Source organism: Roseibium sp. MB-4 (genome assembly GCF_053005265.1).
This window is the reverse complement of the sequence record NZ_JBRKQB010000003.1, coordinates 460,935-518,605: the sequence shown is the minus strand read 5'-3', so window position 1 is coordinate 518,605 and position 57,671 is coordinate 460,935. Positions and strand designations below refer to the sequence as shown.

At 55.1% G+C, this 57,671-nt stretch carries 52 protein-coding genes (2 of these 52 cut by a window edge); 19 read left to right on the top strand and 33 right to left on the bottom strand.

The window, feature by feature from the left end; translation table 11 throughout:
* On the bottom strand, positions 1-1,248 hold the 5' portion of the coding sequence (locus ACVDG4_RS18900) for a leucyl aminopeptidase family protein (protein ID WP_447236236.1). Its footprint begins 150 nt before the window's first position; only the first 1,248 of its 1,398 coding nucleotides appear in the window; it begins with the start codon at positions 1,246-1,248; its stop codon lies off the left edge, out of view.
* Positions 1,249-1,429: 181 nt separating this feature from the next.
* Here ACVDG4_RS18900 and ACVDG4_RS18895 point away from each other — a divergent pair, with 181 nt between their 5' ends.
* Positions 1,430-2,209: a tetratricopeptide repeat protein gene (locus tag ACVDG4_RS18895; RefSeq protein ID WP_447236235.1), complete on the top strand. Its 780-nt coding sequence runs from the start codon at positions 1,430-1,432 to the stop codon at positions 2,207-2,209.
* Positions 2,210-2,438: 229 nt separating this feature from the next.
* On the opposite strand, the gene ACVDG4_RS18890 is transcribed toward ACVDG4_RS18895, so the two are convergent.
* From ACVDG4_RS18890 to ACVDG4_RS18850, 9 genes are all read right to left on the bottom strand, one after another.
* Positions 2,439-3,413 carry a type II secretion system F family protein gene (locus ACVDG4_RS18890; RefSeq protein ID WP_209172432.1) on the bottom strand — a complete coding sequence of 325 codons (975 nt, stop codon included), beginning with the start codon at positions 3,411-3,413 and terminating at the stop codon, positions 2,439-2,441.
* A 12-nt stretch (positions 3,414-3,425) separates the two neighbouring features.
* Positions 3,426-4,445, bottom strand: a complete 1,020-nt coding sequence (locus ACVDG4_RS18885; protein ID WP_447236234.1) for a type II secretion system F family protein — start codon at positions 4,443-4,445, stop codon at positions 3,426-3,428.
* 8 nt (positions 4,446-4,453) lie between these two features.
* The gene (locus ACVDG4_RS18880) at positions 4,454-5,971 is read right to left on the bottom strand and encodes a TadA family conjugal transfer-associated ATPase (protein ID WP_447236233.1); all 1,518 of its coding nucleotides are present in this window, start codon (positions 5,969-5,971) and stop codon (positions 4,454-4,456) included.
* Positions 5,972-6,001: 30 nt separating this feature from the next.
* The gene (locus ACVDG4_RS18875) at positions 6,002-7,204 is read right to left on the bottom strand and encodes a CpaE/TadZ family protein (protein ID WP_447236232.1); all 1,203 of its coding nucleotides are present in this window, start codon (positions 7,202-7,204) and stop codon (positions 6,002-6,004) included.
* A gap of 112 nt (positions 7,205-7,316) precedes the next feature.
* Entirely contained in the window at positions 7,317-8,030 is a 714-nt protein-coding gene (locus tag ACVDG4_RS18870) for a CpaD family pilus assembly protein (protein WP_306148241.1), read from the bottom strand.
* A gap of 10 nt (positions 8,031-8,040) precedes the next feature.
* Complete coding sequence (locus ACVDG4_RS18865) at positions 8,041-9,492, bottom strand: type II and III secretion system protein family protein (protein WP_447236231.1); 1,452 nt, start codon at positions 9,490-9,492, stop codon at positions 8,041-8,043.
* Complete coding sequence (gene cpaB / locus ACVDG4_RS18860) at positions 9,489-10,319, bottom strand: Flp pilus assembly protein CpaB (protein WP_447236230.1); 831 nt, start codon at positions 10,317-10,319, stop codon at positions 9,489-9,491. The genes ACVDG4_RS18865 and cpaB overlap by 4 nt, the downstream gene beginning before the upstream one ends.
* Before the next feature lie 159 nt (positions 10,320-10,478).
* The gene (locus ACVDG4_RS18855; protein WP_447236334.1) at positions 10,479-10,958 is read right to left on the bottom strand and encodes an A24 family peptidase; all 480 of its coding nucleotides are present in this window, start codon (positions 10,956-10,958) and stop codon (positions 10,479-10,481) included.
* A gap of 145 nt (positions 10,959-11,103) precedes the next feature.
* The gene (locus tag ACVDG4_RS18850; protein ID WP_209172419.1) at positions 11,104-11,280 is read right to left on the bottom strand and encodes a Flp family type IVb pilin; all 177 of its coding nucleotides are present in this window, start codon (positions 11,278-11,280) and stop codon (positions 11,104-11,106) included.
* Between the two features lie 442 nt (positions 11,281-11,722).
* Here ACVDG4_RS18850 and ACVDG4_RS18845 point away from each other — a divergent pair, with 442 nt between their 5' ends.
* From ACVDG4_RS18845 to ACVDG4_RS18825, 5 genes are all read left to right on the top strand, one after another.
* Entirely contained in the window at positions 11,723-12,184 is a 462-nt protein-coding gene (locus ACVDG4_RS18845) for a pilus assembly protein N-terminal domain-containing protein (protein ID WP_447236229.1), read from the top strand.
* 18 nt (positions 12,185-12,202) lie between these two features.
* Positions 12,203-12,772 carry a TadE/TadG family type IV pilus assembly protein gene (locus ACVDG4_RS18840; protein WP_447236228.1) on the top strand — a complete coding sequence of 190 codons (570 nt, stop codon included), beginning with the start codon at positions 12,203-12,205 and terminating at the stop codon, positions 12,770-12,772.
* Positions 12,720-13,382, top strand: a complete 663-nt coding sequence (locus ACVDG4_RS18835) for a TadE/TadG family type IV pilus assembly protein (protein WP_447236227.1) — start codon at positions 12,720-12,722, stop codon at positions 13,380-13,382. Before ACVDG4_RS18840 ends, ACVDG4_RS18835 begins: the two co-directional genes overlap by 53 nt.
* Positions 13,383-13,497: 115 nt before the next feature.
* Complete coding sequence (locus ACVDG4_RS18830; RefSeq protein ID WP_447236226.1) at positions 13,498-14,910, top strand: bifunctional enoyl-CoA hydratase/phosphate acetyltransferase; 1,413 nt, start codon at positions 13,498-13,500, stop codon at positions 14,908-14,910.
* Between the two features lie 2 nt (positions 14,911-14,912).
* A complete protein-coding gene (locus tag ACVDG4_RS18825) occupies positions 14,913-16,097 on the top strand; it encodes an acetate/propionate family kinase (RefSeq protein WP_447236225.1) in 1,185 nt (394 codons plus the stop codon).
* Positions 16,098-16,160: 63 nt separating this feature from the next.
* Here the strand turns inward: ACVDG4_RS18825 and ACVDG4_RS18820 are convergent, their stop codons facing one another.
* Positions 16,161-16,982 carry a phosphate/phosphite/phosphonate ABC transporter substrate-binding protein gene (locus ACVDG4_RS18820; RefSeq protein ID WP_447236224.1) on the bottom strand — a complete coding sequence of 274 codons (822 nt, stop codon included), beginning with the start codon at positions 16,980-16,982 and terminating at the stop codon, positions 16,161-16,163.
* Positions 16,983-17,164: 182 nt separating this feature from the next.
* Here ACVDG4_RS18820 and ACVDG4_RS18815 point away from each other — a divergent pair, with 182 nt between their 5' ends.
* Positions 17,165-17,785, top strand: coding sequence for an HAD family hydrolase (locus ACVDG4_RS18815; protein WP_447236223.1), 621 nt, complete (start codon positions 17,165-17,167; stop codon positions 17,783-17,785).
* 15 nt (positions 17,786-17,800) lie between these two features.
* On the opposite strand, the gene ACVDG4_RS18810 is transcribed toward ACVDG4_RS18815, so the two are convergent.
* The 18 genes from ACVDG4_RS18810 to ACVDG4_RS18725 form a co-directional block, all read right to left on the bottom strand.
* Positions 17,801-18,829: a histone deacetylase family protein gene (locus ACVDG4_RS18810; protein ID WP_420338910.1), complete on the bottom strand. Its 1,029-nt coding sequence runs from the start codon at positions 18,827-18,829 to the stop codon at positions 17,801-17,803.
* Positions 18,830-18,883: 54 nt separating this feature from the next.
* Positions 18,884-19,879 (bottom strand): aldose epimerase family protein, encoded by a 996-nt coding sequence (locus tag ACVDG4_RS18805; RefSeq protein WP_447236222.1) that lies wholly within the window; start codon positions 19,877-19,879, stop codon positions 18,884-18,886.
* Positions 19,880-19,950: 71 nt separating this feature from the next.
* Positions 19,951-21,450: a phosphomannomutase/phosphoglucomutase gene (locus ACVDG4_RS18800; RefSeq protein WP_447236221.1), complete on the bottom strand. Its 1,500-nt coding sequence runs from the start codon at positions 21,448-21,450 to the stop codon at positions 19,951-19,953.
* 66 nt (positions 21,451-21,516) lie between these two features.
* A complete protein-coding gene (locus ACVDG4_RS18795; RefSeq protein WP_447236220.1) occupies positions 21,517-22,020 on the bottom strand; it encodes a retropepsin-like aspartic protease family protein in 504 nt (167 codons plus the stop codon).
* A gap of 165 nt (positions 22,021-22,185) precedes the next feature.
* Positions 22,186-22,815 carry a uracil phosphoribosyltransferase gene (gene upp / locus ACVDG4_RS18790; protein WP_040451420.1) on the bottom strand — a complete coding sequence of 210 codons (630 nt, stop codon included), beginning with the start codon at positions 22,813-22,815 and terminating at the stop codon, positions 22,186-22,188.
* Between the two features lie 67 nt (positions 22,816-22,882).
* The gene (locus ACVDG4_RS18785; RefSeq protein ID WP_447236219.1) at positions 22,883-24,136 is read right to left on the bottom strand and encodes a DUF1688 family protein; all 1,254 of its coding nucleotides are present in this window, start codon (positions 24,134-24,136) and stop codon (positions 22,883-22,885) included.
* 11 nt (positions 24,137-24,147) lie between these two features.
* Positions 24,148-25,161 (bottom strand): adenosine deaminase, encoded by a 1,014-nt coding sequence (locus ACVDG4_RS18780; protein ID WP_447236218.1) that lies wholly within the window; start codon positions 25,159-25,161, stop codon positions 24,148-24,150.
* Positions 25,162-25,181: 20 nt separating this feature from the next.
* Complete coding sequence (locus ACVDG4_RS18775; RefSeq protein ID WP_447236217.1) at positions 25,182-26,402, bottom strand: phosphopentomutase; 1,221 nt, start codon at positions 26,400-26,402, stop codon at positions 25,182-25,184.
* Positions 26,403-26,475: 73 nt separating this feature from the next.
* A complete protein-coding gene (gene deoA / locus ACVDG4_RS18770; protein ID WP_306148225.1) occupies positions 26,476-27,792 on the bottom strand; it encodes a thymidine phosphorylase in 1,317 nt (438 codons plus the stop codon).
* Position 27,793: 1 nt separating this feature from the next.
* Positions 27,794-28,570: a deoxyribose-phosphate aldolase gene (gene deoC / locus ACVDG4_RS18765; RefSeq protein ID WP_447236216.1), complete on the bottom strand. Its 777-nt coding sequence runs from the start codon at positions 28,568-28,570 to the stop codon at positions 27,794-27,796.
* Positions 28,567-29,376, bottom strand: coding sequence for a purine-nucleoside phosphorylase (locus tag ACVDG4_RS18760; RefSeq protein WP_447236215.1), 810 nt, complete (start codon positions 29,374-29,376; stop codon positions 28,567-28,569). Before ACVDG4_RS18760 ends, deoC begins: the two co-directional genes overlap by 4 nt.
* Positions 29,377-29,382: 6 nt before the next feature.
* The gene (locus ACVDG4_RS18755; RefSeq protein WP_133948828.1) at positions 29,383-29,781 is read right to left on the bottom strand and encodes a cytidine deaminase; all 399 of its coding nucleotides are present in this window, start codon (positions 29,779-29,781) and stop codon (positions 29,383-29,385) included.
* Complete coding sequence (locus ACVDG4_RS18750) at positions 29,778-30,746, bottom strand: ABC transporter permease (protein ID WP_133948830.1); 969 nt, start codon at positions 30,744-30,746, stop codon at positions 29,778-29,780. Before ACVDG4_RS18750 ends, ACVDG4_RS18755 begins: the two co-directional genes overlap by 4 nt.
* 2 nt (positions 30,747-30,748) lie before the next feature.
* Positions 30,749-31,855, bottom strand: a complete 1,107-nt coding sequence (locus ACVDG4_RS18745; RefSeq protein WP_422019520.1) for an ABC transporter permease — start codon at positions 31,853-31,855, stop codon at positions 30,749-30,751.
* Entirely contained in the window at positions 31,852-33,405 is a 1,554-nt protein-coding gene (locus ACVDG4_RS18740; RefSeq protein WP_447236214.1) for an ABC transporter ATP-binding protein, read from the bottom strand. The genes ACVDG4_RS18745 and ACVDG4_RS18740 overlap by 4 nt, the downstream gene beginning before the upstream one ends.
* 70 nt (positions 33,406-33,475) lie before the next feature.
* The gene (locus tag ACVDG4_RS18735; RefSeq protein ID WP_306148223.1) at positions 33,476-34,468 is read right to left on the bottom strand and encodes a BMP family lipoprotein; all 993 of its coding nucleotides are present in this window, start codon (positions 34,466-34,468) and stop codon (positions 33,476-33,478) included.
* Between the two features lie 86 nt (positions 34,469-34,554).
* Positions 34,555-35,556, bottom strand: a complete 1,002-nt coding sequence (locus ACVDG4_RS18730) for a BMP family lipoprotein (protein WP_133948838.1) — start codon at positions 35,554-35,556, stop codon at positions 34,555-34,557.
* Between the two features lie 69 nt (positions 35,557-35,625).
* Positions 35,626-36,609 (bottom strand): sugar-binding transcriptional regulator, encoded by a 984-nt coding sequence (locus tag ACVDG4_RS18725; RefSeq protein ID WP_209002332.1) that lies wholly within the window; start codon positions 36,607-36,609, stop codon positions 35,626-35,628.
* A gap of 553 nt (positions 36,610-37,162) precedes the next feature.
* On the opposite strand from ACVDG4_RS18725, the gene ACVDG4_RS18720 reads away from it, so the two are divergent.
* From ACVDG4_RS18720 to ACVDG4_RS18700, 5 genes are all read left to right on the top strand, one after another.
* Positions 37,163-38,014, top strand: a complete 852-nt coding sequence (locus ACVDG4_RS18720; protein WP_306148221.1) for a DUF1194 domain-containing protein — start codon at positions 37,163-37,165, stop codon at positions 38,012-38,014.
* Positions 38,015-38,209: 195 nt separating this feature from the next.
* Positions 38,210-38,641: a methylglyoxal synthase gene (locus ACVDG4_RS18715; RefSeq protein WP_055670500.1), complete on the top strand. Its 432-nt coding sequence runs from the start codon at positions 38,210-38,212 to the stop codon at positions 38,639-38,641.
* The gene (gene glk / locus ACVDG4_RS18710) at positions 38,638-39,675 is read left to right on the top strand and encodes a glucokinase (RefSeq protein WP_447236213.1); all 1,038 of its coding nucleotides are present in this window, start codon (positions 38,638-38,640) and stop codon (positions 39,673-39,675) included. The genes ACVDG4_RS18715 and glk overlap by 4 nt, the downstream gene beginning before the upstream one ends.
* A gap of 14 nt (positions 39,676-39,689) precedes the next feature.
* Positions 39,690-42,161 carry an ATP-dependent helicase HrpB gene (hrpB, locus tag ACVDG4_RS18705; RefSeq protein ID WP_447236212.1) on the top strand — a complete coding sequence of 824 codons (2,472 nt, stop codon included), beginning with the start codon at positions 39,690-39,692 and terminating at the stop codon, positions 42,159-42,161.
* A gap of 41 nt (positions 42,162-42,202) precedes the next feature.
* Positions 42,203-42,985 (top strand): hypothetical protein, encoded by a 783-nt coding sequence (locus ACVDG4_RS18700; RefSeq protein WP_447236211.1) that lies wholly within the window; start codon positions 42,203-42,205, stop codon positions 42,983-42,985.
* Here ACVDG4_RS18700 and putA read toward each other — a convergent pair.
* Positions 42,982-46,122, bottom strand: coding sequence for a bifunctional proline dehydrogenase/L-glutamate gamma-semialdehyde dehydrogenase PutA (gene putA, locus ACVDG4_RS18695; RefSeq protein ID WP_447236210.1), 3,141 nt, complete (start codon positions 46,120-46,122; stop codon positions 42,982-42,984). The genes ACVDG4_RS18700 and putA overlap by 4 nt on opposite strands.
* A 141-nt stretch (positions 46,123-46,263) precedes the next feature.
* On the opposite strand from putA, the gene ACVDG4_RS18690 reads away from it, so the two are divergent.
* The 4 genes from ACVDG4_RS18690 (at position 46,264) to ACVDG4_RS18675 (ending at position 50,420) form a co-directional block, all read left to right on the top strand.
* On the top strand, positions 46,264-46,719 hold the full coding sequence (locus ACVDG4_RS18690) for an Lrp/AsnC ligand binding domain-containing protein (protein WP_133948848.1): 456 nt from the start codon (positions 46,264-46,266) through the stop codon (positions 46,717-46,719).
* A 96-nt stretch (positions 46,720-46,815) separates the two neighbouring features.
* A complete protein-coding gene (locus tag ACVDG4_RS18685) occupies positions 46,816-48,033 on the top strand; it encodes an ABC transporter substrate-binding protein (RefSeq protein ID WP_447236209.1) in 1,218 nt (405 codons plus the stop codon).
* 4 nt (positions 48,034-48,037) lie between these two features.
* Positions 48,038-49,738 (top strand): ABC transporter permease, encoded by a 1,701-nt coding sequence (locus ACVDG4_RS18680; protein WP_447236208.1) that lies wholly within the window; start codon positions 48,038-48,040, stop codon positions 49,736-49,738.
* Positions 49,739-49,742: 4 nt separating this feature from the next.
* Entirely contained in the window at positions 49,743-50,420 is a 678-nt protein-coding gene (locus ACVDG4_RS18675; RefSeq protein WP_447236207.1) for an ABC transporter ATP-binding protein, read from the top strand.
* 12 nt (positions 50,421-50,432) lie between these two features.
* Here the strand turns inward: ACVDG4_RS18675 and bfr are convergent, their stop codons facing one another.
* Together bfr and ACVDG4_RS18665 are read right to left on the bottom strand one after the other, a co-directional pair.
* On the bottom strand, positions 50,433-50,918 hold the full coding sequence (gene bfr, locus ACVDG4_RS18670) for a bacterioferritin (protein ID WP_209172378.1): 486 nt from the start codon (positions 50,916-50,918) through the stop codon (positions 50,433-50,435).
* A gap of 17 nt (positions 50,919-50,935) precedes the next feature.
* Complete coding sequence (locus tag ACVDG4_RS18665) at positions 50,936-51,178, bottom strand: (2Fe-2S)-binding protein (protein WP_209172376.1); 243 nt, start codon at positions 51,176-51,178, stop codon at positions 50,936-50,938.
* 124 nt (positions 51,179-51,302) lie between these two features.
* Between ACVDG4_RS18665 and ACVDG4_RS18660 the strand changes: the two genes are divergently transcribed.
* The 3 genes from ACVDG4_RS18660 to ACVDG4_RS18650 all read left to right on the top strand — a co-directional run bounded on the left by ACVDG4_RS18660 (position 51,303) and on the right by ACVDG4_RS18650 (position 55,775).
* A complete protein-coding gene (locus ACVDG4_RS18660; RefSeq protein WP_209172374.1) occupies positions 51,303-52,061 on the top strand; it encodes an SDR family NAD(P)-dependent oxidoreductase in 759 nt (252 codons plus the stop codon).
* 180 nt (positions 52,062-52,241) lie between these two features.
* Positions 52,242-54,677: a methyl-accepting chemotaxis protein gene (locus ACVDG4_RS18655; RefSeq protein WP_447236206.1), complete on the top strand. Its 2,436-nt coding sequence runs from the start codon at positions 52,242-52,244 to the stop codon at positions 54,675-54,677.
* Positions 54,678-54,821: 144 nt separating this feature from the next.
* A complete protein-coding gene (locus ACVDG4_RS18650) occupies positions 54,822-55,775 on the top strand; it encodes a class I SAM-dependent rRNA methyltransferase (RefSeq protein WP_447236205.1) in 954 nt (317 codons plus the stop codon).
* Between the two features lie 3 nt (positions 55,776-55,778).
* Here ACVDG4_RS18650 and ACVDG4_RS18645 read toward each other — a convergent pair whose 3' ends face one another.
* Positions 55,779-57,671 carry the 3' portion of an efflux RND transporter permease subunit gene (locus ACVDG4_RS18645; protein WP_447236204.1) on the bottom strand. It continues 1,263 nt past the right edge of the window, so the window shows 1,893 of its 3,156 coding nt (coding positions 1,264-3,156); its start codon lies beyond the right edge, outside the window; it ends in the stop codon at positions 55,779-55,781.

The following is a 57,671-nucleotide window of genomic DNA, read 5'->3' as shown; positions in this document are numbered from 1 at the left end:
TGAGAGGAACAAAGCGGCAGTTATGGAGCCAGCATAACCCGTGCCGGATGTATTGATGTGATTGATGTCGGCCACTTTGCTGTCGAGGTATTTCATGTATGGCTTCCAGAGCGGCAATCGCCACAAGGGATCAGTTGCCGCTTCTGACATGACGGCGATATCTTCCGCCAAGGCTTCATCGTCGGTGTAAAACGGCGGCAGATCCGGACCCAAAGCGACTCGTGCCGCACCGGTGAGTGTCGCCATGTCGATCAGGACTTCCGGGCTTTCTTCATCGGCCAATGCTAATGCATCGGCCAAGACCAGGCGGCCTTCCGCATCCGTGTTTCCAATCTCGACTGTCAGCCCTTTGCGGCTGTTCAGGATATCTCCCGGTCGAAACGCATTGCCTGAAACCGCGTTTTCAACGCACGGCACAATGACCCGCAACCGAACAGGCAGCTCTGCGGCCATGACCATGGAGGCCAGCCCAAGAACATTTGCCGCTCCACCCATATCCTTTTTCATGAGCGTCATTGAGTTGCCGGGCTTCAGGTTTAAACCGCCGGTGTCGAAAATGACACCTTTGCCAACGAGCGTGACTCTCGGAGCGTCTTCGGCGCCCCATGAATAGTCCGCGATGCGGGGCGCTCTGGTACTCGCACGGCCAACGGCATGTACCATCGGGAAACCATGCCTTAGAAGATCGTCCCCGACGATGATCTGGCCAGAGCCACCGTTTTCGATAAACAATGCCTCAACAGCACTTGCCAATTCATCCGGCCCAAGGTCATTGGCCGGCGTGTTGATCAGATCTCTGGCCAGCTGAACACCATCGAGAACGGCAGAGAGCCTATCGAGGTCCACATCTGACGGAACACAAAGCCGGACAACCTTTTTGATTGAAGACGCGCTGTACCGGTCAAATTTGTAGCTCGAAAGAGCAAACGCCAGTGACGCCTCCGCTACACCCGGAAATGCATCTGCCAAATGGTAATCACCGCTTGGAAGCGCATTTGCCAAGCTTCCAAGACTGAACGGATCAGCGTTTCCTCCGCTCTCGACGCCAAACAGAACCGCTTGGAGGTCTCCGCTCAAGCCCGGCACAAGCTGGAAAGATGAAGGTTTGGCTGAATAGCCGTTGGCTCGGCACCATACTTTCGCGGTTTCTCCCAACCCGGTGAGGACTGCTTCCAGACTTTCCGCGTCAACCGCGACGATCGGCACTGAAGATTGGGCATCACTTTGACGGATCAGCGTTTCACGCACGAGGGCTCTCCATTCAACGACTGGGCAAGTGCTTCAAGACCTAGTCTGCGAGAAATTCAGAAGCAAGCGCGATGAGTAAAAAGGCTGTTTCGCATTCTGCAGCTGAGTTTAACCATCCATTAGGGTTAATTATCTATTGCTGTAGAGGACTTACATGCTGCGGACAGCTAGGATTTTGACAATGCAAGCGGCCTCGACACACTCGGCAACAAAGCGCTCTAGCCTGACAAAGACACTCATGGCCATGACGGCTCTTGTGCTGGTCACAGGCTGTGCATCGAACAAATCCAATACTGGAACCCATTCCCCGGCATCCGGAACGCATTACTCCAATCCGGGTTCGGCCCAAGCGCGGGCCGCCGTTTCGAAATGGGGCAGCGCTTATGAGAAGGACCGGACCAACCGGATGGCCATTCTCGGGTATTCGGATGCGCTGAGCCGCAATGGTCAGACACCGCAGGCCATGGCTGTGCTGCGTGCTGGCGTCATCGCACATCCGAAGGACCGGGAAATTGCCTCGGCCTATGGGAAAGTGCTTGCAATGAACGGTCGCTTCGATGAGGCGATGAATGTTCTGAAAGGCGCACAACGTCCCGATACCCCGGACTGGAAGTTGATGTCCGCAAAAGCTGCGATCTATGATCAGATGGGCGAGCACAAGAAAGCCCGAAGCATCTACAAACAAGCCCTGCAGATTGCTCCGGACGATCCAAGTCTCTTAAACAATCTCGGCCTGTCTTATTTGCTGTCGAATGAACTTCCCGATGCCGAGTACACCCTGCGCCGTGCCGCGACCCTGCCCGGTGCAGATAGCCGCGTGCGTCAAAACCTGGCGCTTGTCCTCGGTATCCAGGGCAAATATGATGAGGCCATTCAGGTGGCGCGGGCAGAATTGGACCCTCGCCAGGCGGAAGCCAACATCGCCTATCTCAGATCCATGATGCAGCAACGTCAGGGCTAGAGCGGAAGCCACTCAATCAGGTGCAGTTTTCTTATTGGCTGCTATAGTCTGCCAAACGTGAGCCAGGTTATGCCTTTGTTCAGGCAAATTAGTACGCAGCCATAACTTAAATTTCTGAATTAGAATAACTTCTGCAAGCTGCGGCGCTCAATTCTTCGCCTTGCACGACCCTACTTCAATTTGCCAAAGCGTCTTCGGTTCTCAGAATTTACACAACCAGCACGTCATATCAGAATGCGCCCATCGCCTGAATGACTGCCGGCGTGAGAATCACGAAGAAGAGTACCGGCAGAAAGAACATGATCATCGGAACCGTCAGCTTTGGCGGAAGCGACGCTGCTTTTTGCTCGGCAAACTGCATCCGTTCCGCGCGCGTATCATCGGCCATGTTGCGGATAGCAGTCCCTACCGGAGTACCATACCGTTCCGCCTGGATAAGTGCCATCATCACGTTCTTGACACCATCTACTCCGGTGCGTTTGGCCAAATTCTCATAAGCCATCCGGCGTTCACTTAAGTACGATAGTTCAGCTGTGGTGAGAGACAGTTCCTCTGCCAATTCCACGGATTGCGCGCCGATTTCCTCAGCAACCTTCTGAAAAGCAGCTTCAATCGACATGCCGGATTCAACGCAAATTAGCATCAGATCAAGCGCATCTGGCCAAGCACGCTGGATTCCAAGCTTCCGTTTATCAATCTGGTTCTTCAAGTATATGTTCGGCAAAAACGCTCCGAAACCGGAAAACACAATACAAAACAAGACTTTCGAAAACGCCGGAATCGTGTTCGGCGCTAGAAGAAACGCATACGCCAAAGCAAAAACAAACAGTCCGCCGGGAAGCGCAATTCGCGCAGTCAGGAAATAATACATCGGAGCGCTACCCCGATAGCCGGCCATGCGCAACCGGTCCTGCGTACTGTCATCCGCGAGCATTTCTTTGAGGTTCAGCCGATCAACGAAGTTCTTCATCTTCGCCTTCGGCTGATTCCTCAATGACATTCGTGCATCCCCCTGGGAGGTTTGCAACCGAGCCCGCTCTTTTGCTCGGAGCTTATCACGCTCCAAGGCAACGTTTTTCATGCGTGCCTTTAACGTGTCTCGCGACAACAACGGCATAACAAGGGAGAAAATAGTTCCTGTTACGGCAATCATAGCCAAAACCGCTGCAAGGAATTGTGCAGATGCGATCGATTCAAGGTCCATGTCTTGCCCCCGTTAGAAGTCAAAATTGATCATGGACCGCATGACCATTATTCCGCAGAACATCCAGAACAGACACCCGGCAACAATAATCTTGCCCGTTGTCACTGTGAAAAGGATCATCATGTAATCTGGCGCGATGAAAAAGAGGATCCCTCCGACCACGAAAGGAAGGGCCCCAATAATCGCCGCAGACGACTTTGCCTCAGAGCTCAATGCCTTGATCTTGGCCTTCATGGCCTTCCGCTGGCGCAAAACCCTGGATAGATTTCCCAAGGCTTCAGCTAGGCCACCACCCGCTTTTTGTTGAATGCTCACAACAATCGCAAGAAAATTTGTCTCCGGCAACGGAACACGATCAGGCATTCTCGACAGAGCTTCGGCGAGCGAAACACCCATGACTTGAGTTTCGGTCACCTTTCGAAACTCGGTCGCGACGGGTTCACGGGCTTCCTTCGCAACAACCTTGACACAATCGCTCAAAGGTAGCCCGGCTTTGACACCCCGCACAATGATGTCGATGCCGTTGGGCAATTCGTTAAGAAAGGCATTGAAACGGCGTTTCCTTTTGTTCCCGATGTACCAACGTGGGAATCCGATGCCACCTACAAATGTGAAAGCGGCTGCAATCAACAAATTACCACTCGCAATCAAAGAAATTACGAAGAAAACAACTGCACTTACAATACTAAAAAGAACAAGGTGCCGCATCTCCCATTCCAAACCGGCCTGCTCTATTTTTACTTTAAGAGGAATGTTTTTCTGTTTTTCGTGTTTAGCTTTCTGGCGCTCTTCAAAGTCTTTTAACTGATCTTGAATCGATTTTTTTCTACGATTGGTATCTCGCATGGTTTTGCGCTGCGTCTCTGACTGAGGCCGTGCCGAGACGGCGCTCATCCGAGCGTCGCGTTTTTTTGTCCCAGATAACGAAGGAAGAAATAGCCCGTAGATGATGCCGCCGACGCTGAACATGACCAGCAGCGCAACCGCGGCTCCGGTGATGGCAGGTGTCATAAATTGCTCGAATACAGGCATGTTTCTTCCTATTCCGCGATGTACTCGGGCATTTCCGACGCATCAAGCGCTTCTGCCAAGCGGGATTCTTCTCCGAAATAACGTGCTCGATCCCAAAACTTGGGACGACCGATACCGGTTGACCGATGCCGCCCGATGATCATCCCGTTCGGGTCTTCTCCGACAATGTCGTAAAGGAAGATGTCCTGGGTGGTAATGATGTCCCCTTCCATCCCCATGACTTCAGTCACATGCGTGATACGGCGAGAACCGTCCCTTAGGCGTGCAGCCTGAACGACCACGTCGATCGACGATACGATCATTTCCCGCAAGGTTCGAGAGGGTAAGGAAAAGCCCCCCATTGTGATCATGGATTCCAGACGAGACAAGGCTTCGCGCGGAGAGTTGGCGTGCAACGTGCCCATTGACCCGTCGTGGCCCGTGTTCATTGCCTGCAACAGATCGAAGGCTTCCGGTCCACGTACCTCGCCCACGATAATACGTTCAGGGCGCATACGCAGGCAGTTTTTTACAAGGTCACGCATCGTGATTTCACCCTCCCCCTCAAGGTTGGGAGGTCTTGTTTCGAGACGCACAACATGCGGCTGCTGCAATTGAAGCTCAGCGGAGTCTTCGCACGTGATAATGCGTTCCGTGTTCTCGATGTAAGCCGTCAAACAGTTTAAGAGTGTGGTTTTACCGGACCCTGTACCTCCGGAGATCAGTACGTTACACCGAGAACGGCCGATAACCTGCAGTATGGTTGCACCTTCTGGCGTAATTGAATTGAACTTCACCAGTTGATCAAGCGTCAGCTTGTCGCGTTTGAACTTACGAATTGTGAGTGCAGGACCATCAAGAGACAGTGGCGGGGCAATTACGTTTACGCGGGATCCATCGGGAAGGCGTGCATCACAGATTGGACTGGCATCGTCTACACGCCGGCCCACCTGGCTCACGATCCGTTGGCAAATGTTCATGAGCTGCGCGTTGTCGCGAAATGCGATGCTGGTCGGCTCAACCTTGCCCTGGGTTTCGATGTAAACCGTGTGCGCCCCATTGACCATTATGTCGGCAATGTCGTCGCGCGCCAACAAAGGCTCCAGCGGACCATACCCAAGAACATCGTTACAAATGTCTTCAAGCAAGTCTTCCTGCTCGGAAATCGACATTACAACGTTTTTCAACGCAATAATGTCATTCACAACATCCCGGATTTCGTCCCGAGCATCTTCTGCATCCAGTCGCGCGAGCTGAGACAGGTCGATTGCTTCAACAAGCGCGTTGAAGATTTGCGCTTTCGTCTCGTAGTATTCGCCGGTCTTTTTTCTGCTCGGCGATGCTGAGGCTGGTTCCGCTGGTACGCTTACGGCAACGGTTGGGGAAGCAGGCGCACGTGGAGCAGGTGAAGGAGCCGGAGCTTGTTGTTCGGGCGCTTCTGGCATTGGCGCAGCCGGTGCCGTGGCCGGAGCCTCCGGCATTTCCGGCACGTTTCCAGGCCGAATTTCGGGCGCTCCAGAAGATGAACTGCCACGTCTACCAAACATAGTGAACCTGCCGCTCCGTTGCCTTGGCCTTTAGCCTGCTCTTCGTTTTAGTTTGGAAAACAATCCGCCCAAGGGCGACTTTGAAGTCTTAGCGGGTTGCGCTTTTCCTGAAATTGTTTGTGCCAAATCCTGGAACATTCCCGCAATCGCATGCTTGCTGTCGAGTTCTCCAATCATCTGGCCGTTATTCGCAGAAGTGCCAAACAAATGCGGATCGAAAGGGATGGCTGCATCCACACTAAGACCCAAGGCGTTTGCAAATTCGTCTGGCTTGATCTCCGGCCGCTTTGGAACGTTCACTTTATTCATGACCAAATGCGGCAGTTTGTCATTCGGCCGTATCTGTTTAAGGAGATCGACCGCGTTCTTAGCATTCCGAAGATTTGCAAGATCCGGTTCGGCCACCAGCACGATTTCGTCCGCATTCAGCAGCGTGTTTCTGATCCAAGAATTCCAAGCATGCGGTACATCAAGAACGACGTGTGGTGTTCCCAATCGCATCGTGTCTATGAGAAGCTCAAACGTTTTCTCACTGTGATCATATGTCCGCTCCAGCGTTGCTGGTGCTGCAAGCAGACTCAGATGATCACTGCATTTTGAGAGTATTCGGTCCAGATATGTTTCATCTAGTCTCTCAGGCGCAGAGATCGCTTCAAAGACCCCTTGCAATGGGTCTTGATTGTAATCAAGGCCGGCTGTCCCGAATGGCAGATCCAAGTCGGCAATCACGACCTCACTATCGAACTTCCTTGCCAAACACCAAGCGCCATTATGGGCGATAGTCGAGGAACCACACCCACCCTTTACACCGTAGAATGCAACCGTTCTTCCCAGAGGCTCTGCTTCAGGATCGTTGTAAAGACTGCTGATGGAACCAATAAGCTGAAAGATAGATACTGGCGTAATCAGGTACTCGCTCACACCACGAGCGATGAGCTCCCTATATAGGGTGACGTCATTCACGTCCCCAATCACGATCACTTTTGTTCCAGCGTCGCAGTACTCGGCGAGCTGATCAAGACTCTGGAGCAAGTCTTCGCGAGCGCCAGACGTTTCAACAATGATCAAATTAGGCGTGGGGGCCTTTTCGAACATCTCAATGGCAGCTGGTATCCCCCCCATTTCTGCCTTCATATGCGCCTTTAGCATCCGCCGGTCTTCGGTCGCAGCCTCGACAACATGCATCGTGCGGTCTTCCAGGCAAAATGCATGAATTGTTATCCGCGGGATCATTGCGATGTCCGATGTGTCAGCAGAAGCTGTGTACCCATGACTGTCCTGATTTAGGTACGTTTCCGCATCACCGGAAACGCGCGTTGGCTCAGAGCTGGTTGTCATCATGCCGTTACTCCGAAACTTCTGCGCCGACGCCTTCTGTGAAGGTGCTGGCAGTTGTTTCGCCCAATCTATACTTTTCGATCACTACCGCCCGACGATTCTGCTCCGACGGTGTCATTGCACGCGGAGTGATGAGGTCTGACGGGTTCTCGACCATTGCCGCCAAGTTTGCCTGAGTGGCACAGCCGAAGTTGTAGTAGTTTGTGTTTTCGCCGATACCACCGCCGATGTTTTTCGGCCAGACGCCGCACTCTCCGGTCGTCGCCTTCATGCGCGCATATGAGAGACGGATTGGCGCATCGGCAGACGGGTCAGTGGAGCGGTATGTGCGCGTTGTCACGTTCTTGCCGTTGACACCGCCCCGGCTCAGAGCTCCCCGAACATCGCGCACAACCGCATGAACCGCACTCTCATTTGCAGCCCCGGTCGGTACAAGGATCTCCACATTACCACTCCCGTGCCGGCGCGAATCCATCGCGAAAGACGTAATGGTATCTGTCACGGGGCTACGTAGATTTCTCGTGTTCTTGCCAACCGGTAAGTCAAGGGTTTCCGGAGCTTCGGAGATTACGATCGGATGCTGGTACCGGTAATCGTGGGTTGCAAGCAATTCAGCATTGGACTTCGGCTCGGTCTGACAGCCGGACAGCATCAATGCTGCCACGAGGAACGCTCCCTTGGAGACAGTCAGTTTATACCTGGGATCTAGGGTCATATTCATCCGACCGTCCTCATTTGTAGATGAAACCAACTTGGCCGTGGTATGTGCCTTGGGCCTGCTCACCTGCCGGATTAAAGATCTTGTTTAGCCGGTTCAGAAAAATCGCCTCAGCATCCGATGGAGCAAATAGGTTCTTGTCGGGCCGCACCATCTTTTGTGCGGCCACCGGCTTAACAACGTAAGGCGTTACGAAGACGGCAAGTTCTGTTTGTTGTTTCAGAAAATCCCGGCTTTTGAACAACGCACCGAGCACCGGGATTTGCATCAGTCCTGGCACACCTTCAACAGCTTGCTGATAAGACTCCTCTAGAAGCCCCGCCATAACCAAGGTCCCGCCGGACGGAAGTTCCATCGTCGATTCTGCTCTACGGACTTTGAGTGCGGAAATCGTGATCCCGCCAGCAGACACCGCGCCTTCATTTGAAAGTTCGCTCACCTCGGTTTTGACACGCAGGCTTATGCGGCCACCCGTCAGCACAATGGGGGTAAAATCGAGACCGACACCGAACTTCTTAAATTCCACCGATATTTGGTTGTCTTCCTGAGCGATCGGAATGGGAAACTCGCCACCCGCAAGAAAACTGGCATTTTCGCCGGAAGTTGCCGTTAGTGTCGGTTCTGCCAATGTGCGGATCACACCGTCGCGTTGCAGAGCTTCCACTTGGGCGGTCAACGAGGATGTGCCACTTGAAAATGTCACACCGCCAGTTGCCTGATTGACGATCGATGGATTCACGTTGAAATTAGGGAAATTGCTTCCGAACGGGAAGAAGTTTCCAGCACCGAGGTTCGCCTGGAAACTCACGCCCAGCTGTTTTATGATTGACCGCTCAACTTCCGCGACAGTCACTTTCAAATGGACTTGGTCCGAACCAGAGACCGCAATCAGATTCACAATGGAGGATCCGGTCTCATCGCCTTGGAATTTTGCGGCAATATCAGCGGCCTGCTGCGCTTCCAGGGTACTTTTTGCTGTCCCACTTAAGACAACTTTTCCATTGATAGATTCAGCCTGGACGCTGGTTCCAGGGATCAATCGCCGAATTATGCGCGTAATATCGGAAGTGTCTTTCTCGACGCGAATGTCAAAACTCGCTAGCTCACGCCCACTCCGGCCAAACAGCACAAGACGGGACTGGCCAGCTGTGTTGCCCAACACAAAGATTCGCCGCGGCGTTCTCAAGACTGCATCGGCAATTTGCGGATTTGAAACCAGAACGTCTGCGGCATCCTCAGCCAAGTTGATGACAACAGATCGCCCAATGCCGACATTCAAGATTCTATCAGTTGCCCTTTCACCAGCAGCAACATGGATCTGGCTCGGAAAGGCTTCCTGAGACCACGAGGCCGGAGCCATAAAAGTTACAAGACCCAAAACTGCAGCAAAAGCGAAGAACCTCAAACCGGACCGGCGAATGCTTTGCTTATCGAATTGGCCGTTATGTTGAGTGTTTTTTTTCATTTCACGCCTGCCTGGCTGGTAATGCCGTATTTGACGAGATTGACGCCACGTCGGGTTTCAGTCGGCTCAGCATCGTCGGCCGAGTCCTGTGCACTTCGCAGTGCAAGCGCAATCGTCCCCAATTGTTGTGACTGTGCGACGATTTCTGATTGGGCTAGTGTCAATTCCAAAGTGGCGGTTCGTTGAGGTGACAGGTTTTTTTGATCCTGTTCGCCTGCCGTTGTGGTGTCGATGGCGAGCACCCGGATATTTTCCAAGATTGTTTCGCTGATAGCGGTGTCGTCGGTCCGGCGAGTCAAGATCAGGTCAACCTTGTCGCCCGGCAAAATGAAACCGCCAGCTGTTGTTTCAGCCTCAACCGAAACTGCAATCGCCCGCTTGCCCTTGGGCAGGATGGCAGACATGAACCCCTTGTCCGTGCTGATAAGTCGCTCTGGCCGTATAGGTTCGCCTTTGAAAATCGGAGTTTTAGCGATTTGGCCCATCAGCTTTTCGCTGGCAGCCGGGTTTACTTGTTTCGTCACCGCGCCGATCGGCACTGCATCTTCAGGCCAATCCGTCCATACCATGTCATCTGTGGTGAGCTTGGCACCAAGCAAAATGTCGTTCGCCGCAGTTAGAACCTGTTCTTTTGCTTGTTCTACAGGAACGGGGGCATTTGCCGCTTGATCTGAAGATCCACCGGACATCATTACCATACGGAACGCCAATACGCCGGCAGCCACCGCAATAGCCAAGACCAATATACGTGCGAATTTCATGACCAACCACCAAGATTCCGAAGGCGCAATTGCACCGTTACGGTTAGGTTGATCGCAATTGGTCAAAACATGGTTAACCGGATGTAGATATTTTTGGTTAACAACCGTTAAGGTTACTTAACAGATACTATATTTTTGAAAAACGCGAACCAGTTCAGCGGAACATGGAGAAAGAGCACGAGAGTAATTGTGGTTTTTTTGGAACCGCACTGACGATCCGATCGCTCAACCGCTAATTACCGAAAACCAGTCAGACCATGGATAAACAATAAGAGCGGCGGCAGAAATCGCGATTCCATAAGGAACCCCGGTTTTCGCATCATGCAAACGAAGGGCCCACTCTTGTCCTCTAAGGGGGGCAGGCAAAACAACTAGGGAAGTTCGGATCACAATAAGTGAGAGTGTGAGGATACAGCCAAGCAAGGCGACCAGAAACAAAAAGTCAATGAGAATTGGTCCAAAACCAAACCACAGGCCAATCGAGCTCAAGAGCTTTACGTCGCCACCGCCCATCCAGCCGGCTGCGAAAAAAACGAAACATGGTACGAAAACCACGACCAATCCAAGCCCATGCATACCCCAATCATAAACGGGCATGCCATTGACCGCAGCCAAAACGATAAAACCAGTGATTAACAGGGTTGAGACCCGGTTTCCGATTTTCATTGTCAAAAGATCGGATGCGCCGGCGAAAGCTACGAGCATGGGAAAAAGAACAAGAACTACCGCTTCAATCATTTCATATCCACCAGATCTGGCATGATGCCGAAACAGGATCCTGTAGTTGAATTGGTAGCCACAAATCAAAACGGGCGGAAACCCGCCCGTTTACCAGAATTCTTTTTTCCAATCAGCCTGCGCCAGTGCTCAAAGCTGTGTTGATCGTGTTGAAAATGGTGGTGAGGCTACCGCCCATAGTGACCAAAATACCAATGATTGCGACCGAAAGCAGTCCCGCGATGAGACCGTATTCAATTGCTGTTGCACCAGATTCGTCTTTCACGAAACGAGAAATGATTGATTTCATGTGTCTGCTCCAAGTACCACTTTGTTGACAGCTTCAATCCGGCAGATCTTGTTCTGTCCGCTCGGTGTGGGGTCACCCTAGGTTAGAGAAATTTCCAATCGGTTAAATTTGCAGCGACAACTTGAAAAATAGCCGCCATAAGCACCTATAGTTAATTATAAATGTATGAGTTCATCGCACGCTGATCGAGCGGAACAACTCGGCTTGTAGGCGCCAGCTGTTTAAAGCCACACTCGCTAAATCGCTGCTGCCATTCGCAAAAATGATTTTCGTCCTAACACCTCAAATCCCCTCCACGGCTGCCAGCCGCTCAACCTACAAACCAAGGCTTAACGTTCTGAGTGCGGTATTTTTTCATACTTCTTTCGCAGGTCTGTTAGCAGAACATTCACGATAATCTCGATAACATGCAATGAACTAGGCATGTGTAGGGATAAGTGAGATGCGAATTCAACTGATCCGACTTATTTTAGTGTTTCTCACGGGCGCTATTGCAAACGCGGCAATGGCGGATGAGCAACCTGTATTGGTGACTGTGGACCGAGCTAAAATATTCCAGGTCGAAGACGGAGCTGCCGCGGTCATTGTTGGAAACCCGTTTATTGCAGATGTCGCGATGGTGGATCAAAACACTGTGGTTATCACGGGCAAGAGCTATGGGACGACCAATCTTGTCATATTGGATGAGGACAACAAGCCAATTGTCGATGAGGTCGTTCAAGTGCAAGCATCCGAGCAGGGTGTAGTCTCGGTGTATAGGAATTCCGCGAGAGCGACATTTTCTTGCAGCCCAATTTGCGAACCAACACTGCGTTTGGGCGATGCAGAAGAAGCTTTCCAAAATACAGCTACTCAGGCCACATCCAGAAATCAACTGGCCGAGCAAGCCGCTGGCAACAGATAAGGCTAAATGTAATCGTCAATGCAGAACGAGTCTCACAACGAAAAGGCCAAAAGCAATCGCCGTCTTGCACTACGGACCTGTGCAAGGAAGCTCGCGCGTGACAAAGAGGGCGTGACGGCAATTGAGTTCGCGTTGGTTGCTTTACCGTTTTTTACAGTTGTGTTTGCAATACTGGAGCTTGGGCTGGCTTTTATTGTCAATCGGATGGTTGACAACGCAGTGATAGAGGCTTCCCGAATGATCAGAACAGGGCAAGCTTCGGGTGCCGGTTTCACGACCACCGATTTTGCAGACCAAGTCTGCACATCAATGCCAGCCTTCTTATGTAAGCCTGAGAGAATTCGCGTAAGCGTTAGTGTCGCCAATGATTTCGTGAACGTGAGTTCAATCGATTCCTTATACGATCAGGATGGAAACCTGAAAGACGATAGCGAATATACGCAATCCAATAAGAGCGAAATTGTTGCTGTAAATGTGATTTACCAATGGCCAATGTTTACCTCATTGCTGAACCTCTCGTCTCTGGATCACGGGAATGAGCGTCATCTATCCTCAACAATGGTTTTCAGAAATGAGCCATGGTCATAGACGGATCTGCAGCCGCACTAAATTGAGCGTTAGCTGGACCGAGTGGTTCAAACGCTTTAGACGCGACCAGAAGGGTGTTGCGGGCATAGAATTCGCAATGATACTCCCATTCCTACTCGTTTTTTTGATTGGCATGGTAGAAGTGACCGATGCGCTCAATCAGGATCGCAAGATCAGCAGGATGGCAAATGCCGTAACGGATTTGGTAGCCCAGGCTCAGACGGTCACAAGGAGCGAACTCAACACCTATTTGCAGCTCGGTGAGACGATTCTCAAACCGTATCCCTCTGACGATCTTACCTTTGTCATCGCCAGTGTCACTTTTCAGGCAAATGGCGCCCCCGAGGTTGATTGGAGCTATCAAAGAAAAGCCGGCGTGGGCGGCCCCGCAACAGACTGGACGGATGGTCAAGAACCGCCGATTTCATTGCCCGCCACACTGGTTTCTCCCAATACGTCTATAGTGGTTGGTGTTGCGACACTGGGGTACACCCCTCCCTTCGCAGGGATATTTACGCAATATTATTCCCGAGACTCGATCATCACCCTGAGTGACACTTATTACCTTCGGCCACGGCTTGTCGGTACGATCCTCTGTACCGACTGTTGAAGAGAAATCATGTTTCGAATTGTGGATTTGCCGTATTTATAACATTGTAAAGCGCTGGTAGGGTCCTGCTAATTGCTGCGGCGCAGCAGTCTGATGAGCAGGAGTGACCCAGCCGATGGCGACGAACAAAACCTACGATCAAATCAAGGTCGGAGATAGTGCGGAAATCGTCCGTGAATGCTCCTCCAATGATCTTCTGGTGTTCGCCCATGCGTCCGGAAATCGGAACCCGATCCACTTGCCTGACACGGATTGGACCGGCGACGGACACATCGACAAACCTGTTGCTCCAGCAATGTGGATCGGCGGTCTCGCCTCCGCTGTGCTTGGCAATATCCTCCCCGGCCCCGGCACCATGTACAAAGCCCAGTCATTCCGGTTCTTGGGGCGCGCTGCGGTTGGTGACAAACTGACGGTCCGCGTGACCGTTACGGAAAAAAGGCCGAACAACATTATCATGTTCGACATGGCCGTCTTGAATGAGACCGGTCAAAGCCTTGTTGAGGGGGAAGCTGAGGTCATCGCGCCGACGGAAATGATCGAGTTTGATTCAAGCGATATCCCGGCACTGCTTGTTCAGCGGCACCGGCATTTCAACCGGATGATCGAGTTGGCAAAAACCCTTCCCGCCTTGCCAACAGCCGTAGTTGCCCCGGATGATCCAAATTCCCTTGAAGGCGCTCTCATGGCCGCCCGGGAAGGACTGATTGAGCCAATCCTAATCGGCGCCAAGGATCGGGTCACCCAAGCCGCAGACGAGTTAAATGAGACCCTCGACGAATACGAATTTGTCGACATAGAAGACGAGTCGGAAGCTGCCGGACGAGCCGTTCAGATGGTTCATGAAGGCAGGGTCAAAGCCATCATGAAGGGGCATATTCACACAGATCACCTTCTCCATCACGTGGTGAAGAAAGATGGTGGCCTTCGAACAAAACGCCGGATCAGCCACGTCTTTGTGATGGACATTCCAGGGCGTAAAACACCGGTTCTGATATCAGATGCGGCTATCAACATCTCGCCGGACCTGAACACCAAAGTCGACATCACGCAAAATGCCATTGATGCGGCCCTTTCACTGGGTCTCCAGTCTCCACGTGTCGGCATTCTCTCAGCCATTGAGACGGTCAATCCGGCCATTCCGTCCAGTTTAGATGCAGCGGTGTTGTCGAAGATGGCGGAGCGGGGTCAAATCAAAGGCGGCATCGTTGATGGCCCCCTTGCCATGGACAATGCAATCGATGTGCAGGCTGCCCGGACCAAAGGGATCACGTCACTTGTTGCTGGCCATGCAGAGGTTCTGATTGTGCCCAACCTTGAATCCGGCAACATGCTGGCCAAGGAATTGACATTTATCGCCCATGCAGAAGCAGCTGGCTTGGTAATCGGTGCCAAAGTGCCCGTCATGTTAACAAGCCGAGCGGACGATGGGCGCGCGCGTTTGGCATCCTGTGCGCTGGCGCTTCTTTTTACCCATTGGAAAGAAAATTCTGCACCTGCCGGTATCTTTGACCGGGAGGAAGACTGATCATGGCCCCGGTCATTCTGGTTCTCAATTCCGGGTCGTCTTCGATCAAATTCTCACTCTATGACGGGCCGACAGCACAGGTCACCGGACAAATTTCAGGGCTTGGTGCGGAACCGCACTTGAGCCTCGAGGCCCCGCTTTCCGGGCGCCAGATTGACCAAGCGTTAGACACCACCGGCGGCAGCTCTCACGGAGCGGCCCTGGCGGCTCTGCTTCCAATATTGAATGAAGAGCTTGGAGGACGACCTGTCGCGGCCGTCGGACATCGCGTCGTCCATGGCGGAACCAAACACGATCTTCCGGTCCGGATTACAGATGCTGTCATGCGAGAGTTGAAGGTGCTGGAACCTCTCGCACCTCTTCACCAGCCGCACAATCTTGCTGGCATCGAAGCTGCCCAGGAAGCTTTTCCAGAGGCTGAGCAGGTGGCCTGTTTCGACACGGCCTTTCATCGGAAACACCCATGGGTCAACGACACTTTCGCCCTTCCCCGCTCCTTCTATGACGAAGGTGTTCGCCGATACGGTTTCCATGGGCTGTCTTACGAATACATCTGCGAATACCTGAAACACTACGCCCCAGACGCATACGAAGGAAAAACCATTGTCGCACATCTCGGCAACGGTGCATCCATGTGCGCCATCCGGGCCGGCCAGAGCATCGGATCGACGATGGGGTTCACCGCTTTGGATGGCTTGCCGATGGGTACCAGATGCGGTCAATTAGACCCCGGTGTCATTCTCTATTTCATGACAACTAAGGGCATGAGCCCCGACGAGATTTCTGATCTTCTTTACAAGAAGTCCGGGCTGAAAGGTCTGTCTGGCATCAGCCAGGATATGCGCGCACTTAGCCAGAGTGTTGACCCCAGAGCTGCAGAAGCGATCGAGTACTATGTTTTCCGGGTGCGCCGTGAACTTGGTGCGATGGCGGCTGTTCTCAGTGGTGTCGACACACTTGTCTTTACCGGGGGCATAGGCGAAAACTCCGCGCTCATTCGCGAGCGTGTCTGCACAGATCAAGAGTGGCTCGGCATTCAAATCGATCCTACGCTGAACAATGCCGGCGACGGACCCATTTCCACACAAAGTTCCAAAGTCGCTGTGCTGGTCATACCAACAAACGAGGAAGAAATGATCCGCCGGCACACGGAAGCTCTCCTCACGACCAGTCCTTTACCGGCCTGATCGCAGCACAGTCTCTTTAGGTAACTGGGGCGGATTAGGTCGGCATCCTCACGCCTATTGGTGTCAATTGGCGTCGGTCTGGATGACCTTCGCATAAGGTTTCTCGAAGGTGCGCAGCACCGGCCGGTAGTCGGAATGAACAACCGGTTCAAAGCCGCCCGGGAGATCCGGTTCGATTGCGAGGTAGGCTGTGGGATCTTCCCGCCGCAAATCCATGAGCCCGGCTCTGATGGCCCGCTTCAAGACATCAGGTAAATCGGTGCGGACAGTATGCGCCGAATATGGAATGGGCGCTGACCGCCAGACGATGTCCAGATCTTCAAACTGGCTCCCGCCCGAAACGTAATATTCGTTCAGCGTACCGGCAGTGAAGCCGTTCTTCGCCTCCCCGGCCAGCGAGGACCATCCGAGCGTTGCGTGAACACGCCCATCCAACACGGCCCGAATGCCCTCGACCGGGTCCCGGACTTCAACAAGCGTCTGGAAATACTCCCGGGCGTTTATGCCGTCTGCCGCCAGGTTGACCAACGGCACCCGGTATCCTGTGACCGCATGTTTGGCACCGACACCGAGCCGCATATCCTCCAGACTTTCCAGCGTAACCGTTTCACCATCCCGCTTTGCGATCATGATGGCGTAAAAGCGCGCCGGAAAATCATCCGGGCCGGCGGTCGCTAATGGCTCTACACATTCGCAAAGCTCAAAAGATGCGGCATACCCGGAGGGTGAGAGACGAATATAGTCAATGCGCCCAGCAGCAAGAGCCTCAATGCCATCAGCCATTGTCGGCATCAAGAACAGGTCGACAGGTAAATCGGTGATTTCTTCGAGTGCCCTGCGAAAGGGTTCAATACGCTCCCGTGCTGTTTGTTCCGTTGCGACCACAGCGCCTAACCGGACACGATCTGGGAGAACCGGATTCGCTACAGTCGACGTTGGCACAACAAGTACCAAGCATAACCCGACAAACAAAAAAAACCGTTTTATGTCCGTCACATATCTACCCTAATGCTGTCCGAAGAAACTGCAGAACAGTTCTTAGACCAATCATTGCCTAAAAGGTTCTCATGGCCATCACGATAACCAACGTCGTCTTCGATATAGGAAATGTCCTGATCGAATGGAATCCGGAAAATCTCTATCGCAAACTTATACCGAACGATGACCAACGGCATGAGTTTCTGACGACAGTCTGCACTCCTGACTGGAATGTTCAACAAGACCTTGGACGGACCTGGACGGAAGCCGTAGAGGTTTTATCAAGGGAGTTTCCCGAGAAGACCGCGTTGATACGGGCCTACTCAGACCGTTGGCATGAAATGGTTCCTGGCCCGGTCCCGGGAACAGAGGTTCTTCTCTCCGAACTTAAAGCGAACAAAACACCGCTTTATGCGATCACAAACTTCTCTTCGGAGAAATTCGTCGAAGCGCAAGACAGGTTTCCCTTCCTGAAAACCAGCTTTCTGGACATCGTGGTCTCAGCGGAAGAGCGCATGCTTAAGCCGGATGTGCGGATCTACCAGATCCTAATCGATCGCAATGATCTCGCCCCCGAACGCTGCCTCTTCATTGATGACTCACTCCCGAATGTTGAAACCGCACGGCGATTGGGAATGACTGCGCATCATTTCAAAAACGCAGCTGGTTTGGAGCGTGAGTTGGCTGCACTCAACTTGATCACGCGCTGAACCCGAGTCGCACGGCTAACCGGAAAAGCCCTCAAGGACATTCACGCAGTTGGTCCCAAGCGCATCGACGGCGTAGCCGCCTTCCAGGATGAAGATGGTCGGCACGCCAACGCGCGCAAGACGTTGCCCCAACCTCACAAAATCTTCGGATTTGAACTTAAACCCGGAGATCGGATCCCGCTCGAAGCAATCCAATCCGAGAGAAACAATCATTGCCTCCGGCTTGTAAACGAGAAGCCAGCGGCACGCCTCGTCGAGCGCCGGCGAATATGCTTCCCAGTCCGTTCCAAGGGGCAACGGCCAGTTCCGGGTAAATCCGGTTCCGGCATGTTCACCGGTTTCGTCCGCATAGCCCAGAAAATAGGGGTATTCATCCTTCGGATCAGCGTGAAGAGACAGGAAGAGCACGTCTGGCCGATCGTAGAACAACGCTTGTGTGCCGTTCCCGTGGTGATAGTCGACATCCAGAATTGCGACGCGGTGAAGCCCGTAATCCCGAAGGTATTGCGCAGCGACTGCGGCATTGTTGAAGAAACAATACCCGCCGAAAAAATCGTGCCCGGCGTGGTGTCCCGGGGGGCGGCAAAGTGCGAAAACAGATTTTTCCCCGTCGAGCACGAGTTTGGCAGCCGTCAACGCGGTATCTGCTGAGGCGCGTGCGGCCTTGTAGGTATGCTGACCAAGCGGTGTGCCGGCATCCATCGAATAGCGCCCCAGCAGCCCGTCGATGTGTTCGACCTTTGTGTCCTGCCGGAGACTTCTAATTGGCCAAACAAAAGGAAAGGCTTCCGCATCGCGGCCACTGGCTGTCCACAGCGACCAGAACCGCTCAAGGAAGGATACATATTCCTCAGAGTGCACCCGGTGAAGCGGTCGGATCGGAAACTCCAATGGAGGGATGACGTCACCGACTTTGCGGTCTTTCACCGTAGACAAGACGATTTCCGCCCTGCTCGGAATTTCGACAGCGGGCTGGAGCTTACCGTCGGAAATTTCTTGCGCCGGTGCGTGGGCTAGCTGGGTCGCTGAAAAAACCGTCTTCACAATTTGGCCCCCGTCCCGGTGAAATCACTTTGTCGAAGAATACTCTAAACGATCTTAAGAGAAACGGAATTCCGTTACCTGGTTATAGCTGGCACAGGGTCTCAGCAACACATCCGTGAACGTCTTCTGATTGACGCTATCTGGCCACCGTTGTGCTTCCAGGCACAAGCCTGCATGAGCACCGTAGTTTTTCCCGGCAAGTCCAGGCACGGGCACATCGATCTTTCCGCCGTCGTAGAGCTGCAACCCGGGTTCGGTCGTCCAGACTTCCATCCGTCGGTCACCGCTTTTATCTTCCAGTGCTGCAGCAAACTCGACAGCATCTCTCGGTGCATCTGACAGGCAGAAATTGTGGTCATAGATCACCGCCTCTTCTCCCGATTTTCGGCGCAGCCGCCGGCCATCCTGAAAATCATAGGGCGTCCAGGCAACACTCCGGATCTCTCCCGTCGGAATCAGATGATCATTCACGGGGACATAAGTTTCTGCGGCGATCTCAAGTTGGTGATCCAGGATCGTATCGCTGCCGTCGAGATTGAAATAACTGTGTTGCGCCAGATTGACCGGAGTGGTCTGGTCAGTTGTTGCTGACATCTTCACCCGCACCGCACCTGCGCCCGTCAGGGTGTACCGGACCAGCACCTCAACGTGTCCCGGATAGCCCATATCGCCGTCCTCTGACACGAGTTTGAGCAACACACTCGCTTTGTCGCTTTGCTCAATCTGCCAGTTTCGTCGCGAGAACCCTTGAGTGCCTCCATGGAGATGATGGCCGTTGTCATTCTGATCCAACTGATACGCACGCCCGTCAATCTCTAACTTGCCATTTGCAATCCGGTTCGCACACCGGCCGACGATTGCACCGAAATACGGGGAGTGATCCAAATAGTCCTGCAAATTGTCGAAACCCAAGACGACTGATTGGCCTGCAAATTTCAGATCCCGGATGATAGCGCCGAAGGTCAGTACCGATGCTTCGAGCTCGCCCTTCTTCAGGGTGATCTCCTCAACGAGTGTGCCATCCGGAAGAACGCCGAATTCCTGGATCATTAGGAAAACTCCTGGAGAAAACAAAAAAGGCGGCGAGGATTTCGCCGCCTTTCTCAAGCCAAGTCAAGACTTTAGAGCGTCTGATTGTACTCACCAACCTCGGGATTTTCGCGTAGCACAGCGTCAACTGCCTTGAACATTTCATGCAGCCGCGCTTCCGAAGCCGGACTTTCTACCACGACGACAAGCTCCGGCTTGTTCGAGGAGGCTCGAACGAGGCCCCAGGTGCCGTCTTCGCTGACAACGCGGATTCCGTTGACGGTGATCAGATCGGTAATGGATTGCCCAGCAATTTTCTCGCCAGCGCCGTGCATTTCCTTAAACCGGGCAACAACCCGGTCAACGACATCGTATTTTACTTCGTCAGCACATTTCGGTGACATGGTCGGCGAGCCCCAGGTTTTGGGCAAATCCCTGCGCAGGTCTGCCATGGACTTGTCCGGGTTGCGATCGAGCATGTAGAGAATGGCGATTGCGGACACCAGGCCATCATCATAGCCGCGGCCGATGGGCTTGTTGAAGAAATAGTGTCCCGACTTCTCAAAGCCGACGATTGCGTCCAGCTCGGTCACCCGGCGCTTGATGTAGGAGTGACCAGTCTTGAAATAGTCGGTCTTGGCGCCGTTGGCCTGAAGCACGGGATCTGTGTTGAACAGACCAGTGGACTTCACGTCGACAACGAACTGGCTGTTCGGGTGCAATGCCGAGATATCGCGGGCTAGCATGACACCGACTTTGTCGGCGAAAATCTCTTCGCCTTCATTGTCAACAACGCCGCAACGGTCTCCGTCTCCGTCAAACCCGAGACCGACATCCGCGCCAACTTCCAGAACCTTGTCCCGGAGAGCATGAAGCATTTTCATGTCTTCCGGGTTCGGATTGTAGCGTGGGAACGTGTGGTCGAGCTCGGCATCAAGCGGAATGACCTCCGCGCCGAGCGCTTCGAGGATTTTTGGCGCAAAGGCACCGGCTGTGCCGTTGCCACAAGCTGCGACCACCTTGATTGGTTTGTTCAGTTTTGCGCGATCAGTCAGCTCTTTGAAGTAAACATCTGCAAAGCCGTCGACGAAGCGATAACTTCCGCCACCTTTCAAATCAAAGGCTGCATCCAAAACGATTTCCTTCAGCCGTCCCATCTCGTCTGGACCGAAGGTGAGCGGGCGGTCGATACCCATTTTTACACCGGTCCAGCCATTGTCGTTGTGGGACGCCGTGATCATTGCAACGGCCGGAACATCGAGTGCAAACTGCGCGAAATAGGCCATTGGCGACAAAGCCAAACCGATGTCGTGAACGTTTACGCCCGCTGCCAGAAGTCCGTTTATCACAGCCATCTTGATCGATGCGGAGTAGCCGCGGAAGTCATGCCCAACGACGATATCGGGCCGCACGCCGCGCTCATGAATGAGTGTGCCGATGCCCATACCGAGCGCCTGCATTCCCATCAGGTTGATTTCTTTTTCGAATAGCCAACGCGCGTCATACTCGCGGAAGCCCGTCGGCTTCACCAGCGGCAACGTTTCATATTCATAGGTGTTCGGTGTAAGGGCAGGTCTTGGCTTCGGAAACATGAAGTCCTCTAAAAGCTTTGGCATCTAATTGGTGTATAGGAGGCCATTGTGACAGCAAAGACAAATCTACTGGATCAGTACTAGGGTGCCGTTCGAAATGTCAAACCGGTCCAGTTTGTTGAGGGCCGTCATGCCAAGTAGCGGGATCGACAGACTGCTGTCTTGCAACACCAATGCCTCAATGTTTCTCAAGTTGATCCGGCCGATCTGCAGCCGGTCTATGATAGCCCGGGCGCCATAGGTGGTTCCGTTGGCGGTGCTGACCCGAAGTTTAAAATCGCCGTTTGCCGGGAAGATGCCGACAGTCCGCGCGACTGAAACCGGCAGAACCGTCGCAGACGCGCCCGTATCGACCAGCATTTCATGCATCTGACCGTTCAGATGAACGTCTGCCACAAACTGACCGCTTCGGTTTGCCGATATCCGATGCCGGCGTTCACCGGTCTCTAAAGGGGCATTTGATGTTGCAGCTGCAGTCTCACTTGTCTGGTTGTTTTGATGTTCAACCCATAACGGGACGATAGGCGCAATTGCTGCGCACAAAACCAGGACGATTAGAAAACGATACATGGGCCGCCTCGTTTGCCGGAAGCCTAGCGCTATCACAACAACCTTATCGCACCGTAAAGCGTTCTGGGTTCAATTTAGACACCCGAACATCGGTCCATTACGGCTGACACAAAAGAAAAACGCGGCGCCATTGGCACCGCGTTTAAAGACAAAAAGCCGTCAGATTTATTTGGTGCCGTACATCCGGTCACCAGCGTCTCCAAGACCTGGCACGATGTAGCCCTTTTCGTTGAGCTTCTCATCAATGGAAGCTGTATAGATCGGCACATCTGGTTGTTTCTCGTTGAATTTCGCCACACCTTCAGGAGATGCCAGCAGGCACAGGAACCGGATATTGTTTGCGCCGCGTTCTTTCAGTTTATCGACAGCTGCGATGGCCGAGTTTCCGGTCGCCAGCATTGGGTCGACAACAATCACGAGACGTTCGTTCAGATCTTCTGGAGCCTTGAAATAGTATTCGACCGGCTCAAGAGTCTCCGGATCACGATAAAGGCCGACGTGGGCGACGCGTGCAGACGGCACGAGGTCAAGCATACCTTCCAAAAGACCATTACCGGCGCGCAGGACGGATGCAAATACAAGCTTTTTGCCCGCCAGTGACGGTGCCTGCATTTCGGCAAGCGGCGTTTCGATGGTCTGGCGAACCAGCGGAAGATCGCGGGTCACTTCGTAACACAGCAGCGTCGAAATCTCGCGCAATAGACGCCGGAACCCCTGAGTTGACGTTCCCTTGTCGCGCATGATGGTGAGTTTGTGCTGGACCAGCGGATGGCTGATGACATTTGCTCCGGACATATCTGCCTCTCTTTGTGTGGGCCGCATCCGATAGCGGGCGGTCTTCCGTTTGTTTGATGTTGTGGACCTATGCCCTGAACGGCAACCAAAAAATAGAGCCCGGGTTCATGATTTTTTCCAGTTTTTCCCGCAATTCCCGATTTTCGGAGATTATCGCGGCTCCAGCCCGGCTGGTTCCCCCTTCCAAAATGCAGGACAAAGGCAATTGCTCTTGCTCAACATCCAACTCCTTGCGCAGCATGGCCGCGAGTCTGTCCGTCAAGGCAATCGTGACAGCGCGTAGTTCCGTTTGCCGGTCCAATGCCTGATCATCAGACACGTCGTCAGTTTCGGATTTCATACTGAGAACACCGGTGCTCACGAACAATCCGGCGTGTTCTGCATCGCTCGGTCCTGTCAGCGTATCAAGCTCATCCACCTCATATCCGGCCCAGGCCAGCGGCTCCACGAGGGAATAGACCATTCTCTGGGCGGTCAGATGAAAGGGCACAGTGTTCTGATCTTCTGGATTGGCCTTCAACGGATGCGCAAAAGTGTCTCCGAACGATACGTCACCCTCGGCGGCACCGCCCTCCCAAAGCGGAGCAAGACTTTGCAGCAAACGGTCGAGCAGAACCGTAGCATCGACCGACCCCCATCCTTCGCTACCAACCTTTACAATGAGGTTTCCCGGACGCGTGGATTGACCTTCGCCGAAAAGATCCGGCCGCAAGGCAAGCGCTTCACCGAACCGCTTCAAATAGCGCTGCAGGTGTTTAAAAAAGTCCTCTTCCTGATCAGTACCAAGCTGAAGTCCGGTGGCCAGTTCTTCGATTTCAAGACGGATCAACGCGTCTGCATCAACCCGGAACGGATCCACAGGATCGGAGGAAAACGATCCTGTGGCGAACATGTTGATGACCGCCAATGCCGCGGCCTCACGGCCTTTGACTTCGGTTCCAGCCATCGTGTCTTCGTAGGACCAGCCCTGAGGTGTGTGCACATCCATGTAGGCCGCGAGAATTGCCAAGTCCGATGCCGCTGCAAGAAGCTCATCTGCCGACTGAAAGTTTCGCGCCGACGCGAGCGCGCTCCACCGATCAACGCCCCCTGCTTCAAACAAACGCCAGACGCCGTAAGGTGGGATCTGGAAATCAGGATAGGTCCGTTTGATGATTTCAAGAACCTGGATCAAGGCTTGATCCAGTTTGCTGATGTCCACGCTCACATGATCCAGTTCATCAGCGAGCGCGCGATCCAGAAAGTTGTTCGCGACTGAGCGAACGCGTTCGGCCTTGAAGGTTTCCAACAGGCCGTTGTCATTTTGGGCTTTGGAGGTCATGGTCGGCGTACTTAGCTGCCAATCTTTGCGCTGTCGAGACGGGTCAGCAACCGGTTGCGGGTGCTGTCGTCACAAAACGCAGCCATGATCGCCGTGCGGCCAATCTCCAGTTGATCGTCTCTTGTCCAGCCAAACGTCTCCGAGACAGACGAATACTCTTTGCCCAGCGTTGTGCCAAAGAAAGGCGGATCATCGGAATTCAAGGTGATCTTGACGCCTTCTTTTCGAAGCATGTTCACCGGGTGAAAGCGTAAGACGGAATAAACGCCAAGCGCGATGTTCGATCCCGGACACACTTCCAAAACAATACCTTCGTCGGCGAGACGCTTCACAAGGTCACGATCCTCAATCGCCCGAACGCCGTGGCCCAGACGCTTGACCCGTAAAAACTCAAGGGCTGCGGTGATGCTTTCCGGCCCGCCAAACTCCCCCGCATGGGCTGTCGTTCCCAACCCGGCATCGGCTGCCATACGGAACGCCTTGGCAAAGTTTGCGGGATGTCCGGAGCGTTCATCCCCTGCCAGGCCAAATCCGGTGACCAGGGGATGCGGATTGCCAATCACTTCTTTAACGACACGTTCGACAGAGGCTGTGCCGAAGTGCCGTACACCGATTGCGATCATCCGGCCGTCTATGGCCGTATCGATTTTTGCCCGTTCGATCCCGGCCGCAAGGCCTTCTACGTACGACCGGTAGGAAAGACCGGCGGCTTGAGCATGATCGGGCGAAATGAAAATCTCGCCGTAGATCGCCCCTTCCGCTGCAAGCATCCGGAAATAGGTCTCAGCAAGAAGCGCGTAGTCAGCCGGTGTCTTGAAGACGGAACTGGCGGTGTCATATGCCTTAAGGAATGAGGTAAAATCGGACCAGACGTACTGTCCCTTGCCGTCGATCACCTCTGAGACATCGAGGCCATGCTGATCAGCAAGCTGACGAACGAGACGCGGAGGAGCGGCCCCCTCAATGTGGCAGTGAAGTTCGACCTTTGGGACCGCGAGGGTCTCGTCCTTACCTTTTGGGGCCACAGTCGTTCGCTGTCCTTCTTTTACAGGAAACTGGTTCCATGCGGGCCTTGGTCGATCCCAAGATGATCCGCAACGCTCTCCCCAATATCGGCGTAGGTCTTACGCCCGCCAATACCCTTGCCCGCAATACGGGGTCCCGTGGCGATCACAGGAACATGTTCGCGGGTGTGGTCCGTCCCGCGCCAGGTCGGGTCGCATCCGTGATCAGCCGTCAGGATTAGGAGGTCACCCTCCCGCATTTTGGCAACCATTTCCGGAAGGCGTCCGTCAAAGTGCTCTAGTGCCGCTGCATATCCCGGAACATCGCGGCGATGTCCATAAAGGGAATCGAAGTCGATGAAATTGGCGAAGATCATGTCGCCATCTTGCGCCAGATCCATGGCTTCAAGGGTCTTGTCAAAAAGCTGATCATTGCCAGCTCCCTTCAGAACCTTGGCCACGCCCTGATGCGCAAAGATGTCGGAGATTTTTCCAATGCCATACACTGTCCGACCATCAGCAGTCAGCCGATCAAGCAACGTTGGCTCGGGTGGCAAAACGGAATAATCGCGGCGATTGGCCGTGCGCTCAAACGTATCAGCGCTGTCGCCGAGAAAGGGTCGCGCAATCACGCGGCCGATGTTGTACGGGTCCGCGAATTCGCGCGTGATTTCGCAAAGGTCATAGAGCTTCTCCAGGCCGAAATGCTCTTCGTGAGCGGCGATCTGAATGACCGAGTCAGCGGAAGTGTAGAAGATCGGCTTCCCGGTCTTCACATGTTCCTCTCCGAGTTCTGCGATGATCTCGGTCCCGGAGGCATGTTTGTCGCCCAAGATTCCATTCAATCCGGCTTTTTCGCTGATCTTGGAAATCAGCTCTTTCGGAAATGTCGGGATTGTTTCCGGGAAATAGCCCCAGTCGAACCGGACTGGCACGCCCGCGATTTCCCAGTGCCCGGACGGGGTATCCTTGCCGTTCGAGACTTCGGCTGCATAGCCCCAAAGTCCTTCTGGCTCGCCAGAATAGGTCAGACCCGGGACGTCTTCACCGGTGGACAGACGGCCGGCCGCACCGAGCCCAAGCCGGTCCATATTCGGGACCGACAGAGGACCAGCGCGAAGGCCGTCCCTGTCGCCTTTTCCTTCCGCGCAATGCTGCGCAATGTGGCCAAGGGTATCCGACCCCACATCGCCAAAGGCGTCCGCATCCGCCGCGCCGCCAATCCCGAAACTGTCCAGTACGCACAAGATCGCACGGGGCATGAGCATCTCCTCATTATTGTTGCCGGCAAGTTCTGCCGGAAAGGGCTGGGTTTTGCTCCCGGCCCGGCCGCGGTTACGGCGCGATGCGCTCTACAACACTCGGACGATCCATGACGTCCTTTGCTGAACCGACGGTGTAGGCTGCACGCAATGCAATCGCTGCGGCTTCTGCTTCTTCTTCGTTGCGGGCATGCACGATTGCAAGCGGGCTATCTGCGTCAACCGAATTGCCCACGCCGGCAAGGCTTGTGAACCCAACAGATGGGTCGATCACGTCAGCAGCAGCTTTACGTCCGCCACCAAGCGCAACAACGGCAACACCCACGCCACGCGCGTCGATTTCTGTAACGACGCCGTCCTCAAACGGATAGACCGGCGCCTCGAAATTGGCTTTTGCAAGATAGAGTTCCGGCTTCTCCATGAAGTCGGCAGGCCCACCAAGCGCGCTCACCATCTCGGCGAACTTCTCTGCCGCCTTGCCACTCTCAAAAGCTGACCGCATCATATCACATCCAACCTCAGCATCTTCAGCGAGGCCACCGCTTGCGAGCAGTTCACCACCTTGCGCGACAGTGACATCCCACAAACGGTTGTCGATGGCAGTCCCTTTTAGGAAATCGACAGCGTTCTGCATCTCGATTGCATTGCCCGCAGCAGAAGCCAAGGGCTCATTCATGTCGGTGAGCAGAGCGGTTGTTTTGAGGCCTGCACCGTTGGCGACCAGGACAAGGCTCTCGGCAAGCGCCCGCGCTTCTTCAAGCGATGCCATGAACGCGCCACTGCCCCACTTCACATCGAGCACAAGTCCTTGAAGACCCGCGGCGAGTTTCTTGGACAATATGGACGCGGTAATCAGGTCAATGCTTTCAACCGTCGCGGTCACATCCCGGATGCCATAAAAACGTTTGTCGGCTGGAGCGAGATTGCCAGTCTGACCGATCACGGCACAGCCGACTTCCTTTACGACCTTCTTGAAAAGTGCATTGTCCGGCTGCGTCTTGTAGCCCGGAATGCTGTCGAACTTATCGAGTGTACCACCGGTATGGCCGAGACCACGGCCGGAGATCATCGGGACAGCTGCACCGCAAGCCGCAAGTGCCGGAGCCAGCATTAGCGAAACGTTGTCACCCACACCGCCGGTGGAGTGTTTATCAAGGACCGGAGCTTCAATGTCCGACCAGTCAAGAACATCGCCGCTGTCGCGCATCGCGAGCGTTAGAGCGACACGCTCATCAATGGTGAGACCCTTGAAAAAGACCGCCATGGCAAGGGCGGAAACCTGTCCTTCGGTGACAGATCCGTCAGCGAGGCCCTTTACGAAAAACGCGATCTCTTCGGAGGACAGCGCTCCGCCGTCCCGTTTTTTCCGGATGAGCTCTTGTGGCAGCATCTTAGTATCCTTCACCCACTGCGGCGTCTTTGCCGTCTATCGTTGCCGTGAGAGCATCGAGCAACCCGCTCGCGCCAAAACGGAAGGTTGAGGCGGACACCCAATTGTGTCCCATGATCTTGTCTGCCAGCGCGAGATAAGCGGCCGCATCCGAAGCGGTTTTGATCCCGCCGGCAGGTTTAAAGCCGATAACGCGCTCAGCGTTTTCGCGCCGCGCTTCTTCGATGGCCGTCAGCATGATTTCAGCAGCTTCCAAAGTGGCGTTGACTGCAACCTTGCCGGTCGAGGTCTTGATGAAATCCGCACCGGCTGCGATCGCAACATTGGACGCGGCATGGATCAGGAGCGGATCCTTGATCTCGCCTGTCTCGAGAATAACCTTCAAGATGGCAGGTTCTGGGATCGCGGCCTTGACCTGAATGATCTGCTCTTCGGCGAACCCTTTGCGGCCCTCAACAAACGTCCGGTAAGGCATGACGAGATCAATCTCATCCGCACCATCGGCAATCGCCTGGCGAGTTTCAGCGACCACAGCTTGCGTGTCTTCACCGCCAGCCGGGAAATTGACAACTGTCGCAACTTTGACCCCAGTTCCGGCGAGTTCCTTGACAGCCTGCGCTACGAAACGGGGCCAAACGCATACGGCAGCGACGGCGCCATGCGGAGTTACCGTGCGATTTGTCAAAGCCGTAACATCTTCAGCCGTGCAATCGTCATTCAGGTTGGTCAAATCCACCAGGCCAAGGGCCCGTTTGGCGGTCTCAATCATATCGGTCATTGGCCGACCTCTTTTACAAAAGCGCGGACAAGCTGCTTCATCCGTTCCATACCGGTGAGCGCAACAGACTTGGTTTCGTCGTGCGACAAGGCATGGGTTTGCATGCCAGCACCGTAGTTGGTGATGATGGACATCGCTGCGACACGCATCCCCAGGAACCGGGCCATGATGACTTCCGGGACAGTCGACATGCCGACCGCATCTGCGCCCAACATCTTAGCCATGCGGATTTCGGCAGGTGTCTCAAATGACGGGCCGGAGAACCACATGTAGACGCCTTCTGCGACAGGGTCGCCAGTTTCCTCGGCAACTTTCTTCATTGCCGCCCTAAGGTCCTGATCATACGCCGCGCTCATATCGAGGAACCGCTTTTCGTCTTCTTCGCCGATCAACGGGTTTTTGCCCGACCAATTGATATGATCAGAAATGACCATCGGACTGCCGGGAGCGACGTCTTCGCGCAAGGATCCTGCTGCATTGGTCGCAAGCAGGATGTCGCAGCCGAGTTCCTTCAAGGTTTCCACTGGTGTCCGCATAACCGTCGGATCGCCGGGTTCATAATAGTGCGCGCGGCCAGACAGGATGACCACAGGAACACCGGCAAGTGTGCCGGCAACCAGCTCGCTGGAATGCGATGTTACCGTGGACACCGGAAACTCGGTCAGATGGGCATAGGGAATGCGGACTGCATCCTCGACCTCTTCAGCCAGGGTTCCGAGCCCTGATCCCAGAATCATGCCAATTTTATAGGAGCCCTCACGGGCGGCGCGTACAATATCCGCGCACTCACGGCCATAACCACTCATGGTGGATCAGTCCTTCTTGTCTTCTAGTTCAAATGCAGCCGGCAGCAATTCATCAAGTGTGAAGCTGCGGCGAATGCCGTTGAGGTCCGCAACATGGACCACAAGATTTTCAGTTCCGAACTCTGCAAACCGCTGACGGCACATACCGCACGGGGTGCATAGGGCCGCATCGCCAATCACGACCGCTTCTTCGATTTCCCGGTAACCAGCCGCAATCATCGCACTGGCCGCGCCGCCTTCCGCGCAAACGCTGACCGGGTAGGATGCATTCTCCACATTGCAGCCGGTGAAAATCGTCCCATCCGGAGTGCGGAATGCTGCCCCAACCAGGAAGTTGGAATAAGGGGCATACGCCTTTTCGCGCACCGCTTTGGCGGCCTCGAACAGCTTATCCAGATCGCTCATGACCGCTCCTTAAGATACGGAATGCCAGCAGCTTTCGGCGGGATCGCTTTCCCGATGAAGCCAGCTAGCAGGATCACCGTCAGAATGTATGGAAGCGCCTGGAAGAACTGGACCGGGATCTCGCCAATGCCCGGGACCTCTTGTCCTTGCATGCGGATCGCCGTTGCATCGAGGAACCCAAAGAGCAGGCAAGCGAACATTGCGCTCGCAGGCCTCCACTTGGCGAAGATCAGCGCTGCAAGCGCAATAAAGCCCTTACCGGCGGTCATATCCTTGATGAAACCGGCAGACTGAGCGATCGAAAGATAACTGCCCGCAAGCCCGCAGAGAATGCCGCATGCAATCACGGCCCGGTAGCGAAGCCAGGTCACCGAAATACCTGCCGTGTCCACGGCGGCCGGGTTTTCACCCACCGCACGAAGTCGTAAACCGAAACGCGTGCGGAACAGCACCCACCATGTCACAGGCACGGCAACGAAGGCCGCATAGACCAGGATGTTATGACCGGACAAAAGCTCGGCATAGATCGGGCCGATAATCGGCACATCGCGCACTTGCTCAGCGCCCGGCAAGACGATGTCGCGGAAGCGGCCATCCCCTTGAAGCGACGGCGTCCGTCCCCCCTGGCTGAACCAGGTTTGTCCGAGCAGGGCCGTCAATCCGGCCGCAAGGAAGTTGATGGCAACGCCGGAGACAATCTGGTTGCCGCGGTTGGTGATGGACGCAAATCCGTGGATGAGCGCCAGGCCAATCGATACGGCAATGCCCGCCATGAGCCCAATCCAGGCGTTGCCGGTGATATAGGCGACCGCACCGGCGCCAAAGGCAGCGCCAAGCATCTTGCCTTCCAGGCCAATGTCGACGATCCCCGAACGTTCGGAGTAAAGCCCTGCCAGACAGGCGAGCAGGAGCGGCGTTGACAGGCGGACCGTCGAATCAAGTGTCAGGATCAACGTCTCAAACATGATCAAGCCTCCTGCGCCGTTTTGGGCCGAGTGGGCATGAAAAACTGGGCAATGGCCGGCCGGAACATATGCTCAAGCGCGCCGGCAAACAGGATCACCAGGCCCTGGATCACGATGATCATGTCGCGCGTGATGTTTGGCATCTCAAAAGAAAGCTCCGCACCGCCCTGGTACAGCATCCCGAACAGGATTGACGCCAGCAGAATCCCGACCGGATGAGCCCGGCCCATCAGCGCAACGGCGATCCCAACAAAGCCATACCCGGTCACGAAATCGATCAATAGGCGATGCTGGGATCCCATGATTTCGTTGATTGCCATCATGCCAGCAAGCCCGCCGGAAATCAGCATGGTCACCACTGTGATGCGGACCGGCGAAATGCCTGCATAGACTGCCGCGGTCGCGTTGGCGCCAAAGGAGCGGATTTCAAATCCGAGCTTGGTCCGCCAGATCAACAGCCAAACCAGGACACAGGCTGCCAACGCAACAAACAGTGCCAGATTGACCGGCGCAAAACCGAAGCCGAAAGACGGGAAAATGTCGTTCAGGAACGGCAAGCGGCCGCCATCTTCAAAAGTGCGGGTCTCGTTCTGCATGGAGCCCGGCTTTTTCAGAAAGCCATTGAGCAGATAGACCATCAAGGAGGCGGCAATGAAGTTGAACATGATGGTAGTGATAACCACGTGGCTGCCGCGCGTAGCCTGAAGCCAGGCAGGGATGAAGGCCCATGCCGCGCCCATCAAAGCGGATCCAAGAATAGCGAAAGGCAATGTGACGTACCACGGCACATAATGGTCCAATGCCAAACACGCTATGGCCACGCCTAGACCGCCCAGATACGCCTGCCCTTCACCGCCAATGTTGAAGAGGCCTGCGTGAAACGCGACTGCCACCGCGAGCCCGGTGAAGATGAAGTTGGTCGCATAAAAGAGTGTGTATCCGAAGCCTTCCGTGTAACCGAGAGAGCCCCAGATCAGGACTTTGACAGCATCGATGGGGTTTTCACCGATCAAGATCACCACAAGACCGGAGACCAGAAATGCGGCCGCAAGATTCAGGAACGGGATCAGGCCGTAATCGACCCACCGGGGTAGCTGGCCGCCACTCATTGGACGTCTCCTTCAACGGCGATCTTTTTGTCCTCAATCCCGGCCATCAGCAGGCCAAGATCACTTTCTTCAGCATCCGCGCCACGTTCGCCCACGACCTTGCCGTCGAACATCACAAGCACCCTGTCGGACAGGCCACGGATTTCGTCGAGCTCCACGGAAACCAAAAGGATGCCTTTCCCTGCATCACGCAGTTCAATGAGCCGCTTGTGAATGAATTCGATAGCGCCGATGTCCACACCACGGGTCGGCTGGCCAACCAAAAGGATGTTTGGGTCCCTTTCGATTTCCCGAGCCAGAACAACCTTCTGCTGGTTGCCACCTGAGAAGTTAGCGGTCTTGAGCATCGGATTTGGCGGCCGGATATCGTATTTCTCGATTTCATCGACCGCATTTTTCTTGATCGCTGGCAGGTCGAGCAGAAGGCCTTTTGAATAGGCAGGATCCCGGTGATACCCGAGAATGGAGTTCTCATACTCGGCGAAACTGTTGATCAGCCCCATACGGTGCCGGTCTTCTGGAACATGGCCCATGCTCTTTGCGCGCATATCGGCGGCGTCCGGTGCCCGGTTGGCCAGATCAATCGTCTCACCGTTGATTTTCAAGGTACCCCGGGTGGCGCGACGGATGCCGGAAAGAGTTTCAAGGAGTTCTGACTGCCCGTTACCGGATACGCCCGCAATGCCAACGATTTCGCCTTCATGCACCTTGAAAGAAACATCCTTCACAACTTCGACGCCGCGGCTGTCTGTCACCGTGAGGTTTTCCACCTCGAGAACGGGCGCTTTGGGTTCAGCTGGTTTCTTGTCGACCCGCAACAAGACGCTGCGCCCGACCATCAGCTCGGCCAACTCCTCCATTGAGGTGTTCTTGGTCTCGCGGGTCGCCACCATCTCTCCGCGGCGCATGACAGACACCATGTCGGTCGCAGCCATGATCTCGCGCAGTTTGTGCGTGATCAGCAGGATGGTTTTGCCTTCGTTCTTCAGAACTTCCAGGATCTTGAACAGGTGGTCCGCCTCAGCAGGCGTCAAAACGCCGGTCGGTTCATCCAAGATCAGGACTTCGGCGCTGCGATAGAGTGCTTTCAGAATTTCAACACGCTGCTGAAGTCCGACCGGCAGCTCACCGGTGATTGCTTCCGGATCAACCCGAAGCTCATATTCGGTTTCCAGGCGATGCAGTTCGGATCGGGCCCGGTTAAGACCGCCGGCCAGAAGCGCACTGTCTTCGGCGCCAAGAACGACATTTTCCAGAACGGTGAAATTGTCGACCAGCATGAAGTGCTGGTGAACCATCCCGATCCCCATCCCGATCGCAGCCTTTGAATCCGAGATCGTGACCTTATTTTCGTTGACCAGAATGTCTCCGGTATCAGCTTGATAAAAGCCGTAAAGGATCGACATCAAGGTCGATTTGCCCGCGCCATTTTCACCGATAATGCCGTGGATTGATCCCTTCTTTACAACAAGGTCGATGTCCTTGTTGGCATGGACCGCCCCAAAGCTTTTGTTGATCTTGCGCAGCTCAATTGCAGGTGTTTCGCTCATGCCATCCCCCAGGCGTGACGATTACTTTTTGTCATTCTTGCTGTGTCCTGTTCAGCGTTCAGGCATGCCTTCAAAAAGGGCACGGCCCATCCGCCACCACATCATGGACCACAATCTCCCCCTTGGAGATTGCGTCGACCGCTGCATCTGCAGCTGCTTTCATGTCTTCTGAAATCAGGTCCTGATTGTTTTCATCCAGCACCCAGTCCATTCCGCCTTCCTTAAGGCCCAGAACCTGGATGCCTGGAGCGAAGGATCCATTCACTGCAGTGGTAAAACTGTCGTAAACTGCATTGTCCACGCGCTTGCGGATGGATGTCAGTACCTTGCCCGGATGCAGGCCATTCTGATTGCTGTCTGTACCAAGTCCGAGGACCCCAGCATCTGCGGCAGCCTGCAAGACGCCAATCCCGGTCCCACCCGCTGCCTGGATAACCACATCCGCGCCGCGATTGATCTGGCCGCGCGCCAATTCCGCGCCGCGCACCGGATCGGCAAACGCTGCCGGCGTGTCTCCGGTCATATTCGACAGGACCTTGGTTTGTTGATTTGCCGCCAGTGCACCTTGCTTATAGCCGCACAAGAAACGCTGAATGATCGGAATATCCATGCCGCCGACAAATCCGATCGTCCCAGTTTTTGAGGCCATGCTGGCCAGCAAACCACCGATGTAGGCGCCTTCATGCTCCTTGAAGACGTAGGAACGGACATTTGGCTGCTCGACCACCATATCGACGATGGCAAAATCTTCTTCCGGAAACTCCGACGCCACCTGGCCCAGCGCATTTGCCTGGTTAAACCCGATGGCAACAATTGGTTCACTGCCACGGCTGGCAAAGTTCCTTAGTGCTTGAAGGCTCTGCGCATCGCGTTCCAGCTCAAACTCCCGCACAGCCTCGCCGGTTTCATCGGTGAACCGTTTGACGCCGTCATAAGCGCTCTCGTTAAAGGAGCCATCAAATTTGCCGCCGACCGAATACACAATCGCCGGCTCGGCTTGCGCAGCAAAGGCTGCCAAGCTTCCTAAAACGACAGACACTATTCCTGTACGAAAACGGACCATCAGATCCCCGCTAGACCGCGAACCGGGAAAACCCAAAGAAATGCATCCCGCACGCAGAACCGCGCGGGATGCCAAGACAAACCAGATTAGACTGGGCAGTTCTGATCAGACATGTAGTCGTGAACGACGATTTCGCCGGAGATGATCTTGTTGGATGCTTCTTCAACAGCAGCCTTCATTTCATCGCTAACGAGTTCTGCATTGTTGTCGTCCAGAGCCCAATCAACACCGCCTTCTTTCAGGCCAAGCACTTCAAAGCCTGAAGACCACGAGTCGTTAGCAGCATCTTCAAATGCCTGGTAAACGGCGATGTCTACGCGCTTCAGCATCGACGTCAAAACAGAGCCCGGATGCAGGCCGTTCTGGTTGCTGTCGACGCCGATGCCGAGCTTGCCGGCATCTGCAGCAGCTTGAAGAACACCGATGCCGGTGGCGCCAGCCGCGTGGTAGACAACGTCAGCGCCGCTGTCGAACTGGGACTTTGCCAGCTCACCGCCCTTGACCGGGTCGTTCCATGCGGCCCCTGTCGTGCCGGTCATGTTTTCAAAGACTTCAGCGTCCGGCGCTGTCGCCATCACACCCTGCTTGTAGCCGCAAGCAAATTTGCGGATCAGCGGAATGTCCATACCGCCAACGAAGCCGACTTTGTCGGTTTCAGACGCCATCGCAGCGAGCATGCCCACGATGTAGGAGCCTTCGTGTTCCTTGAACAGGATTGAGCGAACGTTCGGAAGATCAACGACCATGTCGACGATCGCAAACTGGGTGTCCGGGAATTCCTGCGCGACTTTCTCAACCGCATTGGCCTGAGAGAAACCGATTGCAACGATCGGGTTCATGCCGCGTTTCGCGAAGTTCCGCAGAGCCTGCTCGCGCTGGCTGTCGTTCTGGATCTCGAAGTCGCGGTACTCGGTGCCGTAATCCGCTTTGAATTGCTCAGCGCCGGTGTAGGCTGCTTCGTTGAAAGACTTGTCAAAACGGCCGCCCAGATCGTAGAGCACTGCCGGCTTGATGTCGGCGGCCATTGCACCGGCCACCGAAAACGCCAGACCCGCCAAAGCGGTGCTGATGGTCAGAATTTTCTTCACGTATATGTCCTCCGACATGCGGGGGCCTGCCTTCGGCGGGCCCATTTCCCCTCGAGAGACCCAGCTGCTTTATGCAGACTGTGCCAACTGTAACCCGACCCGCGCGCTGAGAGCTTTTGCTAGGCTCTCATCCGCAACCAGATCGGTAATGACACCGGTACGCAGTGCAGCAAGTGTTGCATCCACCTTGCTTTCACCACCCACCAGCGCAATCACACGACTCCCCCGTACTTCATCAAAATGAAGGCCGACCGCACAATCTCCGAGCGGGTCGGGAGCCAATTCTCCGTCAATCGTCAAGAAGCGCCCCATCAAATCACAAACGGCGCCGCCGGACATCAGATTTTCCTGCTCCTGCTTGGAGATCATGCCGCGCTGCACGAGGTGCCCCTCATTTTCAACCGAACCCAGACCAATCAGAAAGGCATCAGACTGGCGCGCGCGGCTCATCAGATCCTGAACGCTGCGCTGGGTCAAAAACATGGACTTTTCGTCCTGATTTTCGGCAAAGTACGGCACCGGCAGATAGTATCCGACGCCACCAGTCCGCTCCTGCATCTTCTGGACGATGTCGTAAGGGTTGGCGGCCAAAGTGCGCGTCAAGGATCCGCAGATCGACATGATCTCAAGGTCGCTGCGCTGGATCTTCGGCAAGGCCTCGACTGATGCCGTCAATGTGCGCCCCATGCCAACGCCCAACCGCTTCACACCAGCACCACCAAGAAGACCTGATAAGAACTGCGCGGCGGAAACAGCCACCGCCCGCAAGGCTGCATCTTCATCGCCGCTGCCGACATCCGGGGCAATGATGCAATTGGACAGACCGAAATGAGACGTCAGCTCCCGTTCCAGCTGCAGGCATTCCATTGGCCTGCCGTCGATCTGGAACTTTACGTGCCCGGCCTTTTGCGCGTGTGCAATCAAACGATGGACTTTGGCGGGAGAGACACCAAGCTGAGCCGCGATCTCACCTTGCGTCCGGCCACCGACAAACGACAGCCACGCAGCCCGGATGGCCATGTGAGATGTCAAATCGTCGCCGCGTACAGCCATCGAGAAACCCGCTCCCAAGAGTTTAATCTCAAACACGTTTGACCAGGCAGCTCCCTCGAACCAGCCTGATCCGCCATTGCCACGACCATTTATCGGTCTTCGCAAAAGGCATTTGAAAAATTCTTCACATAGTGAGAATTTCTGCAGATCATGTCGCTTCAAGAGCTTTGCGTCAATAAAAAAGCGTCACAAAAATGCAGCAAACTGCCGCATTTTTGATCAAAGCGACGTTTTTCCGGCGGAGACGCGACCGGCAAAAAATGCCGCATCATTTTCGCATCTTCAGAGCAAGTGGCAATTTTTGCCGAGCAAACCGGCACTTATTTCCCTTCTGTGGAATAAATGCACTCTGTGCGCATTTGATTTTGCCGGTTAATCATAAATCTAGTACAGTTGGCACATTGTTTGCTCAGTAATTCACGAGCAGCGACCAAATGAGTCAAAGTACCTAAGTAGGATTAGCGAGAAACGAAAAGATAAGAAATTACATAACAAAATAACAAAAAGGGGAGACGTGGCGACCTGGTCAGACGACCGAAAGATGGAGAAACCAATGCGTCTCGACTCAACACAAAACTGTGCACTGAAAGCGTTTAAGTTACTTCTCTTCCTCTGCGTGGTCACCGTATTTTCCACGCAAACTCAAGCACGCGACTTTTTGAGGTCGCCACTTGTTTCAGCGCAATACAGCTATGATCCCGCCAACGAAGTAGACGTTGAACTGGTGCTCGCTGTCGACATTTCCCAATCCATGGATACCGAAGAGCAGGAGATCCAGCGCGCTGGATATATCTCGGCTCTGACATCTCAAGAGTTTCTGGATGCGATACAGGTCGGTCCAATAGGCAAAATCGCAATCATGTACATGGAATGGGGCGGTGTTGACGAACATTTCGTTGTCGCCGACTGGACAGTTGTCCAAGATGCGGCTTCAGCGGCGCATTTCGCTTCCAAGGTTTCTGAAGCTCCGTTGCGGCAGGTGCAACGAACATCGATTTCCTCCGCACTGGAGAAATCGGTCTGGATGGTTCAGAACAACAAGTACACGGGTTTGCGGCAGGTCATCGACATTTCGGGCGATGGCCCGAACAACCAGGGCGGCTCAGTGACAGCCATGCGTGACCGCATGGTGAACGCCGGCGTGACCATCAACGGGCTTCCGTTGATGATGAAATCAAACAAAAACACCTGGCAAGCCATGCTGAACCTCGACCATTATTACGAAGACTGCGTGATTGGTGGCCCGGGTTCGTTTGCAATCCCTGTGCGATCGAAAGAAGGCTTTGCGGATGCAATCCGCATGAAACTCGTCATGGAGATTGCCGGAATTTCGATGCCAGAACCGGACAACTACTTCCACACTGTCTCCGCACGTGAACCAGTGCGTTGTAATTTGTTCGACTGAAAAAGCCACGTCTCCATCGAGTGTCTTTTAAGCGCACCTGTTCCGACAGGTGCGTTTTTTGTATTCTGATTTCAGCGGCCTTCCGGTCTGATCGAGCGAAACTGTCTCAGCAAATTCCGATCTTTCTTTGCGCCTGGCCGCCTTTGACGCTAAACACAAAAACAATTTCCAATCCGTTCTCAAAGGACGCCTCTCATGCCCGCCAAACCAACCCTTGCCCTGGTGGCCCACGATGCCAAAAAAGACGCCATGGTCGAGTTTGCAGAACGGCATGAAGAGAAACTGACATCTTTCGATCTTGTCGCGACCGGCACAACGGGCGGACGCATACAAGAGGCCTGTCCCAGCCTGAATATCAATCGATTTAAAAGCGGCCCGTTGGGCGGCGATCAGCAAATTGGTGCGATGATTGCCGAGGGACGCCTTCATGGCTTGATTTTCTTTGTCGATCCGCTGTCCCCGATGCCCCACGATGTTGATGTAAAAGCATTGATGCGCCTTGCTGTTGTGTATGACATGCCCATGGCGTTGAACCCTTCAACGGCTGGGATTCTGCTTCGGTCATCCCGCCTGACTGGATTGACGACAACGTCCAACACACCGGAAGTGGGCGCGGCTGCCCAATGACGTTCCAATCCCAAGCCCCCTTTTCTTATCCGGTCCTGGTTGCCGATATTGGCGGCACGAATGCGCGTTTCGCGATGGTCGAGAATGAGACGGCACCCACCCGGATGTGCGGCAAGACTGCAACCGCAGATCATGCCGATGTTTCCTCAGCCATTCGGCAGACTGTTTTACCAAACACTACAAAAAATCCGCGAACGGCGATCATTGCGGTTGCCGGCCCTGTGACTGGTGATGCTATTCCGCTGACAAATGCAGCTTGGGTGATCGAGCCGCTCAAGATGATCTCAGAGCTTGGTTTTGACCGGGTTATTGTCCTCAATGACTTCGAAGCGCAAGCCCTTGCCTTGCCTGGATATCAAGGTGCGGATATTGAGCAGGTTGGTAAGGGTGAGGCCCGGCCAAACGCAACAAAATTTGTTCTTGGGCCCGGCACTGGCCTTGGAGCGGCGTCGATGATCTATGCGGCCGACACCTGGGTACCGGTTCCCGGAGAAGGCGGGCATGTGGAACTGGGTCCCGTAACTTCCGAAGACTTTGAGATTTGGCCTTTCATAATCAAGCGCAATGGTCGTATCGGGGCCGAAGAAGTATTGAGTGGCACAGGGCTTCCGCGCCTCGCCAGAGCCGTTTCCACGTGGATGGATATGACCCGGGACTATACGACGCCCGCGATGATCACGAAGGCGGCAGAAGAGAACGACCCCGTTGCTCTGAAAACGCTCCAGGTTTTTGCAAGGGCTCTTGGCCGTGTTGCAGGGGACTTTGCATTGACGACCCTTGCTCGCGGCGGTGTGTATCTGACCGGCGGCATCACGCCGCGCATCCCGCAGTTCTTGACGGACGGAAATTTCCGCGCTGCCTTTGAAGCAAAGGCGCCTCATGAACAGCTGATGCACAAAATCCCGACCTTTATTGTGCGTCATCCGGACCCTGCGCTGGAGGGTTTGGCGGCCTATGCCCGACAACCCGAACAATTTGCGGTCGATCGGCGCGGGCGCGAATGGATAGTCAATCCGGCAACAATCCCGGCGTGAGGCCCCGATCATCCGTGGCAAAGACACCAGAGTTCAAAACGTCCTTACCGATTGACGGGGTTCTGCCGGAACTGCTCTCAGCGCTAAAGACAAACACCAACGCTGTTCTTGTTGCAGAACCAGGCGCCGGCAAAACGACACGCGTACCGCTCGCGCTTCTGAATGCTTCTTGGAGGGGGGACGGCAAGATACTGGTCCTGGAACCACGGCGCCTTGCCGCGCGAGCCGCCGCCCGGCGTATGGCAAGTGAACTTGGCGAACGTCCCGGCGAAACAGTTGGTTACCGCGTGCGCATGGAAACCAAGGTAAGCGCTCAAACACGGATCGAGGTTGTTACCGAAGGTGTGTTCACCCGCATGGTTCTCGATGATCCGGAATTGAGCGGTGTTGCCGCAATCCTCTTTGATGAATTCCACGAGCGGTCGCTCGATGGAGATCTAGGTCTCGCCCTAAGCCTGGACGTACAACGCGCCTTGCGGGAGGATCTTCGGCTCGTCCCGATGTCCGCGACGATTGACGCATCCGGCATCGCCCAGTTGCTCGGCAACGCTCCTGTGATCGAAAGCAAAGGCCGCAGTTTTCCGGTTGAAACGCGTTACCTTGGCCGCGCTCAAAATGAGCGGTTCGAACATCAGATCGCAAGGGCCGTTCAACAGGCCATCCGCGAAGAAAGCGGTTCTGTTCTTGTTTTCCTGCCCGGTCAGGGCGACATCAAACGGACGGCGGATCTGCTTGCTGGAAAAGTTGCCCCAAACTGCCAAATCACCCCGCTTTATGGCGGCCTGGACAGCAAGGCGCAGGACGCAGCCATCCGGCCAGCCAAAGACGGCAATCGCAAGATCGTGCTCGCCAGCGCCATTGCGCAGACCTCCCTGACAATTGAGGGGGTGCGTGTCGTGATCGACAGCGGCCTAGCGCGCGTTCCTAAATATGAGCCTCAAACGGGCCTCACACGTTTGGAGACAGTGCGGGTTTCTAGAGCTTCTGCTGACCAAAGACGGGGGCGTGCCGGGCGGACGGAACCAGGTGTGTGTTACCGGCTTTGGGACGAAGCGCAAACTGTTTCGCTGCCCGCAGCCGAGACACCGGAAATTCTAGAAGCCGATCTCACCGGCCTCGTGTTGGATCTTGCGGCCTGGGGCACCTCGGATCTGGCATCTCTCACGTTTCCAGATCCACCACCAACAGCTGCCTGGAACGAAGCGGTCGCGCTATTGGCGGACTTACATGCGCTCGACAGTTCCGGGCGGTTGACAGCGGAGGGAAAAAGCCTCGCAAAGCTTCCTTTGCATCCGCGGCTCGCCCACATGGTGATGGAGGGTGCGGCGCGGGATCTGGGCTATACGGCAGCGCTCATCGCCTTGTTGCTTTCTGAACCTGGGCTCGTAGGACGCGATCCCGATCTGCGCACGCGTTTGCAGGCTTTGAAGAACGACAGAGGCCAACGCGCAAAGGACGGCAAAGCCCTAGCAGCGCGGTGGTTGAAACTTGCCGGCGGCAGCGGCTCGGAAATCGATATCGAAAGCGGCGGCATGCTGCTCGCTCTCGCCTATCCAGATCGCGTCGCCCAGGCACGAGGCGCAACGGGGCGCTTCCGGTTGGCGAATGGCCGGGGCGCCGAGCTGCCCACGGAGCATGGCTTGGCATCAGAACCATTCCTGACTGTAGCGGATATTCAGGGCAAAGCGGCAAGTGGCAGGATCCAGCTTTGCGCGCCCATAAGCCGCGATGAAATCGAGGAATTGTTTTCCAACGACATCATTGAAGACGATGAGGTGCAACTGACCAAAGAAGGTGCCCTGAAGGCACGGCGTGTCTTGCGGTACAAGGCCGTCGAGTTGCTATCGCGAAACATAACATCACCCGATCCGGCAGCTATCGAGAAGGCCCTCCTGTCAGAGGTCCGGCGGCGCGGGATTTCCCGCCTCCCCTGGAGCAAGGATCAGGACCGTCTGCGCAAGCGTCTGGCCTATGCGCGGGACAATGGTACAGCCGATCTCCCGGATCTGTCAGACCATGCGCTCACCGCCAGCCTCGAGGACTGGCTTGCACCGTTTCTCGCTGGCCTGACCAGCTTGACCGCGATTGACGCTGCCGTGCTCGGAACCGCGCTCGCCGCAAAACTTCCTTACGATGCGACTGAGAAACTTGAAGCCATCGCGCCGTCCCATTTCACGGCCCCGACTGGGAGCCGGGTACCAATCGACTATGGCGCGGCAGCAGGGCCGACTATGTCTATCCGTGTGCAGGAGTTGTTCGGCCTCAGTGAACATCCGTCGGTCTGCAACGGACGTTTGCCGCTGCTTCTGGAGCTTCTTTCTCCCGCCCAGAGACCCATCCAGATCACCAAGGATCTGCCAGGCTTTTGGGCGGGGTCCTGGTCCGACGTGAAAGCCGACATGAAAGGTCGGTATCCCAAACATCCATGGCCGGATGATCCGACTTCAGCTGAAGCCACACGGCGGGTGAAGCCAAGGGGAGGCTGAAAGTCACTTTCTACCTGTGATAGAGTTTCTCCGGAGGTTTTATGCTTGATCGCCGTGACATCTTGGAAAACCTGGCGGATCGGGAAACGTTTCCCGCTAAAACGCTTGCGTATTGTCTTGAAAACCCGGCTCGCTCAGCGGCCATCTTTCTGCCAATCCTTGGCAAGGCTGCAAACGGCATTGAAGTGGACGTGGTGGAAAAGAAGTCTTTTTACCTCGGCCTTCACCTCCTCGCCGTCCTTCAAACGCCAAAGACATTTGACAGCCTTTACAAATTTGTCACTAAACGGCCTCTCCTCTTCACGAACCTTATCGGAGAAGTTGGAGTGGGCGAAACTTTTCCCCGTGTCCTGATGTGCCTCAGTCGTGGAAAGGCAACGGATCTTTGGGAAGGCTTTCAGAATGACACGCTGGATTTCATGATCCGGGATGCGTTTTTGAGGGCCTGGACCTACGAGGCTCTCAAGGGCAGGGTCAATGCAGTCTCCGCGGAACGCAGTCTTCGGGGCTTCCTGAAATCGGAAGCTGCCCCGCCACCGGACGACCCGGTCTGGAACGGCTGGTTGATAGCGATCGCCGATCTCGGATACTCGGAGCTTATGCCTCTGGCCAGGGAAGCTGTCTCTTCGGGACGAATTCTGGCGGAGGACGAAAACTTGGCAGCCAGAGAATTTGATGGTTTTGAAACCGCCCTTACCGAAGCCCAATCGAACACGGACCTGCCTGAGTTCTTAGCGGCACGCGGCTACATCCCCTTCGGCGAAGGTGATGGAGACTGGGGCGATTGTTTCGTCAATTCGCCCCAGTCTCAAAAACCGCTCTAGTCGTCCGACGCAGCGACTAGACTTGCGTTGCCACCGGCAGCAGCCGTATTGATCGAAACCACCTGCTCCAAGGCAAAGCGGGTCAGATAAGCGGGTCCACCGGCTTTGGGTCCGGTGCCGGACAATCCGGAGCCACCGAACGGCTGGGTTCCCACTACGGCACCAATTGTGTTCCGATTGACATAGACATTGCCGACCGACAGGCGGTCGACAACTTTCTTCACGGTGGCGTCAATCCGGCTATGAACACCAAGCGTCAAGCCGTAGCCAGTGGCTGCGATCTGATCGAGCACCCTGTCGATGTCTTTAGCCTTGTACCGGACAACGTGAAGAACGGGGCCAAAGACTTCACGCGTGAGCGCTTCCGCCTTGTCCAATTCGATGATGTGCGGTGCGATCCAGGATCCGTTGGCAAGGCTTCCTGCCGGCGTTTTCCCGGCAAAGCGCAGCGTTTGGCTTTCGTGCATCTCGTCGATATGCGCCTGAATGTTGGCCTTGGCTTCATCGTCGATCACCGGGCCAATGTCGGTTGAAGGAAAACGGGGGTCACCAAGCTCCAGCTCCTTTGCAGCGCCTTCCAGCATGGCTAACAGAGTATCTGCCACATCTTCCTGAACATAGAGCAGGCGCAGAGCGGAGCAGCGCTGACCCGCGGACCGGAAGGCGGACATCATAACATCGTCGCACACCTGTTCCGGCAAAGCCGTCGCATCCACCAGCATGGCATTGACACCACCGGTTTCTGCAATGAGCGGCACGATTGGACCGCGTTTCATGGCAAGTGTCCGGTTGATCGCCCAAGCGGTTTCCGTTGAACCGGTGAAGGCAACGCCGGCGACCTTCGGATGCGCGGTCAAGGCAGCCCCAACCTCGCCATCGCCAGGCAAGAGCAGGAACACATCTTCCGGAACTCCTGCTTCATAGAGCAGTTTTGCGGTCTCATAGGCGATGAGTGGCGTTTGTTCTGCAGGCTTTGCAACGACCGCATTTCCAGCAAGCAGGGCGGCGCTGATCTGGCCAAGGAAAATCGCCAACGGGAAATTCCAGGGCGAGATGCAAACGAACACGCCCCGGCCACGATGACGATACCGGTTCTCTTCGCCGGTCGGTCCGGGCATCAAGCGCCCATCGCCAAACTGGGTGCGCGCTTCTTGCGCATAGTAGCGGCAGAAATCAACGGCCTCCCGGATCTCAGCGATCCCGTCCGGCAAACACTTGCCGGCCTCAACCGACAGGATGGTCATAAGACGATCGCGGTTGTCTTCCAGAAGATCCCCGACCTTTGCCAGGATGTCCGCGCGCTCTTCCACGGGGCGGCGTGACCAGCGCTCGAACCCGGCCTGAGCAACATCCATTGCCTTTTCTGCAGTTGCCTTGTCGGCAAATGAAACTGTCCCCGCCTTGGTTGTCCCGTCCATTGGAGAAAAGATCGGGTTCGGTTCGCCGTTCGCTGGAAGCCCCTTACCAAGCGGCGTCGCAACTGTGAACGGAGCTGTGGTCTTTGCCATTCCGCGAACAAGAATGTTGCGCTCTTCGGCCCAGCCGAACTCGACGCCATCTGAGTTTTTCCGGCTAGCCCCATAAAGATCATCGGGCATCGGGATGGAGCGGTTTGCGGCGTGGTGGCCACCATCAAGAATTTCGCGCGGCCGCTCCAACATGGCTTCAACGGGCACGGATGTATCGCCGACAATCGTCACGAAGGACGAGTTAGCGCCGTTCTCCAAGAGACGGCGTACCAAATAAGCCAGCAGATCCTTATGCCCGCCCACCGGAGCATAAATCCGGGTCGGGAACCCATCCCGCTCACAGACGGATTTGAACAGGCTTTCGCCCATGCCATGGAGGCGCTGGAACTCGTAGCCGTCCGCATTTCCGCCGGCCAACTCAACGATTTGCGCGACGGTCAGCGCGTTATGGGTCGCAAATTGCGGATAAAGAACATCGCGTGCAGCCAGCATCCGCTTGGCGCAACACAGATAGGATAGGTCCGTTGCAGCCTTCCGGGTGAAGACCGGATAGCCGTCCGCGCCATTTTCCTGGGCGTGTTTGATCTCCGTATCCCAGTACGCGCCTTTCACAAGACGCACCATCAACTTGCGATCGGTTTTGCGCGCAGCATCCACCAGCCAGTCGATCACGTCGACGGCTCTTTTCTGATAGGCCTGAACAGCAAGTCCAAAGCCGTCCCAACCTTCTGTGACCGGGTCCGACAAAAGTGCTGCGATGACGTCCAGGGATATTTCGAGGCGATCTGCCTCCTCTGCATCGACAGTGAAATTCAGATCCCGCTCGCGCGCCATTTGCACGAGTTTTCTGAGGCGTGGCAGCAACTCTTCCTGAACACGGGCGCCTTTGATGGCCTCATACCGCGGATGCAGAGCGGAGAGCTTCACCGAAATACCGGGACGATCAGGAAGCTTTTTGTCGCCGGCTGATTTGCCGATCGCTTCGATCGCAGCGGCATAGGATTGGAAATAGCGCTCAGCATCTTTCTCGGTCCGAGCCCCTTCGCCCAGCATGTCATAGGAGTAGCGGTAGCCCTTGGCTTCCTGGGTCTTCGCGCGTTCCAAAGCCTTAGAGATGGTTTCGCCCAGAACAAACTGATGCCCGAGCAGTTGCATGGCTTTGCGAGTGGCGAGCCGGACCGTCGGCATGCCCATGCGTTTGACCAGACTGGACAGAATATTCTGGGGTGTATCGCCAGGGTGCAAAAGGCGGGAAGTCACGCCCAGCGCCCAGGATGACGCCGAAACGAGCCAAGTGTCGGATTTCGGGCCGCTTGGATCATCAAACTTGGCCGCAGCCAGCTTGTCCTCGATCAGCTTGTCTGCTGTTTCAGCATCCGGGACCCGCAGCAAGGCCTCGGCTAGCACCATCATGGCGAGACCCTCTCGGGTGGTCAGCCCAAACTCGCGCATGAAGTCTTCGACACCGCCAAGACCAACCTGAACTGACCGCATGTCATCGATGTATCCGCGGGCCCGCTGATCAATCAGCTTTTCAACGACCGGGTCCCCGGCAGCTTCTTTCAAAAGCGCTTCCACAAGCGGCTTGTCGCTCGGCGCATAGTCGGCGCGAAACGGTTGCAGATCTCTTTCATTAACGCCCGGCAAAACGGCAGCGGTTGCGGACATAGGCACCTCCCAAAGCGGCCCAAGCAAGGCCAAACGATACATTCATCTATGATACCTCTCAGTTGACCGTATTTTTCTCTATTTTTTATCCGAATTGCGAAGTATATAACTTCAAGAATCATATATTCGGACAAAATCCACATGCTCGACGCAACGGACCGGCGAATTCTCAAGGTACTTCAGGAAGACGGCCGGATCACCAACACTGACCTTTCGGAAAAAGTCCGGCTATCTCCGACAGCGACCGCAGAGCGCGTCAAACGCCTGACACGGGAAAAATATATCGAACATTTTTCGGCAAGCCTGGACCCGAAGAAAGTGGATCGGGGGCTTTTGGTGTTTGTCGAAATCCGGCTGGAACGCACATCACCGGAGATCTTTGATGCCTTCAAGCGCGCCGTCGAACGGGCGCCCGATATTCTGGAGTGCCATATGGTTGCCGGGGGATACGATTATCTCATGAAAAGCCGGGTCAAGGACATGGAGGCCTACCGGGCGTTCCTGTCTGATGTGGTGCTGGCCCTTCCCGGCGTCCGGGAAACGCATACTTATGCGGTCATGGAAGAAATAAAGGACACGCATATCCTGCCGGTCTGAGCCCAGTCCGGATGCGCAGGCTAATCACAAAGCCTTGTCTTGACCGTGTTCGTTGCCGTAAGCGAGGGAGGACACTCCCGCACCATGAGGATTGAAATGAAACGTCTGCTTATCGCTACCGCTGCGCTCATCTCCGGTCTTTTCATGTTACAGCCGGTGTCGGCACAAGACAGCGACTGGCAAGATGTTCTGGACGAAGCCAAAGGACAGACGGTTTATTTCCATGCGTGGGGCGGCGAACCCAGGATCAACGCTTATATCCAGTGGGTCGCGCGGGAAGTTGAAAACCTCTATGATGTCCGGGTTGTTCATGTGAAGGTCAGCGACACTGCGAGTGTCGTCTCCCAGGTGCTCGCAGAGAAGTCGGTCGGCAAGACCAGCGGTGGCGGCGTCGACCTCGTCTGGATCAACGGCGAAAACTTTGCCGCCATGAAGACAAGTGGCTTGCTCGCAGAACCAAATTGGGCACAAAGCCTGCCGAACTGGACGTATGTCGACACGGAGAACAAACCGACGGTCCTGGTCGACTTTACCGTTCCAACAGACGGACAAGAAAGTCCTTGGGGCATGGCCAAGCTGGTCTTCATGTATGACACTGCACGGCTCGACACACCTCCAGCGTCGCTCAACGCGCTGCTCGCATATGCGAAGTCCAATCCGGGCCGTTTCTCCTACCCGCAACCGCCGAATTTCTATGGAACGACCTTCCTGAAGCAAGCACTCCTCAACACCATCGCGGATACAGCCGTGCTGTCTGCTCCGGTCGAACCGAACGAATTCGAGGCGCAGACGGCGCCGTTGTTCAATTTCCTGGATGAGCTGCATCCGCATCTCTGGCGTCAGGGACAAGCTTTCCCGAAGAACGCGGCCCATATGCGTCAACTCCTTGCGGACAGTGAAATCGACATCGCCTTTTCATTCAATCCGGGTGATGCATCCGGAGCAATTGTGAACGGCGAACTGCCACCAACTGTACGTACATTCGTTTTTGATGGCGGCACAGTCGGCAATACTCACTTTGTCGCCATTCCGTTCAACAGTTCGGCTCAGGAAGGCGCACAGGTTTTCGCGAACCATTTGCTGTCACCAATGACCCAGATGCGCAAACAGGACCCGGAGATTTGGGGCGACCCAACAGTACTGAACGTGGCTGACCTTCCAGCCAATGAAAAAGCATTGTTCGATACCCAGGACCTTGGACCTGCAACGCTGACACCTGAAGAACTTGGCCCAACTCTCCCAGAACCGCATCCAAGCTGGGTCACCGCCCTGGAACAGGCTTGGGCAACACGTTACGGCGCAGGGGGCCAATAAACCCTTGGCCAAATTTCGGCCAGGCTCGAAGTTACCCTCGCTGATCGTTGTGTTGCTGTTGGCGGGACCGGTTCTGGCCGGTCTTGCAGGAACCGTTCTGCCGGCTTTCGGCTACCTCCCTGTTCTTGGGGCGCGAGAGATAACGCTTGAGCCTTTCGCACAGCTTTTCTCCATGCCGGGCCTGCTGCAATCAACAGCGCTGAGTTTTTGGACAGGCCTTGTTGCGTCACTGGTTTCGCTTGCAATCGTTCTTTGTTTTTCAGCCGCATGGAGCGGTACCCAAACCTTTCAACGCGTCAGCCGTTTCCTGTCGCCACTTTTGTCAGTACCGCACGCTGCGGCCGCAATCGGTCTCGCCTTTCTGATCGCCCCGTCCGGCTTCCTTGCCCGGCTTTTGTCGCCTTGGGCAACTGGGTGGGAGCGTCCGCCGGATTTGTTGCTGGTCAACGACTCCTATGGGGTCGCCATGACCCTTGGTCTCGTCGCAAAAGAGGTCCCTTTTCTGTTTTTGATGACACTGGCCGCTTTGAACCGACCCGAGATCAAGTCCTACACCAAAGTGGCAACCAGTCTCGGTTACGGTCGGATGTCAGGCTTTTTCAAAGTCATCCTGCCCCAGATTTATCCGCTCATCCGTCTACCGATGCTGGCTGTGATCGCTTACTCGACGTCTGTGGTTGATGTCGCGGTTATACTGGGGCCCACGACACCGGCACCGTTGGCTGCGCGGCTGGTGGTTTGGATGAATGATCCGGATCTGAGTCTGCGTCTTGCCGCGTCAGCTGGTGCATTGCTTCAGCTTGGAGTTAGCGCTGGAGCAATTCTTGTTTATTTGTTGTTCGAAGCCAGTGTCACCAAGCTGAGCTCAACCCGTTTGGCGCTAGGACACCGCATAAAAGCGGATAGCGCTGGCCGAATGGCAGCGCTTGGTACGATGGTTTTCATTGTGTCAGCCATGTGCCTTTCCCTGCTTGTCCTGATGATCTGGAGTTTAGCCAAGTCCTGGTGGTATCCGACTCCGCTGCCCCAGAATTGGTCCGTATCGGCGCTTTCAGTGGCCTTGACACAAACACCACAGATCCTCGGCACGACGATCTTTCTTGGTGTTCTGGCAGCGCTCATCAGCACGTCGTTGACGCTTTGGCTGTTGGAAACAAAAACACACGCCGCAGAGCCTATAGATCATCAGCTGAGAACGCTCATCTTTGTGCCCCTTCTCCTGCCGCAAATTGCGTTCCTGTTCGGCCTCAAGATGTTGTTCTTGATGATTGGTCTGGATGGAAGTTTCACAGCCGTGCTTCTTGCACATCTGGTTTTCGTCTTGCCCTATGCCTTTCTTGCGCTCAGTGACCCGTGGCAGCGGCAGGACCCCCGATATGCCCGCGTCGCAGCTTCCATGGGCGCCGGCAGAGTCAGAATCTTCTTCAGGGTGCAACTACCGATGCTGACACGCCCGGTCCTCGTGACGTTGGCAGTTGCCCTTGCTGTATCGGTCGGGCAATACCTTCCCACACTCATGATCGGAGCCGGCCGGGTCGTCACCGTGACAACAGAGAGCGTTGCGCTCGCAAGTGGTGGAAACAGGCAAATCACAGCCGTCTACGCCTTGCTGCAATTGCTTATCCCGTTTGCCGGTTTCGCTGTTGCTGCTGCGATCCCAGCTGTTCTATTCAAAAACAGAACCGCGTTGCGCCTGGATGCTTAAGTCAATGAACGCCCGCACTCTCCAAAACCAGAAGGGGCTCATCCTGGAGAATGTAAACATCCAGCTGGATGGCCGCACTCTGTTGGAGCTTGATACAACGATTGAACCGGGGACGGTGCTGACCGTCATGGGAGAAAGCGGCAGCGGGAAATCAAGCCTTCTTGACTTCATCGCAGGGTTTTTGAAACCCGACTTCAAAGCTACAGGCCGCATCATCCTGGACGATACCGATGTGACCAACGTTCCAGCGCAAGAGCGCCATATCGGCTTGATGTTTCAATCGCCGCTTTTGTTCCCGCACATGTCTGTCGCGCAAAATCTTATGTTTGCAATTCCTTCCGAGATCAATAATCGGACAGAACGGCAGAGGTTGGCGGAGGAAGCCCTTGAGGCCGTAAATCTTGAAGGGCTTGGCCCCAAGGATCCAGCCAAGCTCTCAGGCGGGCAGCAAACGAGAGTGGCGCTGATGCGAACTCTTTTGGCCAGACCCAAAGCCCTTTTGCTCGACGAACCTTTTTCCAGCCTCGATCAGTCGAGACGCGCTGACGTCCGACAAAAAGTGTTCTCGATCGCCAGAGAACGCGCCCTGCCCGTTCTTCTGGTCACGCATGATTTCGAGGATGCTGAAGTGGCAGGCGGCCCAGTCTACAGGTTGGAAAGTCCGGCGACTGAACCGCAATAATCTGGGCTGCAGCTACTCTGCCGTATCTGCAGACTGGGCTTGCAGCAGCGAATAATTGTCGATCCCGATGCGCTCGATCAGAGCCAACTGGGTCTCAAGAAAATCGATGTGGCTTTCTTCATCGGAGAGCAGGGTCTCGAACAGTTTCATTGAGACATAGTCGCCCTGCTCACGGCAAACTTCTCGCGCTTCGTGGTAGAGGGAGCGGGCCGCGTACTCAGCTGCCAGATCACCTTCGAGGCATTCTTTCACCGATTGGCCAATACGCAGAGGATCGAGCGTTTGCAGGTTCGGGAACCCCTCCAGGAACAAGATCCGGTCCATCAGATCCTGTGCGTGCTGACGTTCCTCTTCCGCCTCTTCCAATTCTTTGGCAGCGAGTTTTCCGAAACCCCAATCCGCTAGCAAGCGGCCATGCAGCCAATACTGGTTGACCGCTGTCAACTCGTGCCGGAGAGCCTTGTTCAAGTAGTCAATGACCCGCGCGTCGCCCTTCATCAGTCCCTCTTAAAAGCTCAACGGTTCTCGGCTTTGCGCCCGGAAGACGCCCGCCGCTGTTTAGGTTTCTCATTCTCTGGTGTGTTTTCGTGAATAATGTCAATGACACTTGGAAAACATCCACCGCAACGCGGCCGGCACCCCAAATGGCGGAAGACAGATCCGGGCGTTGGGATTTTACCATTCGGATCGTCACGCATCTCTGCCGCAGCTTCGCGTAATTGCTTGTCTGATAATACATTACAGGAGCAAATGAGCATACTGGGGTCTGGCCGTTACGAGGACTTCATCGCATATAGTGTTTGACAGATGGCAGCGGAATACAGAAACCGTACTATAAAAGTCAACTTTTTAGAGCATACTTAGCACCTGGCGGATCAGCAAATGAACAATGGCAAACCGACTGACGAACGGCGGACACTGGTTCTCACCGGAGCCAGCCGTGGTATCGGGCACGCGACAGTCAAAAAGTTCTCCGCGGAAAACTGGCGTGTCATTACATGTTCCCGTCAAGCCTTTTCCGACAAGTGTCCCTGGCCGATGGGACCGGAAGATCATATCCAGGTCGATCTCTCAGATCCGGAAAACATGGGGTTTGCGATCCAGGAAATCCGGAAGCGGCTCGAGCCTAACGGATCCCGGCTCCATGCGTTGGTGAACAATGCAGGGATTAGTCCAAAAGGAAACGGCGGGGAACGGCTCAACTCGCTGAACACTCCGATGCATGAATGGCGGAATGTCTTTCAGGTGAATTTCTTTGCCCCCATTTTGCTCGCAAAAGGATTGTTCAGCGAACTAAAAGCGGCCACTGGCTCGGTGGTGAACGTCACTTCCATTGCGGGTGTCAGGGTTCACCCGTTTGCGGGCACAGCCTACGCCACGTCAAAGGCTGCGCTTGCGTCCCTTACGCGGGAAATGGCTGCAGATTTTGGGCCGCATGGCGTTCGGGTCAATGCGATCGCGCCCGGTGAGATCGACACATCCATCCTATCTCCCGGCACAGAAGACATGATTGAAGATATTCCCCTTCGCCGTCTTGGTCAGCCGAACGAGGTTGCCGAGACAATTTACTATTTGTGCAGCGAAACATCGTCCTATGTGACTGGATCAGAAATTCATATCAACGGCGGTCAACATGTTTAATAAAAACTCAATAATCGCTTTCAAAACTCTCTCCGTTTTTTTCCTTACGCAAAAATATTAATGTCATCACGTTTAAATTTATAATTCTGCTTAGTAATTTTATGCATTTTTACCTATTCTTCATCGCTATCCCCCATACTTTGGTCAGTAATCACAGTTTTCCGGACGTGCGGGGATTCGATGAAACGTGCCTTGAAGTGGTTGGTTGATCTGAAGTTCGGCTTCAAAGTCAGCGGCGGTTTTGCAGCAATCTTGCTATTGACCGCGATCGTTGGCGGTGTTGGATATTTTGCGATATCTTCGCTGTCTGCAAGATTTGAAGTGGCTGATCAATCAGCAAATGTTGGGCGGCAGGTTCAAAGCACCTCATTGGTACGCGAGAACTATTTGAACGCGCCAACTCCGGAGCTCGCGGAAGCAACCCGCCAAGAGATCGCCGGCCTCAATTCTTCGCTTCAAACCCTTGCGAACGATGTTGCGGGAGACCCAACCGCAGCGTCTCAAGTGAATACAGCGATTTCTGCGGTCGGAGAATTTGGAACAACCTTCGACGAGGTTGTGAACCAGACACAGCAGCAGGCTGACCGATTGAAATCTTTGAAATCCAGCGTACTGGAATTGGAAAATCTAGCGGTTTCTATTGCCGATGCTGTTTTGTCCGAAGAGAAAAAGGTTAGCGCAGACGTTTTCTCAGCCAACGGAACGTTGGAAGACGCAAACCTCATGCTGCGCGGCGTGTTTGATTTGCAGGACGATGTTTCCAAGATCCAGTTCGCCTACCTGAAAAGCAACGGCTCTCTGGACGGTGACGCTCTCGAGCAAAGCATGAAAATCTCAGCAGAGATCGTCGACCGGACACGCGAGATGCGGTATCGCCAAATCGAAGGCATTGAGCGCAAGACTGTGAGCAAACTCGCTGGTCAAGCGAACAAGCTCGATAAGGCCATCGCGCGGTTGAAAGAAGATCTTGGCTTTGCAGAGGCCTACGAGGCCAGAACCGCTGTTGGTACGACCCTCGATGCCATTACTGAGCTCGCTTACCAAATTCGTGAGCAAGCGGTCGCTGCGGTCAGCAAATCAAAGGCAACCGTTCTGACCGCCAATACGCGTCTTGGCAGCATTAAAACGGTCATGATCGAAGCGACGGCTCTCGGCGAGCATGCATTGCGCGCCGAGGCTGAGACACTCGCCCTGTTTGGCAACTTTGGCATCAGCGATCCGGCAGGTGTGCAAACAGAGATCACTGAGCTGGTTAAACTGGAAGAAAAACTCGTCGGGTATGCAGATGTTCTGCCCAGCACAGCGGATGCGATCAACAGCATCGCAATCTCCATCGCGAGTTTCGATCGCGCCTTTCAGGACATGCTGTCTACAAAGCAAGACCTGCAGGCAAAACGGGCACAGCTGGATACGCTGACCAAGCAAGTCAGTGCTGAAATTGCCGGGATTTCTCAAGCTCAATCTGAGGCAGCCGGAGCCGCTGCAACAGCTGCCGAGCTCCAGATCGCAATGACTGTGCTTCTTTCCATTCTGGGCGGTGTCGGTCTGGCGATCGTCCTGAACCTTGCCATCACCCGGCCGATCAAAACGATTACGGATGTGATGAATAGCTTGGCCGGTGGCAACAATGAAGTTGCAATCCCGGGCATCGACCGCGGTGATGAGATCGGTGACATGAGCCGCACGGTTCAAGTCTTCCGTGACAACGCGATTGAGCGTGCAAACTTGCAGGAACGCAATGCACAGGAAGAATCGGCCCGCCAGGAACGGCAACAGCGGATCGACAATCTGATCCAAGGCTTCCGTGCAACAGCCGAAGAAGCAATTGGCTCTGTGGAATCCACGGCCGACAGCCTTGATTCAACCGCTCGCGCCTTGACGGATATTGCGCGCGACAGTGCTGGTCACGCGAGCGAAACACAATCGTCGTCCAACGAAACAACCAACAACGTTCAGACTGTTGCCAGCGCGGCAGAAGAGCTTGCGGCGTCCATCGGCGAAATTTCCCGCCAGGTCTCCCAGACAACCGATATCGTTGAACGTGCCACGACCGGCACCCGTATCACGAACCAAAAGGTCGAAGGCCTGGCAGAAGCGGCGACAAAAATTGGCGAAGTGGTCACGCTCATCCAGGCCATTGCCGAACAAACAAACTTGCTCGCCCTGAACGCAACGATCGAGGCAGCGCGGGCTGGTGAAGCTGGCAAGGGCTTTGCGGTTGTTGCCGCGGAGGTCAAGGAACTGGCCACGCAGACCTCCAAGGCGACCGAAGAGATCGGTTCGCAGATCACTGCAATCCAGACGGCAACCAAGGATTCAGTTGTTGCGATCGGAGAGATCGCCGAGACCATGACGGAGGTCAACAGCTACACAACGGCCATCGCCTCCGCTGTGGAGCAGCAAGGTGCGGCAACCGCGGAGATCTCGCAGAATGTTCAGCGGGCTGCTGAGGCAACTGGTGCCGTTTCCTCGTCCATGACACAACTGTCGCAGGCAGTCGATCAGACGTCCTCTTCAGCCGACATGGTTCTGGCAGCCTCTGGCGAGCTGAACGAAAAGACCGACCAGCTGAAATCCGAAGTGGAAACATTCCTGTCGGAAGTCGCGGCCGCCTGATCGGCAGTTCCATGAAAATCAAAAAAGGCGGGCGTGCACGGCACCCCGCCTTTTTCTTTGCCTGGCTCTTGCCAAAGTTGACCTGGAAGCGGCATGGCACTAAGGCGTGATCCGACCCATTCGCGAATAATGAAAGAGACCACCGTGGCGGAAAAAACCGACGCGCCAGAATTTGCAAAACCCGGACAACCGCCCGTGCAGGCGTGGCCCGTGATCCTTGAGACCCCTGGCTGGAAGGACTACCGCCTTCTGGACATGGGCGAGGGTCAAAAACTGGAACGCTACGGACGCTACACGATCGTTCGGCCGGAACCCCAGGCCATGGGCCGCCGCCGCCTGAAGAACGCTGCTTGGGACCGCGCCAATGCGGTCTTCTCAGGTGACACGGACGAGGAAGGGCCCGGCCGCTGGAAATACTCCGGCAACGTCTCGGAAACCTGGCCGATGTCCTACGGACCGGTCACCTACAATGGCCGGTTCATGTCGTTCCGCCACGTTGGCGTTTTTCCGGAACAGGCCGCGCATTGGGATTGGGTCAACTCCAGGATCCGGGCCGAGAAGAAGAAAAACCCTGAGAAGCCGCTGAAGATCCTCAATCTCTTCGGCTATACCGGCTTGGCATCGCTCCTACCAGCGACCGAAGGCGCACAAGTCACGCATGTCGACGCCTCCAAGAAAGCCATCGGCTATGCCCGGGAAAACCAGACCCTATCCGGACTGGAAGATCTCCCGATCCGATGGATCTGCGAAGATGCCTCCAAATTTGTTGCCCGTGAGGTTCGCCGTGGCAACACCTACGACGGCATCATTCTGGACCCGCCAAAGTATGGGCGCGGTCCAAAGGGCGAAGTCTGGGACATCTACACCAGCCTGCCCGGCATGCTGAAAGACCTGCAGCAGCTGCTGGCGAAAGACGCTCTCTTCATGATCCTGACCGCTTACGCGATCCGCTCCAGCTTTGTCTCGATCCATGAGCTCATGGCCGAAACCTTGTCCCGGCAAGGCGGACGGCTGGAATCCGGTGAACTGGTCATCCGGGAAGAAGACGGCGCGCGGGCTCTTTCCACTTCTCTCTTCTCCCGCTGGAGCAGCCGCTAACGCCTACTCAGCTGCGAGTGCTATGGGGCGGTTGTCGTTCGACCAATCCGTGCCGTCATCCTGAATTGGGGCCTCTTCGGCTTCCATCTTGCTCTTTTGTGCGTAGACCAACGCGAACATGGGCGGCGCGAAGTAGAACGAGATCACAGTCGACAGCAACACGCCGCCGGCGATCGACATGGCGAACGGCGGCCAGAACCCGCCTCCGGCCAGGATCAACGGCAGAAATCCGCCGAAGGTCGTGAGCGTTGTGGAGATGATATGCCGACCCGACCCCATTACCACATCGACCATCGCCTCCCGATCACCGTCCACCGCCCGGCTGTTTTGCTGGAGACCGGTCAGGATGATGATGGCTGCGTTGATGGACACGCCGATTGAGCCGATCACACCGATGATGGCGTTGATGCCGAACGGGTACTGGAAGATCGCCAACGCCAGAATGCTGAGGCCCGCCGACAGCCCAGACACGACCAGCGTGACAGCGGACAATCGGAACGAGTTGAAGGTCAAAACGATCGCGGCGATCGACAATGGCACGATCAATCCAAGCGAGCCGATCAGATTGTTCAACGTGTCAGAACGCGCATCGGAGTCGCCGCCGGTTTCGATACGGTAGCCGTCCGGCATTGCGAAGCCGGCAAGGTCCATCTCGTTTTGGAGCTTCTTCAGGGCTTCTTCCGGCAAAACACCATATTGGACGAATGCCTGAACCGTGTTGGTGCGTTCTCCATTCCGGCGATTGATTTCACCCTCAGAGGGCTCCAGACGAATATCCGTGATCGCAGACAACGGCACCCCGTCATAACCAGCTGTTCCGGCGGCTCCGATCGCGGGCAACAACGGCAGGCTCGCAATGTCAGACAAGTCGCTGCGGGCAGCATCGCCGATCCGGACACGCACCGGCAGTTCTTCTGTGCCTTCAATCAGACTGCCCCCGACAGCCCCTTCCAGGGTTGCCTCGAGTTGACGGGCAACATCCGCCAGGCTCAGCCCGACAAGCCGTGCCTTGTCCTCATCGACGGAAAATTTCAGTTGCGGTGCGCCGCTTTCCAGCGTTGTCCTCACAACGGTCACTTCCTCGATGCCGGAAGCAAGTTGGCGCAAGGCATCCCCGCGTTCGCGCAAGACGTCCAAAGACGGGCCGACTAGGCGCAACTCGACCGGCGCATCCACCGGCGGCCCCTGAACAAGATCCCGCACAAGAATACGCGCGTTCGGATACCGGGCGGTCAGTTCGCCTTGCAGCCGCGGCACCAGATCTGCTGTCGTATCCGGTGAACTGGTGGTAACAAGTGCCTGAGCGAAAGCCGGAGCGCGGTCCTGGTTGCCGACAATGTTGTAGTAGAAGGCCGGAGCGCTCTTCCCCGCAACCCAAACCACTTTTTCGATGCCCTCCTGATCGGACAGGAACCCATCCATGGCACACACCACCTCGGATGTTTCGGCAATCGCAGTACCGTCAGAAAGTTCCACTTCAATATGGAACTGATCCCGGTCTACGCCCGGGAAAAACTGTGCAGTCAGAGTTGGCATGCTCATGAAACCGATCACGGGCAAGACCAGTGCAAAGGCAACCGAACTTGCCGGGTTTCTCATGGCGAGCTGCAGCGAAAACCGGAAGGGTACGGACACCAATTTACCGGATTGGAAAGAGCGCCTTTGGGGCTGGGAGTTGGTTTCGGGCAGCAGCCATCCGGCAATTGCCGCCGTCAAGGTCACGGCAACCAGGAACGACCAGACAAGCATGATGATCACGGCGATTGCAATCGCCCCGACAAAGTCACCAGCTGGTCCCGGCAGCAGAACCATGGGCAAGAAGGACAGGGCCGTGGTTGCAGTCGATGCCAGCAGTGGTGCAAATAGGCGGCGGACGGCTTTGCGCACGGCCTCACG

Bases quoted from the DNA above. Each gene is read 5' to 3' on its own strand.
- ACVDG4_RS18885 (WP_447236234.1), bottom strand. From the start codon at position 4,445: ATGCCTGTATTCGAGCAATTTATGACACCTGCCATCACCGGAGCCGCG.
- deoA (WP_306148225.1), bottom strand. From the start codon at position 27,792: ATGCTGCCACAAGAGCTCATCCGGAAAAAACGGGACGGCGGAGCGCTG.
- ACVDG4_RS18835 (WP_447236227.1), top strand. From the start codon at position 12,720: ATGAGCGTCATCTATCCTCAACAATGGTTTTCAGAAATGAGCCATGGT.
- ACVDG4_RS18715 (WP_055670500.1), top strand. From the start codon at position 38,210: ATGCCCGCCAAACCAACCCTTGCCCTGGTGGCCCACGATGCCAAAAAA.
- ACVDG4_RS18875 (WP_447236232.1), bottom strand. From the start codon at position 7,204: ATGATCCCGCGGATAACAATTCATGCATTTTGCCTGGAAGACCGCACG.
- ACVDG4_RS18720 (WP_306148221.1), top strand. From the start codon at position 37,163: ATGCGTCTCGACTCAACACAAAACTGTGCACTGAAAGCGTTTAAGTTA.
- ACVDG4_RS18855 (WP_447236334.1), bottom strand. From the start codon at position 10,958: ATGCTCGTAGCTTTCGCCGGCGCATCCGATCTTTTGACAATGAAAATC.
- ACVDG4_RS18865 (WP_447236231.1), bottom strand. From the start codon at position 9,492: ATGAAAAAAAACACTCAACATAACGGCCAATTCGATAAGCAAAGCATT.
- ACVDG4_RS18690 (WP_133948848.1), top strand. From the start codon at position 46,264: ATGCTCGACGCAACGGACCGGCGAATTCTCAAGGTACTTCAGGAAGAC.
- putA (WP_447236210.1), bottom strand. From the start codon at position 46,122: ATGTCCGCAACCGCTGCCGTTTTGCCGGGCGTTAATGAAAGAGATCTG.
- ACVDG4_RS18805 (WP_447236222.1), bottom strand. From the start codon at position 19,879: ATGATCCAGGAATTCGGCGTTCTTCCGGATGGCACACTCGTTGAGGAG.
- ACVDG4_RS18760 (WP_447236215.1), bottom strand. From the start codon at position 29,376: ATGAGTGGTTATGGCCGTGAGTGCGCGGATATTGTACGCGCCGCCCGT.
- upp (WP_040451420.1), bottom strand. From the start codon at position 22,815: ATGTCCGGAGCAAATGTCATCAGCCATCCGCTGGTCCAGCACAAACTC.
- ACVDG4_RS18890 (WP_209172432.1), bottom strand. From the start codon at position 3,413: ATGGACCTTGAATCGATCGCATCTGCACAATTCCTTGCAGCGGTTTTG.
- ACVDG4_RS18840 (WP_447236228.1), top strand. From the start codon at position 12,203: ATGCAGAACGAGTCTCACAACGAAAAGGCCAAAAGCAATCGCCGTCTT.
- ACVDG4_RS18830 (WP_447236226.1), top strand. From the start codon at position 13,498: ATGGCGACGAACAAAACCTACGATCAAATCAAGGTCGGAGATAGTGCG.
- ACVDG4_RS18815 (WP_447236223.1), top strand. From the start codon at position 17,165: ATGGCCATCACGATAACCAACGTCGTCTTCGATATAGGAAATGTCCTG.
- ACVDG4_RS18845 (WP_447236229.1), top strand. From the start codon at position 11,723: ATGCGAATTCAACTGATCCGACTTATTTTAGTGTTTCTCACGGGCGCT.
- ACVDG4_RS18870 (WP_306148241.1), bottom strand. From the start codon at position 8,030: ATGAATATGACCCTAGATCCCAGGTATAAACTGACTGTCTCCAAGGGA.
- ACVDG4_RS18740 (WP_447236214.1), bottom strand. From the start codon at position 33,405: ATGAGCGAAACACCTGCAATTGAGCTGCGCAAGATCAACAAAAGCTTT.
- ACVDG4_RS18795 (WP_447236220.1), bottom strand. From the start codon at position 22,020: ATGTATCGTTTTCTAATCGTCCTGGTTTTGTGCGCAGCAATTGCGCCT.
- ACVDG4_RS18685 (WP_447236209.1), top strand. From the start codon at position 46,816: ATGAAACGTCTGCTTATCGCTACCGCTGCGCTCATCTCCGGTCTTTTC.
- glk (WP_447236213.1), top strand. From the start codon at position 38,638: ATGACGTTCCAATCCCAAGCCCCCTTTTCTTATCCGGTCCTGGTTGCC.
- ACVDG4_RS18880 (WP_447236233.1), bottom strand. From the start codon at position 5,971: ATGTTTGGTAGACGTGGCAGTTCATCTTCTGGAGCGCCCGAAATTCGG.
- ACVDG4_RS18750 (WP_133948830.1), bottom strand. From the start codon at position 30,746: ATGTTTGAGACGTTGATCCTGACACTTGATTCGACGGTCCGCCTGTCA.
- ACVDG4_RS18735 (WP_306148223.1), bottom strand. From the start codon at position 34,468: ATGGTCCGTTTTCGTACAGGAATAGTGTCTGTCGTTTTAGGAAGCTTG.
- ACVDG4_RS18785 (WP_447236219.1), bottom strand. From the start codon at position 24,136: ATGACCTCCAAAGCCCAAAATGACAACGGCCTGTTGGAAACCTTCAAG.
- ACVDG4_RS18675 (WP_447236207.1), top strand. From the start codon at position 49,743: ATGAACGCCCGCACTCTCCAAAACCAGAAGGGGCTCATCCTGGAGAAT.
- ACVDG4_RS18755 (WP_133948828.1), bottom strand. From the start codon at position 29,781: ATGAGCGATCTGGATAAGCTGTTCGAGGCCGCCAAAGCGGTGCGCGAA.
- ACVDG4_RS18660 (WP_209172374.1), top strand. From the start codon at position 51,303: ATGAACAATGGCAAACCGACTGACGAACGGCGGACACTGGTTCTCACC.
- ACVDG4_RS18665 (WP_209172376.1), bottom strand. From the start codon at position 51,178: ATGCTCATTTGCTCCTGTAATGTATTATCAGACAAGCAATTACGCGAA.
- ACVDG4_RS18895 (WP_447236235.1), top strand. From the start codon at position 1,430: ATGCAAGCGGCCTCGACACACTCGGCAACAAAGCGCTCTAGCCTGACA.
- ACVDG4_RS18655 (WP_447236206.1), top strand. From the start codon at position 52,242: ATGAAACGTGCCTTGAAGTGGTTGGTTGATCTGAAGTTCGGCTTCAAA.
- ACVDG4_RS18825 (WP_447236225.1), top strand. From the start codon at position 14,913: ATGGCCCCGGTCATTCTGGTTCTCAATTCCGGGTCGTCTTCGATCAAA.
- ACVDG4_RS18775 (WP_447236217.1), bottom strand. From the start codon at position 26,402: ATGCCCCGTGCGATCTTGTGCGTACTGGACAGTTTCGGGATTGGCGGC.
- deoC (WP_447236216.1), bottom strand. From the start codon at position 28,570: ATGACCGATATGATTGAGACCGCCAAACGGGCCCTTGGCCTGGTGGAT.
- ACVDG4_RS18725 (WP_209002332.1), bottom strand. From the start codon at position 36,609: ATGGCTGTACGCGGCGACGATTTGACATCTCACATGGCCATCCGGGCT.
- ACVDG4_RS18745 (WP_422019520.1), bottom strand. From the start codon at position 31,855: ATGAGTGGCGGCCAGCTACCCCGGTGGGTCGATTACGGCCTGATCCCG.
- ACVDG4_RS18700 (WP_447236211.1), top strand. From the start codon at position 42,203: ATGCTTGATCGCCGTGACATCTTGGAAAACCTGGCGGATCGGGAAACG.
- ACVDG4_RS18850 (WP_209172419.1), bottom strand. From the start codon at position 11,280: ATGAAATCAATCATTTCTCGTTTCGTGAAAGACGAATCTGGTGCAACA.
- ACVDG4_RS18800 (WP_447236221.1), bottom strand. From the start codon at position 21,450: ATGTTTCCGAAGCCAAGACCTGCCCTTACACCGAACACCTATGAATAT.
- bfr (WP_209172378.1), bottom strand. From the start codon at position 50,918: ATGAAGGGCGACGCGCGGGTCATTGACTACTTGAACAAGGCTCTCCGG.